Here is a 57,671-nt window from a genome sequence, read left to right on the forward strand (position 1 = left end):
CCCAAGTCGTGGCGCTGCGTGTTGCTGCGCACTCCAAAAATGGCTTGGTCTCCGTGCCCGGAGGCTAGCACCCCCTCGTGCCCCTGATAAACCCGACCGGCCTCACCCGGTCGGGGGTTTTCATGTTCTGGAGGGCCCATGGAAAAGACTCCCGCTCCCACGGTGCGTGCAAGCGCGCAGGCTGCCCGTTGAAGGGCCGCTCCGGACGTGGCGCGGAACGTCACTAGGTCGGACCGCGACCGTACTGGTCTCGTCTCTGCCGGCACCTGGCGGACTTCGAGACGCGAGCCAAGACGTCGGACCCGTTGAGGGCAACTGAGGCAGCCGACGTGAGGTGCGAGGTCGGTGACTTCCTCAATGGCCGGTGATGTTGATGTGATCGGCCAGGTCGGCGTCAAGGTCCTCCCGGTTGTCACCACGTTTAACGGCAGGCCCAGGTAGCGGCCGTCAATGCCGCAGATCAGGCAGGCGCCGCAGCCAGCTGTGTCATGGCGGCCTGGGTCGCGGACCCTCTGGGGTCCAGTCTCACGCCCCCTCGGTATTGCACTGGGCGACCATTGGGGACCACCATCAGTGCTTCTCGATGGTCAACGCGCCCAGAGAACGGCGCCGTAGTCCGGTGAGCAGATCGATGGCGCGTGTTCGCCCGCACGATCAAGCCCCGGCTCGTAGCTGCGTTCAGGTTTCTGCCGGAGCGGGACCTCCCCGGAGCGGGTTCCCCCGAGCGGCCTCACCGGTGCCACACCTCACCGGAGCCACACCTCACCGGTGCCGGACCTCACCGGTGCCGGACCTCACCGGTGCCGGATCTCACCGGTGCCGGGCCTCGCCCCCAGCGGCCTCACCGGTGCCGGACCTTCCCCCGAGCGGCCTCACCGGTGCCGGATCTCACCGGAGCCGGACCTTCCCCCGAGCGGCCTCACCGGTGCCACACCTCACCCGTGCCACGCCTCACCGGAGCCACCTCACCGGAAGCCGGCCCTCCCGCGGAACCCCCGTCAGTTCCCCACGCCGAGGCTGGACATGAGCGCCGGCGGGTAGCGGTCGCCGCGGGCCGCGCCCGGCGGGACCGCCTTCTCGATCGCGGCGAGGTCGTCCGCGGTGAGGTCCACCTCCGTCGCGGGCAGCGCCTCCGCCAGCCGTTCGCGGGTGCGGGCGCCGACCAGCGGCACGATGTCCCCGCCCTGGGCGGCTACCCAGGCGATGGCCAGCTGAGCGACGGTGCACCCCTTCGCCTCGGCGACCCGGCGCAGCGCCTCCACGAGGGCGAGGTTGTGTTCGACGTTCTCCCGGGAGAACCGGGGGGTGTGGCCGCGGCTGTCGCCGGGGTCGGCCTCGTGCCCGGCCGTCCAGTGCCCGGAGATGAGGCCGCGGCTGAGGACGCCGTACGCGGTCAGCCCGATGCCCAGCTCCCGCAGCGTGGGCAGGACGTCCGCCTCCACCGCGCGGGAGATCAGCGAGTACTCGATCTGGAGGTCGGCGATCGGGTGCACGGCGTGCGCCCGGCGGATCGTCGCCGCGTCGACCTCCGAGAGCCCGACGTGCCGTACGTACCCGGCGTCGATCATCTCCTTGATCGCGCCCACCGTCTCCTCGATCGGTACGGCCGGGTCCAGCCGGGCGGGGCGGTAGATGTCGATGTGGTCGGTGCCCAGCCGGGTCAGCGAGTAGGCCAGGAAGTTCTTCACCGCCTCGGGGCGGCCGTCGGCCCCGCCGAACCCGGGGCCCGGCGCTCGCAGCATGCCGAATTTCACGCTCAGCAGGTAATCGTCCCGGTCCCGGCCGCGCAGCGCCTCGGCGAGCAGCAGCTCGTTGTGGCCCATGGCGTAGAAGTCGCCGGTGTCGATCAGCGTGACGCCGGCCTCCAGCGCGGCGTGCACGGTGGCGATACTCTCCGCGCGGTCGGCCGTGCCGTAAACGCCCGACATACCCATCGCCCCCAGGCCGAGGGCGGAAACGGCCGGGCCGGTGCTTCCCAGGGTTCGCGTCTGCATCGTGCTCTCCTTCGTCGTCGTTCCACCACCCACCCTGCGCCCGCGCGGCACCGGATGGCAGCGGAGCGTTCGTCCTGGGAGAGCCGGTCCCTGGCTGGGCCCGCCGGCAAGGCGTACGCCTCCCGCGCGGCCCGCCAACGCCCGTACCACCCGTGAACGCCCGCGCGGGCGCGTGGTCCGTGTCGAGCGACGCCCCCGCGCCGCCGGGCCCGGCTGATGCCCGGGGCGGGCAGGCGCTCCGCCGCCCAGGACGTCAGCCCCGGCCCCGGGACCGTCAGCGGCTCCCGGGCCGATCGGCCGATCCCGGGACCGTCAGCCCGATGATCCGGACGAAACGTCCCAGCCAGTCCCCTCCGCGTCCCGGCGAGCGCCGCCCCCGGGCTGCACGCGCCGGCCGAGACCGCCGGCGGGCCGGTGGCGGCGGGTGGCGGTGCGGGTGTCGGGGTAGAGGGCGAAGACCTGGTCCAGGCCCACGATGCCGAGGATTCTGCGGGTGTTGGCCGGGACCGCGGCCAGGGCGATGTCGGCGCCCGCCTCGGCGGCGAGGTTGCGGGCGGCCACCAGGGTGTTGATGCCGCTGGAGTCGCAGAACCGCATCCGGGCCAGGTCCACGACCAGCAGTTGCCCGTCGGCCATGGGGAGGGTCTCGACGGTGCGGCGCAGGTCGGGGGCGGTTTTGTGGTCGAGGTCGCCGGTGATCGCCAGGACCGGGCCGGTCGCGGCGTCCCGCGTGGTGATCGTCAGCGGGTTCATGCCGGACCGCCGCCCGCGGGGGCGAGCGCGGGCGCGCCGAGGGCCAGGAGCGCGGTGTCGTCGTCGAGGCCGTCGCCGAAGCTGTCGAGCAGCGCGGTCAGGGCGGTGACGAGCGCCTGGGGGCCGGTGGCGGAGGGCTGGGCGGTGGCGAAGGCGCGCAGGGCGTCGTCGCCGTACAGCTCGCGCCGCGGGCCGATCCGGGCCTCGGTCAGGCCGTCGGTGTAGAGCAGCAGGGTGTCGCCGGGGACCAGCATGGTGGACGCCGGGGTGAACTTCGCCCGGGGCATGATGCCGATGAGCATCCCGCCGGGGGTGGGCAGGTACTCGGCGCCGCCGTCGGCCCGCCGCACCAGCGCCAGCGGGTGGCCGCCGGAGGCCAGGTCCACGGCGAAGCCGTCGTCCCGCCGTTCCAGGGTGCCGTAGATGGCGGTGCAGTAGCGGGTGTCGCCGCTGCTGTAGCGCTGGCTCAGCACGGTGTTCAGCGTGGTCAGGACCTCGACGGGGTCGGGGTTGTGCAGGGCGGCGGCGCGCAGCGTGTAGCGGGTCAGCGAGGTGACGGCCGCCGCCTGCGGGCCCTTGCCGCACACGTCGCCGAGGAAGAAACCCCAGCGCGCGTCGTCCAGCGGGAACAGGTCGTAGAAGTCGCCGCCCAGCAGGTCGGGGGAGGCGGTGTGGTAGTGGGAGGCGGTCTCCAGACCGGGGATGACCGGCAGCGCGGTGGGCAGCAGGCTCTGCTGGAGGACGGCCAGCGCCTCCTGGAGACGCTCGCGGTCGGCCTCGGCCTGCCGGCGCGCCTGCTCGGCCGCCTGCCGGCCGCGCAGCAGCTCCGTCTCGTACGCGCGGCGGTCGCTCGCGTCGAAGACGGTGGTGCGCACCAGCAGCGGCTCGCCGTCCGCGCTCGTCTTCACCTTCGACGTCACCAGGACCGGCAGCCGTGCGCCTTCGGCGGCCCGCAGTTCCATGGCGATGCCGTTGACGTGGCCTTTCATCTGGAGCAGCGGGGCGTAGTGCGTCTCGTGGTAGAGCTTGCTGCCCATGGTGAGCAGGTCGGTGAACCGCATCCGGCCCACCACCCGCCGGCGGGACAGGCCCAGCCAGTCCAGCAGGGTGGTGTTGATCTTCGCGATGGTGCCGTCCATCAACGTCGACAGGTAACCGCACGGCGCCTGCTCGTACAGCTCCTCGGCGCTGTCCTCCAGCAGGGCGGTGAAGGCCGCGTCGGTGGTGTCCACGTCCTGCTCCTCGTCCGGGTCGGGCAGGGCGCCGGTGCGGCACATCACCGGCTCCCTCCGAGGAAGGCGGTGATCGCCTGCGCGGTGGCCTCGGGGGCGCTCAGCTGGGGGCAGTGCCCGGTCGCGTTCAGCGTCACCAGGCGGCTGCCGGGGATCGCGGCGTGGACGTAGGCGCCGACCTCGCGGGGCGCTATCACGTCGTGCGCGCACTCCAGGACCAGGGTCGGCACCGTCACCGTCCGCAGATCCGCGCGGCTGTCGGTCAGGAAGGTCGTACTGGCGAAGACCCGGGCCTTGTCGGGGTCGGCCGCGCAGAACGACGCGGTCAGCTCGGCGCCGAGTTCCGGCCGGTCGGGGTTGCCCATGATCACCGGGGCCATCGCCGCCGACCAACCCAGATAGTTCGAGTCCAGCGACTCCAGCAGCTCGTTGATGTCCTCGGCGCTGAACCCGCCGCGGTAGCCGTCCTCGTCGATGTACCGGGGCGAGGGGGCGACCATGACCAGGCGGGAGAACCGCTCCGGCTCCTTCGCCGCCGCCAGGACGCCCACCATCGCGCTCACCGAGTGCCCGACGAACGCCACGTCCCGCAGGTCCAGTTCCTGGCAGACGTCCAGCACGTCCTGGGCGTAGCCGGCCAGCGAGGAGTACCGCTGCTCACTCCACGCCGAGGAGTCCGAACGTCCCGATCCCACGTAGTCGAACAGCACGACGCGGTACTCCTCGGCCAGCGCCGGGACCACCATCCGCCACATGTTCTGGTCGCAACCGAACCCGTGCGCCAGCAGCACCACCGGCCCGTCCGCCCGACCGGTCACGGTGACGTTGTTCCTGTGGCGAATATCCATACCAGTCAATCTCCCACTACCCCGGAAGCCGCGATGGCCCGGATGGTGCGGCCCCTACCCCGGATCTCGCTGAACAGGCATCGTGCTGGACATGTGTATGGGGCGGCCGGTGGGGGCGGCCGGTGGGCCGGTCCACGGATCGGTCGGCGGGGCGGCCTGCGGGGGCTGGACGGCGGGTGGAGTCGGGGGCGTTGAAAAGGGGGGAAGCCGGGGCCGTCGGAGGCGGGGCGGTGGGAACGCGCCACGGCGGGCGGTCCGGCGAGCCCCCAACGGTGGCGATCGTCAACGGTGGCGATCGTCAACGGTGGCGCCTCCCAACGGTGGCGATCCCTCCGCAGCGGCGATTCAACGGTGGCGATGCAACGACGGCGAGCGCGCGTCATCCACTCGATGACGTAAGTGTTTGTCATCGGATGGATGACATGATAGAAATGAGGGCAGCAGAACCGCAGCGGCAGTGGCAGGTACTGCCCGATCCCCTGGAGGTGTTTCGTGATGTTGATGCGTACTGACCCCTTCCGTGAGTTCGACCGGCTCGCCCAGCAGCTGCTGGGGAACGCCGGCACCTGGTCCAAGCCGTCGACGATGCCGATGGACGCCTACCGCGAGGGCGAGGAGTACGTCATCGCCTTCGACCTGCCCGGCGTGAGCGCCGAGGCGATCGACATCGACGTCCAGCGCAACATGCTCACCGTCAAGGCCGAACGACGCCCCGCCGCCAAGGCCGACGACGCGCAGATCGAGCTGTCGGAACGCCCGCTGGGCGTCTTCTCCCGCCAGCTCGTGCTCGCCGACACCCTCGACACCGAGCACATCAGCGCCGACTACGACGCCGGCGTGCTGACGGTGCGCATCCCCGTCACCGAACGCGCCAAGCCCCGCCGGATCGCCGTCGGCGGCACGTCGGCCCACCAGATCACCGGCTGATCCGCACCCGGCCCCCCGGACACCGGAGGGCGGGCGCGCAGACCCCCGCGCCCCCGCCCTCCGGCCAACGGCCGCCCGAGCCGCCGACCACGACCCCGCACACGACCGCGCCGGTCCGCCACCGCGCCCGTCCCGTCCCCGCCCGGCCGCCGTCGCCGGGCAGTCGTCGCCGTACCCGGCGGCCCACGTCCCGTGATCCGTAAGGCAGATGACACCCGGTTCACGCGGGAGTCGGCACCGTTTCCCGGCCGGGCGTCCCCCGGCCTGTTCCTCCGCATACGAAAGGCGAGTGCGTCACCGATGTCCCTCCACACCATCCGCAGCGCACCGGGTATGGCGTACGGGCAGTTGCTCGAACGAGTGCGGTACGACGGTGCGTACCCCACCCGTGAACGGGCCGAGCGGGCCGTCCGCGACGTACTGGGCGCCCTCGGCCGCCAGTTGACCGGCGAGGAGCGCGCCGCGCTCGCGGCCCGCCTCCCCGCGGAGGCGGCCTTCGCCCTCAACGCCCAGGCCTCGGACACGGCCCCGGCCGCCGAGGCGCTCACCGGCTGGGGGTTCGTCAAGGAACTCGCCGCCCGCACCGGCGGCACCCCCGCGACGACCCGGTGGGACACCGGCGCGGTCCTGTCCACCGTCGCCCACCTCGCCGGCGAGGACTTCGTCGCCCGCGTCATCGCACGACTGCCCCCGGGCTACGCCCTGCTGTTCGGCCGCATCGAACTCAGCCGCGCCGAGGCCGCCTGACCCGGCGTGACGTGGAGGCGTTCGCGGCGCGTCCCGTACGCCGGTGCGGATGAGGAACGAGTGGCGTCGATCGTGGTGGCCGGGAGAGGGATGAGAATTCTCCGCATGTATGCGTGACGTAAGGGCAGAAGCGTGTCAGGAGGTTGATGACAATGGGTGCTCTTCTTTTGGTTCTTCTGCTGGCACTGATCCTCGGCGGCGTGGGATTCGCCGTGCATATCCTGTGGTGGATCGCACTGATCGTTCTGGTCGTGTGGCTGCTCGGATTCGTCTTCCGCAGCGCCGGATCGGGCGGTTCGCGGGGCCGCTGGTATCGATGGTGAACGGTTGGGCGCAAGCGCTCGATCGCACCTGATCGCGCAGAGAAGTGCGCGTAGACATGGGGGTCGCACCGGATTCGGTGCGACCCCCAGTCATGTTCCGGAGGCGCTGGCTCGTTACGGATTTCGAATGTCGCCGCGCAGCCGTTGCAAGGCTGAGGGACGGAACCGCGGTCCTGCTCGCGATGGGGCGGGATCGGTGATCACCGCAGGTCACCGGGTACCTGCGAACGCGGTGGAATCGGGCAGCCGGTGAATCCCGGTGATCAGGGAAACGAACCCGGTATCGACCGCCGGAGCGGGCAACGGGTCGGGCGGTTCCGCCTCCGGGGTCCGGCGGTAAAGCTCAAGGCTGAACTCCGCCGTGTGTAGCCGTACGTACCGGCCGTGCCACCTCCGGGTGAGCGGCCAATGCTTCCGGACCGGCCCGGAGTTCCTCATCGTGAACGGTCCCCGAACCCCGGCGAAGCACGGCTCCGGCCTTGCGGTACAGCACACGTTCGTCCACCACGCCGGGGCCGCCGGGTTCCGCGATGGCGCGACGGGAATCCGGGGGCGGGCGGTGCGGTAAACCGTTCTGCTGATCGCTCGGAGTCGGATCGTGTTCGTTTCGGGCCCGGTTGATGCATCGTGAAGCTGTCGATCAACCGTTTCGTCTGGCACGGATTGCGCCCGGTGCCGTTGTCTCCGTCTCCGTCTCTGTTCTTCGCCGGCGCCGAGTGTTCGACCTTCGCTGAGCCGGACCGGACCGAGCCGGACCGAGCCAAGCCGAGCCGGACCGAGCCAAGCCGAGCCGGACCGACCCAAGTCAGGCCGGACCCCCGCCTCGCCCTGAGGGTGCCCCGCCCCCGACCGTGCCCCCGCCTCGCCCTCGACCCCGCCCCCGATCGCACCCCTCGCCCCCGCCCGCAAGTGGCGACCCCGACCTTGACTTTGCCCTGCAAAGCGTCCTAGCTTTGCGATACAAAGTTGCCCCGGGAGGCGCGAGATGAACAAGACGCACGACACCGACAAGAGTCCGGCCGGCGACGAGGACGGCGAACTGGATCCGCGGGACGCGGCACGGATCATCGAGCAGACCGAGATCCAGGCCAGGCGCCAGTTCGAGACCTCGTCGCCGCTGGCGGCGCTCCTGGGGGCGGGGGTCTTCCTGTTCGGTTACGGCGCGGTCTGGTTCTCCATGCGCGACCAGCGCGTGTACGCCGGGCCGGCCGGCTGGTCCCTCGCGCTGCTGTACGGCCTGATCGCCGTGTCGGCAATCGTCGGAAGCCGGGTCTCCCGGCGCGCGACCACCGGTGTCAGCGGGCGGGCCCGCCGGCAGATGCAAGCCCAGTCCGCCGCTGTGATGGTCGCCGGCATGGGCGCCTGGGTGGTCGAGGGGGCCCTGCGGCACCTCGGCGTGAGCTTCAGGATCGTCTACGGGATATTCGGGCCGACGGTGCCCCTGATCGCCCTGGCCGCGGCCGCGGGCGGGTACGCGGCGGCGCGCGAGAAGTGGCCGGAGCTCGGCCTCACGATGGCCATCATCGCCGTCGCCGCCGGGAGCACGTACTTCGGGCCGAACGGAGCGTGGGGCCTGACCGGCGTGGGGTGTTGCGTGGCCCTCATGACGTACGCCGCCGTCCTGACGGTCCGGCTGCGCCGCCCCTCCCCGGTCCAGCCGTGACCGCCGACGCCCTCGACCCGCTGATCCACGCGCCGGCGAGGCTGCGCATCATGGTGACGCTGGCCGCGCTCAACGACGGCGACACGCTGTCCTTCACCCGCCTGAAGGACATGCTCGACCTGACCCCCGGCAACCTCATCACCCACCTGCGCAAACTAGAGGACGCGGAGTACCTCCGCACGGTGAAGACCGGCAACGGGACCGCGTCGCTCACCTCGGTGACGATGACCCGTCGCGGACGCGCGGCGCTGGAGGCGTACACGGCGGCCCTGCGTGACCTGATCGCCGGGGTGTAGAGGGGCGGCTCGTCGGTCGGCGGGGTGCGGTGTGTTGGGGTGCGGTGCCGGGTCCTGCGGTGCGGTGTCTTGGGGTGCGGTGCGGTGCGGTGTCCGGCGGTGCGGTGTCTTGAGGTGCGGTGCCGAGTCCTCCGGTGCGGTGTCTTGGGGGCCGGGTCCTCCGGTACCGGGTCCGCTCCGGTGTTTTGTCCGCCGGTCGGACGGCGTGTCCTGTTCGTCGGCGAACGGTGGGCCCCCGGCCGGGGGCGTGGAAAATACTCGGTCGGGGTGGCCGGATCTCATCCATACGTGGCGGATGCCGTGCCACTAGCATTCTGCTGCTCCTGCACGGTTCACCCCTCGCTCACCAGGGCCATGGGCGGCCTTGGTCGCGCCTATTCGGAGGTTGACATGCACGGTAAGCACCGCCGCCTGAGAACGTACGGAACGATCGCCGCCTTCGTGCTGCTGGGCGGGGCCGTCGGCCTCCCGTCGGCCGCCGCGACGGTCGATCCGGCCCCCATCGGGGCGAACCAGTTCTTCAACGGCCAGGTCAACGGCGCCTCGGCCAGCGCGGTGATCCGGGTGGTGTGCCCCGTGCCGGCGACGGTCGGTGAGACGGGCCACCCGATCGCGGGCCAGACGGTGGACGTGGTGCCCGGCGCCTCCTCGACGTCGGCCGTCGTCGGCTACACGGGTTCGGCCGGCACCCACGTCAACGTCGAATTCGGCACCGCCTCCGCGAATGCTCCCGTCACGTTGAGCAGCTACGCGGTGCAGGCCGCGATCCCGACCACCCTCAACCTGCCCTGCTCCGGCACGGGCAAGGTCGACTTCGTCCCCACCCCCACCAGCCCCACCGCGCAGACGTCGTCGGTCACCGTCACGTACGCGGACATCGCCGCCTCCTGACCCGGCCCAGCCGGCCTCGTGTCCGCCGGGTCGCGGCGGACACGAGGCCTTTCGCGCCGCGGGGTTAGGGGGTGAGGGGTGAGGGGTGACCGTGGGAAGGACGGGCGGGGTGCTGCGGCGCTGACCTGCCGAGGCGGGCACGGGTGCGGAATTCCAACCGCTCTCGTTCCAAATCTCGTAGTCGATCCGCGGACTGAAGCCGAATATTTCGCCCCGCGGGAGCCCGAGCCCGCACTTGACCTCCGCAGCGTGCTGGTGATGCACCTACAGATCGCCTCACGAGACTTCGGCCGTCCCAGCCGCGTAAAGCTCCTACGGCCACGCCATTGACGCGGTGACAGCAGGAGTGGTCGCGCCTGATGACGTTGCGTACTCGGACGGGTTCGGCTACCCGGCGCCCAGTCGCGCGCTCGGCAGCGGGCCCTTGCCTTATCTGCTTCGGGGTCAGGAGCCACGTGAGCAGGCGCATGCGAATCCGGCCGTTGGCGCTCACTTCATGGAACGGCACCCCGAACCGCTTGGTCCCGGGTGCCGTCGTCGTCACGGCATCGCTACTGATGGCGGCCCGGAAGGGTGAGGGGACCGCCGGCAGGCAGGTTGGCGGCGCCGAGGGCCTGGTCGGTGATGCACAGGTGTGTGTTGCCGTCCTGGATGCGCTTGATGAAGTCGTTCAACGCGGCCTCCCGTCCCTGGACTGTGACTCGGGTCAGGTACGCTGCCGGGCCGAGCGCGTCGAGGACCGCATCGCCGCCGATCTCTTCGGCCGTCGGCTGACTGGGCTGGGCGATCTTCTCCGGTCCGGCCTTGCGGAGCGCCGCACACAGGTTGGTGATGCCCTCGTCCGTGACGCGCAGCCGGTTCGCACCTGCCATGTCAAGTCCCCTCGGTGATCCGGATATCACTGCTGGATATTGTTGATCCGACTATCCTACGAAGGATTTTCCATTATGCAGTCGTGTGTCTGACGGGGAGTGGGGAAGTGGGGGGCAGGCCGACCGACTGGCACTGGGTGGACCGTACGAAGGACCCCACGCCGGGGGACGCGCACACGCTCACCGACTGGGAGAACTACTTCCGCAAACGGGCTGACGACGCGCAGGACGCGATGTACCGGCTGCGCGACATCCAGAACCAGTCCACGAGCCTGGACCTCGAAGGCACGTGGATCACTGCCATCTGGGGTCGGTGCGACTACCTTGCGGACCAGCTCCTGCCCGAGCAGACCTGCCATCAGAACGTCGCCGACGCGATGAAGTCCTTTCGCCACGCCCTCCCCGACATCCAGGCCGACGCCGACTACGGACTGAAAACGGCCCGCGAGGCTGCCGCCGACCACCGGGCGGCCGCAGGGGCCCTGCATGCCATCGATATGGGGAACGCGGCGGCGGATCAAGCGGCCGGCGTCTGCGTACCCGGCGACCCTGCCACGCTGCACAGGACACGCGCCGCGCAGGGGGACCTCAATGACGCCGAAGGTCGTATCCGCAAAGCCAAAGGCATTGTCAACGAAGCGGCAGCCAATTTCCACACGGCCGCCACCGCTCTGATCGCCGCGCTCAACGAATCCGTCCGGACTCTCGGGACCGGCGTCTTCGATCCCGTGCCCCCCGACCGTGACCAAACCCCGCCACCACACCCGGGCATGCTGCACCAAGCTGTCATTAACGAGCTCAACGGCCTGTACATCACCGCTTCTGTGGCCACTGGTGTCATGCGGCGCACCGATGACATCGGCGAGAACGTTGACGAGATGATGATGTTCGGTGGTCCCGAAAGCGGGGGCCCCGGGGACGAGTTCGCACTGACCGGTGACTCGATGTCGGCTTCCCTCGCCGACTCGTATGCCTTCGGCGACGACCCCTTCTCGGGGTACGGCACGAACTCGCCGTCCAAGCCGCTGGACGACCCGTGGCTGATGAGCAAGACGTGGCAGGCTCGCGCCGATATCAAGGGGCCGGCGCGGGGCAAGGTTTTGAAGCAACCCAACGCACGCCACACGATCCTTGGGTCGAAGGGGGGAGAGGTCAAGGGGGAGAACACCATTATTCCGCCGGATCGATACGATGATGTGGATCAAGACATCAAAGCCATTGCTGATGGAGAGGCGGCGTTCGACAATAGAACTGGTTTGTATGAATTTCATGGCAGAACGTACAATGTAAAACCGAGTGGCACTGTCTTCCCGGTTTCAGGGCCTGGACTTGTCGAGATGGACAACAACGACTACTTTGCCTTGCATATGCTGGCGAAATGCGATGGCAATGTGGAGAAGTTTGATCAGCAGGTTCAGTACAACCCGCGATTGCGAAACAATCCGGCCAGTGTGGCGAAAGCAACCGCTCTCTATGACACATATTATGAACCCGGAGGGGTGCCGCGATGAGCTACGACGTCCTGGTCACCGGACACCACGTGCCGGAACGGCTCGGCGGCTTCCTGGCGGCCTTGTTCGACGTGTCGGCGGACCGTGTCTTCGTAGGGGACATGTCCGAGGTGGACAGCTGGGACAAGGCGGCCGTGGACCGGTCGCTGGTGTCCTGTACCTACGAACCGCGATCCGCGGAACTGGCGTGGTACCTGAGTATCTACGCCGACCCGGCAGACCTTCCGCAGCAGCCGTCTCAGGCGGAGTTGTCACGACGGATGTCCGCCGAACTCGACACCGTGACACTCTTTCCCGAAGGCACCCGGACTCCCGAGGTCTTTCATTTCGTGACGAGCGGGGGAACGCAGGGTCTCGTCCGATTCGCCGAGGACGAACCGGGCATCTGTGAAGTCAGCACGCCCGTGCCGGAGTTCCCCGCGGCTGCCGTCGCGCACTTCGAGGACGAGGTCCGATACATCCCCTTTCCCAGCCCCGTCACGCTGCGGTATTTCCCGGCGGACCCCGGCGGCGGGTCGTTCGGTGACGTGCGCGACCGCCTGACGGTATGGGAGCGGCTGACGGTGCGGATGGCACGAAACTGGCCGCCCCTCGGCTGGTACGGGCCGTCGCTGTACGCCGCCGACCTTGAGTGCCGTGACGACATCACCGCCCTGCTCCCCGAACTCGCCGAGCCCGAGCGGGACAACGCCCGGACGGTCCTCGCGGTCCTCGACGACGCCTACCGCGAACTCACCGTCCAGGACGGCGGTGCGGCGCTCGTCGCCTCCGGCGTCATCGGCGCCGATCTTGTGCGGGGCATGCCCTGGTACTGGCAGCGCGGACCGCTTGTCCTCCCGTGGGATCCCGCGGAGCCCGCGCCAGCCGGGGCCTGATCACGGAGGCGGGCGCACTCCCGCAGCCCAGGCGTCCTCCCGGAGACGTTCCGCCCGCCCCCAAAAGAACTGTTTGCGCAGCTCACCCCACCCCACCCCACCCCTCAGCAACGGTACGAACGCATCAGGAGACGGGGCGTTCGGGCGGTTCCAGGCCGGTGGCGGCCAGTTCGGTGTGGATGTCGACGACGGTGCAGCGCCTGAGGCGTGCCACCGGCTGGAGGGCGAGCATCCACGGCAGGAGTTTGCGGTCGTAGGCGCAGCACCTGATGTTGCGGCGGATTCGCAATGGGGTCACCTGAGCCGAACACCGTGTTGCGGACACGCATGCGAGCAGCTGGCATGACCGAAGCCGAACTGGCGGAAGAAATGAACCGCGTCCTGCTGGCCAGGACAAGCCGCTCGGGCGACTACATCGACAGGACTATCCGGCGCTTTCTGAGCGGACAAACCCGCTGGCCGCAGAGTCGCGCGCAGTTGGCATTGACGACCATCTTCCGGTCTGCTGCCCAGGAACTGGGCTTCATCGATCCCAGGAAGCCGCGTCAAGGAGCGGGGGATCCAGTGCGGCGACGTGATTTCGCCAGCAACGCAGTCGGCCTCACGGCCGCAAGCGTGCTACCACTCGCCTCGACGTCGGCCAGTCTGATGAGATCGCGAGACCCTCCCATGGTTGTCAGACCCCAGCTTCAGACTGTAGAGATGAGTACACACGACACCGGCTTCGTCTACGTCATGAGTAACCGGGCGATGCCCGGGTTGGTGAAAGTCGGCTTTACTACACTGCTGCCTGAAGAGCGGGCGAGCCAGCTCTCCAGGCACACCGGAGTACCCGTACCGTTCGATGTCGAGTTCAGGGCACTCACGATGCGCTGGAAGGCGGTGGAGGGGCTCGTCCACCAGAAGATGGATGGGGCGAGGGTCTCGTCCCGCAGGGAGTTCTTCGCCCTGCCGGTGGACAAGGCTGTCGAAAGCGTCAGGGAGTGCGTTCTGGAGGTCAACGGGATCGACGCCTGGACGACGTCTGGCTTCGGCAGTCCCCATCCTCTCGGGGGACGTGACCGGGTCGTGCTGCCGTTGGAGGCAGGCCAGGTGTTCGTACTGCTGTCGAATCCGTCGCCGCTGAAGTCACCCCCCAGCGGCGGTTGGCAGCCACTCGACCTTTGGCAAGCACATGCAGTCGGGGACCAGCTCGAGATCTATGCGACTGCAGGGCCGGGCGAGACCGCTGGCTTCGGGGGTGGAGACGTAGGCGGCGAGGATGACCCCGTGCCGTACCTCGACCGCTCCGAGAAGGTTGCCAACGGAACGCTGAACGGCAAAGAGCAACTTGCACCCGGAGACCGGCTGCTGTGGCTGGAAGACGGCGATGACCCTGAGAAGTGCAAAAGCGTTCTGTTCGAGGCGCGGGACTACTGTCAAGTCGCGTGCCGGACGTGGAGTCCCCAGTTCACGGAGGAAGGCTTTCCGCTCATACTCAACGCCCTCGTGCGCGACCCGTCGAAAGCCATGCTCTTCGCAGCACAGGAAGCGATCACTCTGCCGATGCCGCGCAATTGGGGCCCGCGCCCGGCGCCGCGTGGGGACCAGGCCTTTCCACTACCGGGCCCTGAGCGCTGGTTGCCCCAGCTCCGACCGAAAGGCAAGCGCCCGCGTCGCAAATCGGGATCCTGACCGGTAGACCGCGGTGGTGGGATTGGGGCCTGCGTCGGCCGGTGGGGACGGCGCAGGCAGCTGGTGATGGCTCGGTCCAAGCCGTATATGAGGCGTGGGGATATCGAAAGATCGGCGACCAGCAGCCGTTTCCCGACTCGCCGGTCTTCGCCTGCATGATGCGCCCAATTTAATTCGCAGTCGTCTGGGCTATCGGAACCGCCGTGCCGCGCTACTGAACTTGATTGGGTTTTGACCGGTGCCCGCTCAGTGATCGTGCGGAAGCGCCGGGCGGGTGACCGGTACGACGGTCAGAAGTGTCTCCAGCCCCTTGAAGTCGTCGGGGTTGGTGGTGAACAGAGGGAGGGCCTCGGCGATGGCGATGGCGGCGATCATCAGGTCGGCCACGCGCCTTCGCGGTTTCCGCCCCGCGCCGATCACGGCGGCGCAGATCCGGCCGTAGATGCGTGCGGCCTCCGTATCGAAGGGGATGGGGTCGAACTCATTCTCCGCACGTTGCAGAACGTCGAGTCGGCGGGCCCGCTCCGCGTATTCGTCGTAGTCGGCCTGTTCTTCGTTCCGCCGGACCTCGTGCGGTCCGGCGGACAGCTCCGCCAAGGTGATCGCGCTGATGGCCATCTCGACCGGGAGCTCGGCCGGGTTCACCCAGCGACGAAGGATCATGATGTTGGTGTCCAGCAGACCACGCTCATGTTCAACGGGCATAGGGATCGTCCGTCTCCTGTGCCGCCGTGGCGTCCTGATCCGCCCGGAAGGCATCCAGGGAGATGCCGGGTGCGCTGCGTGACATCGCGGCGAACTCCGCCCGAGGGACGAAGCGCCTGCGGCGCTTCAGTGGGATCAACTCGCCGATGCGGTGGCCGTCCCGGGTGACGGTGAACGACTGCCCGGCCTCGACGGCATCCATGATCTCTCTCGACCTGCTGCGCAGGTCCCGCTGGGTGATCTCCGGCTGTGCTGTCATGCCACCAGGTTACCGACGTGTGCCACCTGGTGCTACGCGGAGGCACACCATCTGCCTGCGGGAGCTGTTCCCCCATGCGCTGCCGGTCGAAGAGCGTTTCGTCCCGGGAAAGGTGCTTGGTCCAAGCTTCAGGCGTCGCGCCGGTTCGGGCTGGATTGCCTGGTGAGTCGTCTGCTCATGAAGTCGATCATCGCAAGGTGGATCATGGCTTCGCAGCGGTGTGGTCGGGTCTCGTGGTCACGGGCGAGGCGGCGGTGATACCTGAACCGGCCGAAGTCCGCTCGACGACCCGGCGCCGGGGATGACGGTGAAGCGTTGTGGGCTGGTGACCCTTTCCCGGTGGGGAGTTGAGCGTTCGGCCGGGCATGGAGTCTTCGCCGCCACGGGGGGTGCCGGACGGGGTGTGGGAGCCGGTCGAGCCGCTGCTTCCGGGGCGTGAGCGGAGATTCCTGTGTCCGCGGCGCAAGCCGGTGCCTGACCGGAACGTGCTGTACGGGAACCCGTACGCGCTGCTGCACACCGGGATCCAGTGGGAATGCCTGCCGCAGGAACTGGGGTTGCCTCGTCATTGGTGAGGGCCGGGGGCCGCCGGCAGCGGATCCTTCGGCTCTGGATGAACCGGTTCTGACAGCGCGAGGCGGATCGGAGCGCCGACGGCTCAAGAGGGCTTGCGCACGCGGCGAGCGGTGCCACCTCTGCATGGCAACCACGCCCCGGCCGCCCCAAAAAGAAACGTTTCCCCCCACCCCACTCCCACCCCACCCCTCAGCACTCGATGACGTTCACCGCCAGCCCGCCCCGCGCGGTCTCCTTGTACTTGACCTTCATGTCCGCCCCGGTCTCCTTCATCGTCTTGATGACCTTGTCGAGGGAGACGTGGTGGCGGCCGTCGCCGCGCAGCGCCATCCTCGCGGCGGTCACCGCCTTCGCCGCCGCCATGCCGTTGCGCTCTATGCACGGGATCTGGACGAGGCCGCCGACCGGGTCGCAGGTCAGGCCGAGGTTGTGCTCCATGCCGATCTCCGCGGCGTTCTCCACCTGCTCGGGGGAACCGCCGAGGACCTCGGCCAGGCCGCCGGCCGCCATCGAGCAGGCGGAGCCGACCTCGCCCTGGCAGCCGACCTCCGCGCCGGAGATGGACGCGTTCTCCTTGAACAGCATGCCGATGGCGCCGGCCGCGAGCAGGAAGCGGATGACGTCCTCCTCGTCGGCGCCCGGTACGAAGTTGACGTAGTAGTGCAGGACCGCCGGGATGATGCCCGCCGCGCCGTTCGTGGGGGCCGTCACCACGCGGCCGCCGGCGGCGTTCTCCTCGTTGACCGCCATCGCGTAGAGCGTCACCCACTCCATCGCGCGGGCCGGCGCGTCGCCCTCGGCGCGCAGCTGGCGGGCGGAGGCCGCGGCGCGGCGGCGGACCTTCAGGCCGCCGGGCAGGATGCCCTCGCGGGCCATGCCGCGCGCCACGCACTCCCGCATGACCTGCCAGATCTCCAGCAGCCCGGCGCGGATCTCGGCCTCGGTGCGCCACGCCTTCTCGTTCTCCAGCATCAGCCCGGAGATGGACAGGCCGGTCTCCCGGGCGAACCGCAGCAGCTCGTCGCCGGTGCGGAACGGGTGGCGCAGCACGGTGTCGTCGAGCTTGATGCGGTCCTCGCCGATCGCCTCCTCGTCGACCACGAAGCCGCCGCCGACCGAGTAGTAGGTCCGGGTCAGCAGGTCGGCGCCGGCCGCGTCGCGGGCGGTCAGCCGCATGCCGTTGGCGTGGTACGGCAGCGAGCGGCGCCGGTGCAGCAGCAGGTCGCGGTCGGCGTCGAAGGCGATCTCGTGCACGCCCAGCAGGCTGAGCCGGCCGGTGGCGCGGATGCGGGCGGCCTCGTCGTCGGCGGTCTCCACGTCCACCGTGCGCGGGGAGTGGCCCTCCAGGCCGAGCAGGACCGCCTTGGGGGTGCCGTGACCGTGGCCGGTGGCGCCGAGCGAGCCGAACAGTTCGGCCCGGACCGCGGCCACCCGGGGCAGGACGTCCTCGTTCTTCAGCCGGTTGGCGAACATCCGCGCGGCCCGCATCGGGCCGACGGTGTGCGAACTGGACGGGCCGATGCCGACCGAGAACAGGTCGAAGACGGAGATGGCCATGGTCACAACTCCTTTGTTGTGGCTTGCCGGGCCGGCCGGGGGCGCCGTCGCCCGCGGGGTCGCGCGGCGGCCCCGGCCGGACGGGACCGGGTCTACAGACCCGGGTAGAGCGGGAACGCGGCCGCCAGGGTCTCGACCCGGGCGCGCAGCGCGGCCGCGTCGTACCCGGGCAGCAGCGCCAGGGCGATGACGTCGGCGACCTCGCGGAACTGCTCGGCGCCGAAGCCGCGGGTGGCCAGCGCCGGGGTGCCGATGCGCAGGCCGGAGGTGACCATCGGCGGGCGCGGGTCGTTCGGCACCGCGTTGCGGTTGACGGTGATGCCGATCTCGTGCAGCCGGTCCTCGGCCTGCTGCCCGTCCAGCTCGCTCTCGCGCAGGTCGACCAGGACCAGGTGCACGTCGGTGCCGCCGGACAGCACCGAGATGCCGGCCTGGCGGGCGTCGTCGGCCAGCAGGCGGTCGGCCAGCAGCCGGGCGCCTTCCAGGGTACGCACCTGCCGGTCCTTGAACTCCGGCGTGGCGGCCACCTTGAAGGCCACCGCCTTGGCCGCGATGACGTGCTCCAGCGGGCCGCCCTGCTGGCCGGGGAAGACCGCGGAGTTGATCTTCTTGGCCAGCTCGGCGGTGGACAGGATCACCCCGCCGCGCGGACCGCCGAGGGTCTTGTGCGTGGTGGTGGTCACCACGTGGGCGTGCGGCACCGGCGACGGGTGCAGTCCGGCGGCCACCAGGCCGGCGAAGTGCGCCATGTCGACCATCAGGTACGCGCCGACCTCGTCGGCCACCCGGCGGAACGCGGCGAAGTCCAGCTGCCGCGGGTACGCCGACCAACCGGCGATGATCAGCTGCGGGCGGTGCTCCTTGGCCAGCGCCTCGACCTCGGCCATGTCGACCACACCGGTGTCGTCCACGTGGTACGGGACCACGTTGTACAGCTTGCCGGAGAAGTTGATCTTCATACCGTGGGTCAGGTGGCCGCCGTGCGCGAGGCTCAGGCCCAGGATGGTGTCACCCGGCTTGAGCAGCGCGAACATCGCCGCGGCGTTGGCCTGCGCGCCGGAGTGCGGCTGCACGTTGGCCGCCTCGGCGCCGAACAGGTCCTTGACCCGTTCGATGGCGATCCGCTCGGCGACGTCCACGTGCTCGCAGCCGCCGTAGTAGCGGCGGCCCGGGTAGCCCTCGGCGTACTTGTTGGTCAGGACCGAGCCCTGCGCCTCCATGACGGCCACCGGGGCGAAGTTCTCCGAGGCGATCATCTCCAGCGTGGACTGCTGGCGGCGCAGTTCGGCGTCGACGGCCGCCGCGATGTCCGGGTCCACCTCGTGCAGCGGGCTGTTCAGCAGCGACATGCGGTTCTCCAGGTCCTGTCGGGGGTCTGCGGGCGCCGTCATTCGCCGGCGAAGGCGGTGTAGTCGTCCGCCGACAGCAGGTCGTCCGGCTCGGCGGAGACCCGCACCTTGAACAGCCAGCCCGCCTCGAACGGCGCGCTGTTGACCAGCGCCGGGTCGTCGACGACGTCCTGGTTGAAGGCGGTGACGGTGCCGGAGACCGGCGAGTACAGGTCGCTGACCGACTTGGTCGACTCCAGCTCACCGCACGACTCGCCCGCGGTGACCTCCTGGCCCTCCTCGGGGAGCTGGACGAAGACCACGTCACCGAGGGCGTGGGCGGCGTGCTCGGTGATGCCGATCGTGGCCACGCCGTCCTCGACGGCGGAGAGCCACTCGTGCTCCTTGCTGTAACGCAGCTGCGCGGGGTTGTTCATGGGAAAAGTCTCCTGGATACGGAAGCGGTACGCGAAACAGGGTGGGCGGTACGCGGACGGCACCCGGCGCGAGGGCCGGGCGGCCGGGCGCGCGCGGGGCCGGGACACCCGGGTCGTCCCGGGCGCCGCACGGGTCAGCGGGCGCGGCGGTAGAACGGCAGCGCGACGACCTCGTGGGCCTCGTGCGCCCCGCGGATGTCCACCGCGACGCCCCCGGTGCCGGGCTCGGCATGCGCGGCGTCCAGGTAGGCCATGGCCAGCGGCTTGCCCAGGGTGGGCGACGGCGCGCCGGAGGTGACCTCGCCGATCACCGTGCCGGCCGCGTCCACCACCGGGTAACCGGCCCGCGGCACCCGGCGGCCCGCGGCGACCAGGCCGACCAGGACGCGCGGCGGGTTGGCGGCCGCCTTCCGCGCGGCGGCCTCCAGCGCCGCGCGGCCGGTGAAGTCGCCCGGCTTGTCGAACTTCACCACCCGGCCGAGCCCGGCGTCGAACGGGGTCAGCGCGGTCGTCAGCTCGTGTCCGTACAGCGGCATGCCCGCCTCCAGGCGCAGCGTGTCGCGGCACGACAGCCCGCACGGCACCAGGCCGCGCTCGCGCCCGGCGTCGGTCAGCGCGGTCCACAGCGCCTCGGCGTCGGCGGGGGCGGCGAACAGCTCGAAGCCGTCCTCACCGGTGTAGCCGGTGCGCGCGATCATCGCGGGCACCCCGGCGACGGTGCCGGGCAGCCCGGCGTAGTACTTCAGGCCGTCGAGGTCGGCGTCGGTGACGGCGGCCAGGATCGCCGGGGCCTGCGGACCCTGGACCGCGATCAGCGCGTAGGCGTCCCGGTCGTCGCGGACGGTGACGTCGAAGCCCGCGGCGCGCGCGGTCAGCTCGTCCAGCACGACCTGCGCGTTGGAGGCGTTGGCGACCACCATGAACGCCTGCTCGGCGAGCCGGTAGACGATCAGGTCGTCCAGGATGCCGCCGTCCTCGCGGCAGATCATGGTGTACCGCGCCCGGCCCGGCTTGACCGCCGACAGGTGGCCGACCAGCGCGAAGTCCAGCGCCTCGGCCGCCTGCGGGCCGGTCAGGGTGATCTCGCCCATGTGCGACAGGTCGAACAGGCCGGCCGCGGTGCGCACCGCGACGTGCTCGTCGCGCTCGCTGCCGTACCGCAGCGGCATGTCCCAGCCCGCGAAGTCGGTCATGGTCGCGCCGAGCGCGCGGTGCACGGCGTCCAGCGCGGTGCGGCGGGGGGCGGTGGTCATGGGCGGGCTCCCAGTGCAGACGGTCGGAAGGCAGAGGACGACGATCCTCCCCATCTGTCATCGGAACCTGAGAGGTTCACCACGATCCCGCCGGGGGAGTGGCTTGCACCTTGGGTGGGGCAGCGCGCTGCCCGCTTTTCAGATCTGCCTAGCTCATGCGGTATCGGGGCCTGAGAGATTCAAGGGAGGACTTGCTCCTTCGGCGCCCCGGCGGGCGTGTCGCGCCACCCGGGGACTCTCCCGCACAAATTCGAACGGCCGGTATGCAATTGGCGCGGTCATCATTGCACGGGCCGGCCGTCGCGATCCAGACAGTCCGGTCACCGCGATCCGGGGCAGTAGGGTTTCGCCGGACGGTACCGGGAGGTACCGGGGAACAGCACGGCGGCAGGTGGGTGGAGATGAGTGTTCCGGCGGAGTACGAGCCAGGTGAGCACACGTTCGGGCCGTTCGAGCCCGGCGTCGGCCAGGGCTTTCCCGGGCCGGCGGACGGCATGCCGCCCGGCGCCGGTCCCGTCCCGCAGCAGGTGCCGCTGCCGGCCGTGCTGACCGGCAGCGGCTGGCCGGCCAACGAGCTGGAGGAGGTGCTGACGGCCGCCATCGGCGACCCCGGCGCCACCCCGCGCGTCATCGAGGTGCTCGCCCGCTCCACCGTGTGGGTCCCGGTGCCCGGTGGCGACGTCGACGCCGGACTGCCCGGCCTCGACCTGGACGGCCTGCCCTACGCCCCGGTCTTCAGCTCCGAGGCGCAGCTGCGGCAGGCCGCGCCCGGCCTGATGTTCGGGGTGCTGCCCGCGCTGGAGTTCGCCCGCGGCCTGCCCCCGCAGGTGGGCCTGGCCGTCAACCCCGGCGGCGCCGTCGGCATCCCGCTGCCCGCCGCCGCGGTCGAGGAACTGTGCCGGGCCGGCGCCAGCGGCGGCGCCCGGGTCCGGCTGTGGGAGCCCGAGCCCGACGAGGAGCCGGTCGACTTCCTGGCCACCGCCGCCGGCGAGTTCGCCGTCACCCCGGTCGTCCTGTCCGCCCGCCGCGCGCTGGGCTCGGTCGAGGGCGAGTCGCCCACGCTGTTCGTCGGCGTCGAGCTGGACCGCTGGCAGGAGGAGGACCGCGCCGAGGCCATGAACGCCCTCGGCCGCGCGCTGGCCGCCGCACCGCTGCCCTGGCCGGTCAACCTGCTGCTGCTCGACGTCGCGCAGGACCCGCTGGGCGACTGGATGCACGGCGCCGTCCAGCCGTTCTTCAGCCGCGACTGACCCGGCCCCGGCCGCCCCCGTGACGGAACGTGAGCGCCCGCCACCGAACGTGCCGCGAACGCCGTCCGGCGCCGTCCGGGAACCGCTCCACGTGTGCGTTTCGTCCTGGGTCGATAACGGGTCCACCACGGCGCTGTCAGTGGCCGCACTTAACCTGGTTTGATGGCGGCGGAAACGGGCCGGTCACCCGGCTGCGCGGTACGCGTCGTTGCGACCGGCGGCGGAGACGGTGGACGCGACAGACGTCCGACGGCGGAGCAGAAGGGACGGGTCCGACGGTGAACGCGGGCGTTGAGGACGCGCTGCGCCAAGTGGCGCCCGGGCGGTACGACACCTACGAGGTCCTGCTGCACGCGCTGTCCGAGGGCCAGGTGTGGATGCTGCTGTGGCACGGCCAGCCCGGCTCGCCCGACGCGCAGTACGGCAACATGGAGCTGGACGGCCTCGGCTACGCGCCGTGCGTCACCTCCACCCAGGAACTGCTGGCCAGTGGCTGGAACCGGTCGCACGAGATCGTCACCGGCCGTGACATCGCCGCCGAGCTGTACCGCGAGCGCTACGGCCTGTGGCTCAACCCGCACGCGCCCGGCGGCGGCGTCGGCGTGCCGTGGCTGGACCTGCGCCGGACGGCCACCGGCCTGGACCGGCTGCCGGCCGGTCCGCTGCACATCGGCGAACCCGACGGCGGCGCCCAGCAGTTCTACGCCCCGCTCGGCCAGTACGCGCAGAGCACCCCGGTGGTCCGCGCGCTGCGCGGCGCCTGGGTGCGCCCGGCGCTCGGCGACCCCTACCTCGCCGTCGGCCTCGACCTGTACGACAACGGCCCGCAGGCCGTCGAGGCGGTCCGGCTGATGATGCAGCAGGCGGTGGCCGGCGCGCCCGCCGGGCTGGCGGTCTCCACGGTCGCGATGGCCGACGAGTACGACCAGGTCGCCCTGTGGATGCGCCACTGCGCCCGGCCGTTCTACGACCGCGACCTGTTCGGCGCCACCCAGGCGATGCCCGCCCCGGCCACCGGCGCCTGGGGCGGGCAGCCCACCGCGTACGGCGCCCCGCCGCAGCAGGGCTGGGCGCCGCCGCGGCCGTACTGACCGGGGCGGCCCGGCCCGCGGACGGCGGGCCGGACACGTCGGCCGGCGGCGTCCCGCCCGGTGCGGCCCCGCGCCGCGTTCAGCCCTTCAGCGCGGTCTCCAGCAGGCCCAGCGGCGGGCTGCCCAGGTCGAGCATCGCGCGGTGGAAGCGGTCCAGGCAGAAGCCCGTGCCCCACGCGGTCCTGGCCCGGTCGCGCAGGCCCAGCAGCTCCAGCTTGCCCCAGGTGTAGCGCCCGTAGGTGGCGTCGAAGGTGCCGCGCCGGGCCTCCGAGACCGCGCCGGCCCGCGCCAGGAAGGCGTCCCGCTCGAACCGCGCGGTCGCCTCCGCGACGTCCATCGCCCCGGTGTGCAGCCCGATCGCGCAGGTCAGCCGGGTGCTGCGGATCAACGCCTCCAGCGCGACGCCGATCGCGTAGCGCGGGTCGCCGTCGCGGAAGCCCTCCTCCCAGAAGACCTCCTCGGCGTAGTGCGCCCAGCCCTCGCAGAACGCCAGCGAGTACAGCGTGCCGCGCACCTCGCCCGGCGCGTGCCGCAGCGAGCGGCCGTGCGCGAAGTGGCCGGGGGCGACCTCGTGCGCGGTGATGGCCGGCAGGCTGGTGCGGTTGAAGATCGACAGCCACTCCTCGCGCTCCGCCCGCGGCCACCGCGGGTCGGGCGGGGTGACGTGGTACCAGGAGGGGGAGTCCGGCTCGTGCGGCGCGGCCCACGTCATCATCGCGGTCGCCCAGCGCCGGGAGGCCGGCGCCGGGCCGACCCGCCACTCGCCGTCGACGTGCGGGGCGAGCCGGCGTTCCCGGGTGAACGCGATGACCTCCTCGGTCAGCGCCGCCGCCTCCGCGATCACCGTCTCCGCGTCCGGGTGGTCCGCCAGCAGCTCCGGGACCAGTCCGGCCACGGTCCGCGTCGGGTCCAGCGCCCGGCAGCCCTCGGTCAGCAGCTCCGTCATCCGGGCGCGTTCGCGGTCGGCGGCGTCGGCCAGCGCTGTCAGGTCGACGCTGACGCCCTCCTGCGACCCCATCAGCGCCGCCAGGCCCGCCCCGCCGAGCCGCCCGTCCGGGTCGCCGGTGCGTGCGGCACGGTCGATGTGCTCCACCAGGCGTTCGTGCGCCGCCAGCGCCTCGACGACGTGCGGTCCCTCGGCCGGGTCGACGCCGTCCGTCAGCCCCCGCACCGCGGGCAGCAGGGATGCGGCCACCGGTGCGGCCAGCCGGTCGAGCGACTCGATGGCGGCGTCCACCGCCTGCGGCCACTGCGCCAGGTGGCGTCTGCGGGCCAGCGCGCGGTCCCCGGCCGGCGCGTACTGCCGGTCGTAGCAGGCCAGATCGAGGTTGGAGATGTGCGCGTGCGGGTCGCGCCGGTGCAGTTCCAGCTCGCCGAACTGCACCCGGGCGGCGTCCTCGAAGACCGCCAGATGGGCCTCGTCGTGCGCGTCCGGCAGCGCGGGACCGTCGCGGCGGGCCCGGGCCAGCGCGGCCAGCGAGCGCCGCACGCCGTCCGGCGAGAGGTCCTGCGCCACTCCGTCGTACTCGTGCCGGCCGGCCATCTCGCGGACCGTGGAGACGTTCAGATCGCACACCGCGCGCATTCGGTTGTCCATGCCGCAGACCGTACCGAGACCGGGGCCGGTGGCCGGAAACCACTGGCTACCCGCCGGTAACATTTTCGGTGTACGGTACAGCTCATGGCACGAGCGACCATCGGTGACAGCGAGTTCGACCGGGACACCGCGATCACCCCGCGACCGGGAGAGCCGGGCGTCTTCGACACCACGCTGTCCGCCGGCTGGACCATCATTCGCGCGGTCAACGGCGGTTACCTGCTGGCCGTCGCGGCCCGCGCGCTGGCCGCCACCCTCCCGCACCCCGACCCGGTCGCCGTCAGCGCGCACTACCTGACGCCCACCGAGCCCGGCCCGGCCGTGCTGCGCGCCGAACCGGTCCGCACCGGCCGCACGCTGTCCACCGGTACCGTCCGGCTGCTCCAGCCCGGCGCCGACGGCACCGAGATCGAACGCCTGCGGGTCACCGCCACCTTCGGCGACCTGGCCGCCCTGCCCGACGACGTGCGCACCACCGCCACCCCGCCGCTCCTGCCGCCCCGCGACCGGTGCCCCGGCAGCCGGGACGCCCCCGGCGTCGACCGGATCGTGCCGGGCAGCACCGAGATCCTCGACCGGCTCGACCTGCGGCTGGACCCGGCCACCGCCGGCTGGGCGCTCGGCCGGCCCGGCGGCCACGGCGAGATGCGCGGCTGGCTCGGCCTCGCCGACGGCCGCGACCCCGACCCGCTCGCGCTGCTGCTCGCCGTCGACGCCCTGCCGCCCACCGCCTTCGAGATGGGCCTGCGCGGCTGGGTGCCCACCATCGAACTCACCGTCCACGTCCGCGCCCGCCCCGCACCGGGCCCGCTGCGCGTCGCCATCACCACGCGGAACCTGGCCGGCGGCTTCCTGGAGGAGGACGCGGAGGTCTGGGACAGCGCGGACCGCCTGGTCGCCCAGTCCCGGCAACTGGCGCAGGTGCTGCTGGGGTGAGCGCGGGGGCGTCGCCGGGGTGAGCGCGGGGGCGTTGTCGGGGTGAGGGCGCTGCGACGTGAGCGCCGGGAGGCTTGGCACGGGGATACGGGCAGGCGGTGAGGCGAGTGTCCGGCGCCGGCCCGGACGCCGGCATCACGTCGGACATCGCAACTCGGTTCCGCCCCCGGCGCCGACCGCTCCACCCCCGGCGCCGACCGCTGCCCCCCGGCGCCGGTCCCCGCCTGAGCCGCCCCCGCCCCCCGCGCAACGGTCACCGCGCCCCCGCGACGCCCACCCCGCATCCCGCGCGACCGCCACCCCGCGCCCCGCGAAACCCCCCGCGCCCCCGCGCAACACCCCCCGCGCGACCACCGCCCCCGGCCTCCGGCGCCCCCAACCGGAGGCCGCCTCCCCCCTGGCGGGTCCTGGCCGTAGAATCCAGGGATCATGGCCTACCTCGATCACGCCGCCACCACCCCGATGCTGCCGGAGGCGGTTCGGGCGATGACCGCGCAGTTGACCGCCACCGGCAACGCCTCGTCGCTGCACGCCGCGGGGCGCCGGGCCCGCCGGGCGGTGGAGGAGTCCCGGGAGGCGCTGGCCGCCGCGCTGGGAGCACGGCCCAGCGAGGTGGTCTTCACCGCCGGCGGCACCGAGGCGGACAACCTCGGCGTCAAGGGCCTGTACTGGGCCCGCCGGGCCGCCGACCCGGCCCGGGTGCGGGTGCTGGCCAACCCGGTCGAGCACCACGCCGTGCTCGACGCCGTCCACTGGCTCGGCGACCACGAGGGCGCCCGGGTGGAGTGGCTGCCGGTCGACGCGGTCGGCCGGGTCCACCCCGAGGCGTTGCGCGAGGCGATCGCGCGCGACCCCGACGACGTCGCGCTGGTCACCGTCATGTGGGCCAACAACGAGGTCGGCACGGTCAACCCGATCCCTCAACTCGCCGAAGTCGCCCACGAGTTCGGCGTTCCGCTGCACACCGACGCGGTCCAGGCGTTCGGCCAGCTCCGGCTGGACTTCGCCGCCAGCGGCGCGGACGCGCTCACCGTCAGCGGCCACAAGGTCGGCGGCCCGTACGCCACCGGCGCGCTGCTGCTGCGCCGCGAGTGGACCCCGGTGCCGGTGCTGCACGGCGGCGGGCAGGAGCGTGACGTGCGGTCCGGGACGCTCGACGTGCCGGGGATCGTCGGCTTCGCCACCGCCGGCGTGCTCGCCGAGGAACGCCGCCCGGACTTCGCCCGGGTGACCGGCGCGCTGCGCGACGCGTTGGTGGCCGCGGTCCGCGAGGCGGTGCCGGACGCCGTCCTCAACGGCGACCCGGACCCGGCGGGCCGGCTGCCGGCCAACGCCCACTTCTCCTTCCCCGGCTGCGAGGGCGACTCGTTGCTGCTGCTGCTCGACGCGCGCGGCATCGAGTGCTCCACCGGCTCGGCCTGCACCGCCGGCATCGCCCAGCCCAGCCACGTGCTGCTGGCGATGGGCGCCGACCCGGCCCGCGCCCGCGGCACGCTGCGCTTCAGCCTCGGGCACACCTCCACCGGCGCCGAGGTCGCCGAGCTGGCCGGGGCCATCGGCCCGGTGGTCGAACGCGCCCGCGGCGCCGGACTGGTCTGACCCGGCCGCCGGCCGGACCCCCGGGTCCGGCGGGCACCGGGGTACGCGGGAGCGCGGCACCGGCCGGGGCACGTACCCTGGAGGCGCTATGACGTATCCCGGTGCTCCCACAGGTCCCCGTGACGGCTCCCGGCTGCGGGTGCTCGCCGCCATGTCCGGCGGGGTCGACTCCGCCGTCGCCGCCGCCCGCGCCGCCGAGGCCGGCCACGACGTCACCGGCGTCCACCTCGCGCTGTCCGCCAACCCGCAGTCGTTCCGCACCGGAGCGCGCGGGTGCTGCACGCTGGAGGACTCCCGCGACGCGCGCCGGGCCGCCGACGTCATCGGCATCCCGTTCTACGTCTGGGACCTGGCCGAACGCTTCCGTGAGGACGTCGTCGAGGACTTCGTCGCCGAGTACGCGGCCGGCCGCACCCCCAACCCGTGCCTGCGCTGCAACGAGAAGATCAAGTTCTCGGCGCTGCTGGACAAGGCGCTGGCCCTCGGCTTCGACGCGGTCTGCACCGGCCACTACGCCACCGTCGTGGTGCGCGACGACGGCTCCCGCGAACTGCACCGCGCCGACGACGCCGCCAAGGACCAGTCCTACGTCCTCGGCGTGCTGGACGAACGGCAGCTGGCGCACGCGATGTTCCCGCTGGGCGACACCCTCACCACCAAGGACGAGATCCGCGCCGAGGCCGAACGCCGGGACCTGGCCGTCGCCCGCAAGCCCGACAGCCACGACATCTGCTTCATCGCCGACGGCGACACCCAGGGCTTCCTGGCCCGGCGGCTCGGTACCGCCGAGGGCGACATCGTCGACGAGGACGGCAACCGGCTCGGCGGCCACGACGGCGCCTACGGCTTCACCATCGGCCAGCGCAAGGGCATGCGCATCGGCACCCCGGCCGCCGACGGCAGGCCGCGCTACGTCCTGGACATCTCGCCGGTGACCAACACCGTCACCGTCGGCCCCGCCGAGGCGCTCGACGTCACCGCGCTCACCGCGATCCGCCCCCGCTGGTGCGGCACCCCGCCGACCGCCGCCGGCCGCTACACCGCCCAGCTGCGCGCGCACGGCGAGGACGTCCCGGTCACCGCCGAGCCCACCCCCGACGGCCTGCACGTCACCTTCGACGCCCCGGTCCGCGGCATCGCCCCCGGCCAGGCGGTCGTCCTCTACGACGGCACCCGCGTCGTCGGCTCCGCCACCATCGCCACCACCCGGCGCCGTACCCCGGCGGGCACGGTCTGACGGTCCGCCGTACGAGGCCGTACGAAGCCGTAGGAGGCCGTACGACGAGGTCGGCGCCGCAGTCGTGGCGCCGGCGCGTCCGGCGTCGTGGCGACGGCCCCGCGGTCCTGGCGACGGCCAACCCGGTCGTGGTGACGGTACCCGGAGCCGGGGTGGCGGCCCACCTGGCGGAGAGCGCCGGGGCGCGGTGATGCGAGCATGACCGCATGAGCACCTATCTGATCACCGGCGCCGGATCGGGCATCGGCGCGGCCGTGGCGCGGCGGCTGAGCGAACGCGGCGACGACCTGTGGCTGCTGGCCCGCAACGCCGGCCGGGCCAAGGAGCTCGCCGCCCGCTTCCCCGGCGCCGCCACCGTGGTCGGCGACCTGGCCGAACCCGGGCGGCTGTCCTGGGCGTTCGGCCAGCAGCGGATGCCGCAGGAGCTCGACGGCCTGCTGCACTCGGCCGGCGTCGTCGACCTCGGCCAGGTCGGCGAGCTGACCCCCAAGGTCTGGCTGCGCACGCTGGCCGCCAACCTGGTCGCCCCCGCCGAGGTCACCCGGCTGCTGCTGCCGCAACTGCGCCTCGCCCAGGGCCACGTGCTGTTCGTCAACTCCGGCGCCGGGCTGGCCGCCCACGCCGAGTGGAGCGCGTACGCCGCCAGCAAGCACGGCCTGAAGGCGCTCGCCGACTCCCTGCGCGAGGAGGAGCGCGGCAACGGGGTGCGCGTCACCACCGTCCACCCGGGCCGCACCGCGACCCCCATGCAGGAGAAGGTCCACCACCAGGAGGGCAAGGAGTACGACGCCGCCCGGTGGATCGACCCGGAATCGGTGGCCACCGCCCTCCTGACCGCCCTCGACCTGCCGCGCGACGCGGAGATCTCCGACCTGACGATCCGCCCGGGCCGATGACCACACCGTCGCCGGCCGGCACTCCGCCGGCCGGCGGCACCTCTCCCGCCGGCCTGTTCCCCGCCGGCCCCGCCGACGTGCGGCGGACGCGCCGCCCCCAACCCCGCTCCCCACCACCGCCCCCAGCCCTTCTGCGCTCCTTCCCCGCCACCGTTCCCGTCCCGCTCCCGCCGCCGTTCCCGTCACCGCTCCGGCCACCCCTCCCGCCCCGACCCCGCCCCCCTGACCGGCGGCTACGCTTCCCCGGTGAGCACCGAGCGCAGCACAGTCCTGGCCCTGGCCCCCGGCACCGCCACCGGCATCGGTTCGATGCCCGGTGAGGACGCCCGGGAGGCCGCGAAGACCGTCACCGGATCGCTGGAGGGCTGGCCGTTCCTGCCCGAACTGCCCGCCCGCGGGCCCGGCGCCGACATGACCGGCCGCACCCTGGGGATGCTGGTCGAGCTGTACGCCCGCGTCGAGCCCAGCGGCTGGCGGTTCGGCGACCGCCCCGGCCGCGACACCCGCCGCTCGCACGCCTGGCTGCGTGAGGACCTCGACGCGCTGGAGGAGTTCACCCAGGACTTCCAAGGGCCGCTGAAGATCCAGGCGGTCGGCCCCTGGACGCTGGCCTCCACCGTCGAGATGCGCGGCGGGGAGGCCGCGCTGTCCGACTCCGGTGCCCGCCGCGACCTGGCCGGCTCGCTCGCCGAGGGCCTGCGCCTGCACGTCGAGGACGTCTCGCGCCGCGTCCCCGGCGCCCGCGTCGTCCTCCAGCTCGACGAACCGGGGCTGGCCGCCGTCCTGCTCGGCCGGGTGCCCTCCGCCAGCGGCTACCGCACCCACCCGGCCATCGACCGAGCCGTCGCCGAGTCCACCTTGCGCGAGCTGGTCGAGGCGGTCGGCGTCCCGGTCGTGGTGCACACCTGCGCCCCCGGCGTGCCGTTCGGCCTGCTGCGCCGCGCCGGGGCGGCCGGCATCTCGTTCGACTTCTCGCTGATCACCCAGGGTGACTGGGACGCCGTCGGCGAGGCGGTCGAGGCCGGCACGGTCCTGCTGGCCGGCGTGGTCCCCGGCACCGACACCGGCGGCGCGGCCGGTGGACCGCGAATGTCCGACCCTGCCGGTAGCGTCAACGGTGTCAGGTCGCTCTGGCGTGGTCTGGGACTCGCCCCCCAGACGCTGGGCGAGTCCGTCGTGGTCACCCCCGCGTGCGGTCTCGCCGGTGCCTCGCCGGCGTACGCCCGCGCGGCGCTCGCCCGGTGCGTCACCGCGGCCAGGACACTCGTCGACGACCCTGAGTGACCGCGGGGCCGCCGCACCCACGGCACGAGCGGCACCAGCGGACGCAGGAAAGACCCAACGGAGGGCCCAGGGGCATGGACAGCACGATTCCCGCGCAGGCACGCGAGCGGCACGCCCTGCTGGCCGAGCAGGTCGAGGAGCACCGCTTCCGCTACTACGTCAACGACCAGCCGGTCGTCAGCGACGCCGACTTCGACAGGCTCCTGCGCGAACTGGAGGCCCTCGAGGAGGAGTACCCGGCGCTGCGCACCCCGGACTCACCCACCCAGAAGGTGTCCGGCGCCTACGAGACCGAGTTCACCTCCGTCCGGCACCGCGAGCGCATGATGTCGCTCGACAACGCCTTCGACGACGAGGAGCTCGGCGCCTGGGCCGACCGGGTCGCCGCCGACCTGGACGGCCTGACGTACCACTACCTGTGCGAACTCAAGGTCGACGGCCTCGCCGTCAACCTCACCTACGAAAACGGCCGCCTCACCAGGGCCGCCACCCGCGGCGACGGCCGCACCGGCGAGGACATCACCTCCAACGTCCGCACCATCGGCGACATCCCCGACCGGCTGGCCGGCGACGACGTGCCCGCGCTGATCGAGGTGCGCGGCGAGGTCTACTTCCCGGTCGAGGAGTTCGAGGCGCTCAACGCCCGGCTGGTCGCGGCGGGCGACAAGCCGTTCGCCAACCCCCGCAACGCGGCGGCCGGTTCGCTGCGCCAGAAGGACCCCAGAGTCACCGCGACCCGCCCGCTGCACATGGTCGTGCACGGCGTCGGCGCCCGCGACGGCTTCAGCATCGACTGCCAGTCGCACGCCTACGACCTGCTGAGCGCCTGGGGACTGCCCACCTCCCCGCACATCAAGGTCGTCCAATCGGTCGCCGCCGTACGGGAGTTCATCGCGCACTACGGCGAGCACCGGCACTCCGTCGCCCACGAGATCGACGGTGTCGTGGTCAAGGTCGACGAGGTCCCCTTGCAGGGCCGGCTCGGCTCCACCTCCCGCGCGCCGCGCTGGGCCATCGCCTGGAAGTACGCACCGCAGGAGGTCAACACCAAGCTGATCGACATCAAGGTCGGCGTCGGCCGCACCGGCCGGGTCACCCCGTACGCCCAGGTCGAACCGGTCACGGTGGCCGGCTCCGAGGTGGAGTTCGCCACCCTGCACAACCAGGACGTCGTCAAGGCCAAGGGCGTGCTGATCGGCGACACCGTGGTGCTGCGCAAGGCCGGCGACGTCATCCCGGAGATCCTCGGGCCGGTCGTCGACCTGCGCGACGGCAGCGAGCGGGAGTTCGCCATGCCGGCCGCCTGCCCCGACTGCGGCACCGCCCTCCAGCCGATGAAGGAGGGCGACATCGACCTGCGCTGCCCCAACGCGCGGTACTGCCCCGCCCAGTTGCGCGAACGCGTCTTCTACCTGGCCGGCCGCCGCGGCTTCGACATCGACCACTTCGGCTACGTCGCCGCCACCGCGCTCACCCAGCCGCTGGAGCCCGCCACCCCGCCGCTGCGCGACGAGGGCGACCTGTTCGACCTCACCGTCGAGGAACTGCTGCCGATCCGCTCCCACGTCCTGGACCCCGACTCCGGCCTGCCCAAGCGGGACCCGGAGACCGGTGAGCCGAAGGTCGTCACCTTCTTCGCCAACCAGAAGGGCGAGCCGAAGAAGAACACCCTGTCGATGCTGGAGAAGATCGCCGCCGCCAGGGAACGCCCGCTGGCCAACGTCATCACCGCGCTGTCCATCCGGCACGTCGGACCGGTCGCCGCCGAGGCGCTGGCCCGCGAGTTCCGCGACCTCGACCGGATCGCCGCCGCCGAACAGGAGGAACTCGCCGCCGTCGAAGGCGTCGGGCCCACCATCGCCGCCTCCGTCAAGCAGTGGTTCGCCGAGGACTGGCACCGGCAGATCATCGAGAAGTGGCGCACGGCCGGCGTGCGGTTCACCGAGGAGGGCTCCGACACCGGCCCGCGCCCGCTGGAGGGCCTGACCGTGGTGGTGACCGGCACGCTGGAGTCGCACACCCGGGACGGCGCGAAAGAGGCGCTCGTCAGCCGGGGGGCGAAGGTCACCGGATCGGTGTCGAAGAAGACCGGCTTCGTGGTCGTCGGCGACAACCCCGGCTCGAAGTACGACAAGGCCGTGCAGCTGAAGGTGCCGATCCTGGACGAGGCCGGCTTCGCCGTCCTGCTGGAAGCCGGTGCCGACGCCGCCCGGGAACGCGCGGTCAACGCCGAGCCCGCGTGACGCCGCGCCCGTGAACTCGGCCCGGACCGCGCTCATATCAGACGACCGGTTGGTTCAGGATGCCATTCGGGCAACCCGGCAGGTTCCGTCCCCCGACGGCTGTTCGCGGCCTACTGTGGAGACGCGTTCCTGCCGGGCAACGACGTCAGCGCCGGGTGTGGCTCGCTACCCAGCGCGCGATCCGGCGGTGAGAGGGACGGCATGAAACGGACGGAACAGGCGGGAGCGGTGCCCCGCCGGCGGCGCACGGCCGTCCGGCCGCCACCGCCCACGGTGCTGCGCGGCGCCACGATCGGCGCCGCCGTGCTCACCCTCGCGGCCGGCTTCGCCCACACCGTCGCCGGACACCACGCGCTCTTCCCCGGCGGCGCGGCCGGCTGGGCGTTCGCGGTGCTCATCGGCGTCCTCGTCGGCCACCTGGTCGCCCTCGGCCAGGACCGCTGGTGGGGCGGCACCGGTTCCGGCGCCGCCCTCACCCTGGCCGTCCTGCTGCTGTACGGCTGGATGCCGTCCACCCTGGTCGGCCTGACCGTCGTCGTGCTGGTCTGCGCCGCCCGCCGGCACCGCTGGCGGCAGGCCGCCGTGCACGCCGCGGTGGACGCCCTCGGCGTCGCGGCCGCCGCCGGCACGCTGTGGCTGTGCGGCCGCCACCCCTCGCCCGCCCACCCCTGGCAACCCGCCCTGTGGGGCTGGGCGGACGTCCCGGTGCTGCTGGCGGTCTCCCTGACCTACCTCGCCGCCACCCGCGCCCTGCTGTGGTACACCGTCGCCCCGCGCCGCACCGGCGTGCCCAGCGTGGTACGCACCGCGCTGGCCCGGCAGGGCCTGGTCGGGCTGGCCACCCTCGGCATCGCCCCGCTGGTCGTGGTGGTCGCGGCCGACCGCCCGGTGCTGCTGCCGCTGTTCGCGGTGCCGCTGGTCGCCCTCGACCACTCGCTGTGGATGGCCCGGGCCCGCGCCGAGGAGCAACTGCGCGACCCGCTCACCGGCCTGCCCAACCGCCAGTGGCTGCTGGAACGCGCCTGGGCCGCCCTGGACGACGCCGAACGCGACGGACAGCGCTGCGCCCTGCTGCTGATCGACCTCGACGGCTTCCGGCACGTCAACGACACCCTCGGCCACCTGGCCGGCGACCGGCTGCTGCTCCAGATCGCCGACCGGCTGCGGCTCGCGCTGCCGCGCGGCGCCGAGGCGGCCCGGCTCGGCGGCGACGAGTTCGCCGTCCTGCTGCCCGCCTGCGACTCCGCCACCCGCGCCCAGCGCGCCGCCCGCGCCCTGGTCGCCGCCCTGCGCTCCCCGCTGGACATCGACGGCCTCACCCTGGTGCTGGAGGCCAGCGCCGGCGTCGCCGTCTACCCCGACCACGCCCGGGACGCCGAGGGCCTGCTGCGCCGCGCCGACGTCGCGATGTACGAGGCCAAGCGGGACCGCACCGGCGTCGAGGTCTACGAGGCCACCAAGGACGGCAACACCCCCGACCGCCTCGGCCTGCTCGGCGACCTGCGGCACGCCCTGGAACTGGGCGACGTCGAACTGCACTACCAGCCCAAGGTCCGCTTCGACGGCAAGGTGGCCGGCCTGGAGGCGCTGCTGCGCTGGGAGCACCCGGAACGCGGCAAGGTCAGCCCGGAGGAGTTCATCGCGATCGCCGAGACCTCCGGCCTGATGCCCGACCTGACCGACTACGTGCTGGAGACCGCCCTCGGCCAGGTCGCCCGCTGGCGCGCCATGGGCATCGAGGTCCCGGTCGCCGTCAACGTCTCGCCGCGCGACGTCCACACCCCCGGGTTCGCCGGCTCGGTCGCCGCCCGGCTGGCCCGGCACCGCGTGCCGCCCGGCTCGTTACAACTGGAGATCACCGAACACGCCATGCTGGAGGAGCCGCAGCGCGCCGCCGACACGCTGGCCGCCCTGACCGGTCACGGCGTGAAGATGTCGCTGGACGACTTCGGCACCGGCTACTCCTCCCTGGTGCACCTGCGCAAGCTGCCGGTCAGTGAACTGAAGATCGACCGCTCGTTCGTGGCCCGGCTGGTCGCCGACGCCGAGGACGCCGCGATCGTGCGCTGCACGATAGACCTCGCGCACTCCCTCGGCCTGCTGGTGGTCGCCGAGGGCGTCGAGGACGACGAGACGTGGGAACGGCTGCGCGACCTGGGGTGCGACGCCATCCAGGGGTGGCTGGTGGCCGCCGCCATGCCGGCCGAGGAGGCCACCGCCTGGCTGCGGATCCGGGCCAAGGACGGCTGGCACCGCGAGAGCGCCGACCTGCCCGCCACCGCCCCCGGCCGGTGACCGTTTAGCGGCCCGGGCACGCGGCGCCATAGGATTGGCGGCGAAACTCCCGACAACACCCCTGAGGACCGCCGCATGCCTGGCATCACGCGCGAGGAGGTCGCCCACCTCGGACGGCTGTCGCGTCTGGAGCTGAAGGACGAAGAGCTCGACCACTTCGCCGGACAGCTCGACGCAATCATCGGCGCGGTCGCCCGCGTCGCCGAGGTGGCCGGCGAGGACGTACCGCCGACCTCGCACCCGCTGCCGCTCACCAACGTCATGCGGCCGGACGTCGTCCGGCCGTCACTGACCCCGCGGCAGGCGCTGTCCGGGGCCCCGGCCCAGGAGCAGCAGCGGTTCAAGGTTCCGCAGATCCTGGGGGAGGACTGATCATGACCGACCTGACCAGGATGACCGCGGCCGAGACCGCCGCGACGATCGCCGCCGGCGAGGCGTCCGCCACCGAGGTCGCCCAGGCGCACCTCGACCGGATCGGCGCCGTCGACGAGAAGGTGCACGCGTTCCTGCACGTCGACACCGAGGGCGCGCTCCGGGCCGCCCGCGCGGTCGACGACCGGCGGGCCCGCGGTGAGGAACTCGGCCCGCTGGCCGGCGTCCCGCTGGCGCTCAAGGACATCTTCACCACCGAGGGCGTGCCGACCACCGTCGGCTCCAAGATCCTCGAAGGCTGGATCCCCAGCTACGACGCGACGCTGACCCGCCGGCTGAAGGACGCCGGGGTGGTCATCCTCGGCAAGACCAACATGGACGAGTTCGCCATGGGGTCCTCCACCGAGAACAGCGCCTACGGCCCCACCGGCAACCCCTGGGACCTCACCCGGATCCCCGGCGGCTCCGGCGGCGGCTCCTCCGCCGCGCTCGCCTCGTTCCAGGCGCCGCTGGCCATCGGCACCGACACCGGCGGCTCCATCCGCCAGCCCGCCTCCGTCACCGGCACGGTCGGCGTCAAGCCCACCTACGGCGGCGTGTCGCGGTACGGCATGGTGGCGTTCTCCTCCAGCCTCGACCAGGGCGGCCCCTGCGCCCGCACCGTGCTGGACGCCGCGCTGCTGCACGAGGCCATCGCCGGCCACGACCCGCTCGACTCCACCTCCATCGACGCCCCGGTCCCGCCGGTCGTCGAGGCGGCCCGCAACGGTGACGTGCGCGGCATGCGGATCGGCGTCGTCAAGGAGTTCGCCGGCGAGGGCTACCAGGCCGGCGTCATGACCCGGTTCAACGAGGCCGTGGAACTGCTGCGCGAGCTGGGCGCCGACGTCGTGGAGGTCTCCTGCCCGTCGTTCAGCTACGCGCTGGCCGCCTACTACCTCATCGCGCCCTCCGAGTGCTCCTCGAACCTCGCCCGGTTCGACGCCATGCGCTACGGCATGCGGGTCGGCGACGACGGCACCCACAGCGCCGAGGAGGTCACCGCGCTGACCCGCGCGGCCGGCTTCGGCGCCGAGGTCAAGCGCCGCGTCATGCTCGGCACCTACGCGCTCAGCTCCGGCTACTACGACGCGTACTACGGCAGCGCCCAGAAGGTCCGCACCCTGATCACCCGCGACTTCGAGCGGGTCTTCGGCGGCGTGGACGTCCTGGTCTCGCCGACCACCCCGACCACCGCGTTCCCCATCGGGGAGCGGGCGGACGACCCGATGGCGATGTACCTCGCCGACCTGTGCACCATCCCCACCAACCTCGCCGGCAACGCGGCCATGTCGCTGCCCTGCGGCCTGGCCCCGGAGGACGGCCTCCCGGTCGGCCTGCAGATCATCGCCCCGGCGATGGCGGACGACCGGCTCTACCGGGTGGGCGCCGCCGTCGAGGCCGCGTTCACCGCCCGCTGGGGGCACCCGATCCTGGAGGAGGCTCCGACGCTGTGAGTACTGGGAGCAACGTGAGCAAGCTGGAGAAGGCCAAGAACTTCCGCAAGTCCAAGGCCGGCACGTACCTGTCCATCGGCACCACCGTGTTCGGCACGCTCGGTGTCGTCAAGCAGTTCCGCACCGCCCGCGGCGAGGGCGACACCCTCCGGGTCGTCGACGCGGTGGTCCGCGCCGCCGTCATCGTCACCGGTGTCGCGGTCCTGCTGCGCGAACTGCGCGACCTCAGCGGCGACGACGTCCTCGCCGGCTGACGACGCGGAGATAAGGAAACACCGTGACTGTCACTGACGAGCTGGTGTCGTACGAGGACGCCCTGGCGACGTACGACCCGGTCATGGGCCTGGAGGTCCATGTCGAACTGGGCACCCGGACGAAGATGTTCTGCGGCTGCTCGACCGAGCTGGGCGCCGAGCCCAACTCGCAGACCTGCCCCACCTGCCTCGGCCTGCCCGGCTCGCTGCCGGTGGTCAACGCGGTCGGCGTGGAGTCCGCGATCAAGATCGGCCTGGCGCTCAACTGCGATATCGCGGAATGGTGCCGGTTCGCCCGGAAGAACTACTTCTACCCGGACATGCCGAAGAACTTCCAGACCTCGCAGTACGACGAGCCGATCGCCTTCAACGGCCACCTGGACGTCGCGCTGGAGGACGGCGAGATCTTCCGGGTGCAGATCGAGCGCGCCCACATGGAGGAGGACACCGGCAAGTCCACCCACGTCGGCGGTGCCACCGGCCGCATCCACGGCGCCTCGCACTCGCTGCTGGACTACAACCGGGCCGGCATCCCGCTCATCGAGATCGTCACCAAGCCGATCGAGGGCGCCGGCGCGCGGTCCCCGGAGGTCGCCAAGGCGTACGTGGCGGAGCTGCGCGAGCTGATCCGCGCCCTGGGGGTCTCCGACGCCCGCATGGAGATGGGCCAGATGCGCTGCGACGTCAACCTGTCGCTGCGCCCGCACGGCCGGGAGAAGTTCGGCACCCGCAGCGAGACCAAGAACGTCAACTCGCTGCGCAGCGTCGAGCGGGCCGCCCGGTTCGAGATCCAGCGGCACGCCGCGGTCCTCAACGGCGGCGGCACCATCGTGCAGGAGACCCGGCACTTCCACGAGGAGGACGGCTCCACCACCTCCGGGCGCATCAAGGAGGAGGCCGAGGACTACCGGTACTTCCCCGAGCCCGACCTCGTGCCGGTCGCCCCGGCCCGCGCATGGGTCGAGGAGCTGCGCGCCGGCCTGCCGGAGCTGCCGCGGGTCCGCCGCGAACGGCTGCGCACCGACTGGGGCATCTCCGACCACGAGATGCAGTCGGCGCTCAACGCGGGCGCCATCGACCTGATCGTGGCGACCATCGAGGCCGGCGCCCCCGCCGACCAGGCCCGCAAGTGGTGGATGGGCGAGCTGGCCCGCCGTTCCAACGAGGACGGCGTGGAGCTGGCCGCGCTGCCCATCACCTCCGGGCAGGTCGCCCGGGTCTGCGCGCTGGTCGCCGACGGCAAGCTCAACGACAAGCTGGCCCGCCAGGTCATCGAGGGCGTGCTGGCCGGTGAGGGCGATCCGGACGCGGTCGTCGCGGGACGCGGCCTCGCCGTGGTCTCCGACGAAGGCGCCCTGGGCACCGCCGTCGATGAGGCGATCGCCGGCAACCCCGGCATCGCCGACAAGATCCGCTCCGGCAAGGTCGCCGCGGCCGGCGCGCTGGTCGGCGCGGTCATGAAGGCCACCCGCGGCCAGGCCGACGCCGGCCGGGTGCGGGAGCTCATCCTGGAGAAGCTCGGCGCGGAAGGCTGACGCCGCCGGACTCCACACGTGAGGCGGCCCCCGGTCCCGGGGGCCGCCTCACGCGTTTTCGTGCGGTGTACGTGCGGTGGACGATCGTGCGGTGTACGTACGGATTCCGCCGTGTTCGTGCGGTGGGCGTGGGGCGTGGGCCTGGGGCTTCGGGTGCGGTGGCGTGCGGTGCGGTGAGGGGTGCGGCGGGGTGCGGTGGCGTGCGGCGCGGTGAGGGGTGCGGCGGCGTGCGTGGCGTGCGGCGCGGTGCGGGATGCGGCGGCATGCGTGGCGTGCGGCGCGGTGCGGTGAGGGGGCGGTGGCGTGCGGTGCGGTGCGATGGCCTGCGTGCGGTGCGGGAGGCCGAGGGGGCCGGGGCCGGCGGGAGGGGGACGGGGCGTGGCCGGGGCGTCCGGTTCAGTCCCACGCCCGGCGGCCGGCCGGCAGCGCGTCGAGTTCGGCGCGGTCGGCCGGGCTGAGGCGGATCGAGGCGGCGGCGGCGTTCTCCACCGCCCAGCGGGCCGACTTCGTGCCAGGCACCGGGATCACCCGCGGGCCCTGGGCCAGGGTCCAGGCCAGCGCTATCTGCGCGGCGGTCGCGTCGTGCCGTTCGGCGACCCGCCGCAGGCCGGCGACGACCGGCTGGTTGGCCGCCATCATCTCGGCCGTGAATCGCCCGTCGCGGGCCCGCAGGTCGTCCGGTTCGAAGCCCTGGCCGGGGGTGAGTTCCCCGGTCAGGTAGCCGCTCCCCAACGGCATCGCCGCCAGCATGCCTATGCCGCGCGCCGCGCACCACGGCAGCAGGTCCTCCAGCGCCTCGCGGGACCACACCGACAGTTCCGCCTGTACGCACGCCACCGGGAAGACCTGCTGCACGCAGCGCAGCTGGCGCAACGTGGTGGCGTACCGCCCGGCCGGACCGCGCCGGTCCGCGCGGGCGCCGACGGCGCTCAACCCCAGCGCGCGCACCTTTCCGGCCGCCACCAATTCCGACATCGCGCCCCAGGTCTCCTCCACCGGCACCTCCGGGTCGGCCCGGTGCAGCTGGTAGAGGTCGATCACGTCGGTCCGCAGCCGCCGCAGCGACGCGTCGCAGGCCCGCCGCACGTACGCGGGCCGGCCGCAGGCCACCATGTGCTGGTCGCCCACCCGCAGCCCGCACTTGGTGGCGATGAAGATGTCGGCCCGCCGCCGTTGCAGTATCCGGCTGAGCAGCAGTTCGTTGGTGAACGGCCCGTAGATGTCGGCGGTGTCGAGCAGCGAGACGCCCGCGTCCAGCGCCGCGTCGGCCGCGCGCAGCGACTCGGCACCGGAGCGCCGGGACGCGGAGTAGGCCCAGGTCATCGGCATGCAGCCCAGCCCCACCGCGCCGACGTCCAGCGACCCCGCGCCGATCGGCCTGCGTTCCACCTGCTCCGGTCCTCCTCGTGTCCCCCCGCTGGGACGCAACACACCGTAACCTTCCTGGGCCCTGCCCCCTGCCCGAGGTTGCCGCCCGGATCGGGCATAGCCTCCTGACATGGCCGAATCCATCCTTGACCCCGCCGCGGGACCGGCGAACGGGTCGGCGACCGTCTGGCTGCCGATCCCGCCCGCCGAGATCCCCGGCCTGCCCGAAGGCCCCGCGTACCACTTCTGGGACGGCGAGGAGGAGTTCCCCGCCGACCCGGCCGGGCTGGACTTCTACGTCACGCCGTACATGCTGCCCGCCGAGCAGGTCACGCGCCCGCTGCGCGCCGGCGCACGCCCCGCGGTGGTCCAGACGCTCAGCGCGGGCGTCGACCACCTGAGCGGCCACCTGCCCGACGGCACCGTGCTGTGCAACGCCCGCGGGGTGCACGACGCCAGCACCGCCGAACTCGCCGTCGCCCTCATGCTCGCCTCCCTGCGCGGGTTCCAGGACTTCACCCGGGGGCAGGACGCCGGCGAGTGGCGTACGGGCCGCTACCGGGCGCTGGCCGACCGCACGGTACTGATCGTCGGCCACGGCTCGGTGGGGTCCGCCATCGAGGAGCGGGTGCTGCCGTTCGAGTGCGACGTGCTGCGGGTCGCGCGCTCCGCCCGGCAGACGGCGCGCGGCGAGGTGCACGCGCTGTCCGCACTCCCCGAACTGCTCCCGCGCGCCGACGTGGTGGTGCTGGTCACCCCGCTGACCGACACCACCCGGCACCTCGCCGACGCCGGCTTCCTGGCCCGCATGAAGGACGGCGCGCTGCTGGTCAACGTGGGCCGCGGCCCGGTCGTCGACACCGGTGCCCTGCTCGCCGAGGTCACCTCGGGCCGGCTGTGCGCCGCGCTCGACGTCACCGACCCGGAACCGCTGCCCGCCGACCACCCGCTCTGGCGGGCCCCCGGCGTCCTGATCAGCCCGCACGTGGGCGGCAACACCTCCGCGTTCCTCCCGCGCGCCAAGCGCCTGCTCGTCGCCCAGCTGAACCGCTGGACGGCGGGGGAGCCCCTGGAGAACGTGATGGGCTGACCGGACGTCGAGGGGCGGTGGGCTCCACCGGGGGCCGTGGGCTCCGCCGGGGCAGGTGAGGGCTGATGGGTGCCGGTGGGCTCCGCAGGGTGCCGCGGGCTCCGGTGGGTGCTGGTGGGTGCGTGGGCTCCGCAGGGTGCCGGTGGGTGCTGCTGCTGGGTGCCGTGCGGGTGTCGTGCGGTGGCGGTTCGGGGCGTCGTGCGTGGCGCCGGCTGTCGGGCCGGGCGGCCGATTCCGTGCGGTCACCGGACGGCGGTCCCGTCCGCCGGCTCACCGCCCGCCGTCCGCCGGCTCACCGCCCGCCGTCCGCCGGCTCACCGCCCGCCGTCCGCCGGCTCACCGGCTCACCGCCCACCGACTCACCGCCCACCGACTCACCGCCCACCGACTCACCGCCCACCGACTCACCGCCCGCCGGCTCACCGCCCCCACCCGCCCAGCGAACTCCTGCCCCGCCCAGCGGGACTCTCCCCGCGCACCCCTCCGTGAGGGTCCGGCATCCGCCAACATCCGCTCGATTACGCTGAGTAGACGAACTATGTCCCTGAGTCACCACTCTGGTGTATCGTCCCGAAGGAGGGCCGGAACGCCTCGTCACCACGGGTGGGTGGGCGACGGGCGCGGAACCGGTTCCCGGCGGGCCGAGCACGGTTCGGCGAAGGACTGAGACGGGTTCGGGACGGTTCACGACGGGAGCGTTCGGGACACGAGGGGGAGGACGACGATGCGCGGTCCGACGAGAGACTTCCGGGCCCCCGGCGGCGCACGGCGCCCGGGTGGCCGGCCGGGCGACGCGCGGGCTCCCCGGGGCGCCCGCCCCCGACGGCTCAGGGCGGCGCCGTGACCACACCGCTGCCCCCGCGCCGCCCGGACCCCCGACCCCTGACCGGCCGTCCCGCGCGTACACCGGAGCCGTCCGCACCGGCCCCCCGGGCCACGTTGCCCGCGCAAGCGGTGCCGTCCCCGCAGACCGCGCCGCCCACGCCCCCGCCGCCGGCCCCGACCACGGCCCTGGCTCCGACCGCGGCCCCGGCCCCGCCGGTCCCCGCCCCGACCCCGGCCCCGGCCACGCCCCTTGCCGCGGCCCCGACCGAGCCCCTGCCGCCCGCCGTGGCCGGCGGTGCGCTCGCCTGGCCCGTCGGGCCGGCCGACGCGGCCGAGCGGCCGGCGGTGGCCCCGCGGCGGCCGCTCACCGTGCCGCAGATGATCGTCGCCCTGCTGTGCGGCGGATACGCCACCGGTGCCGCCTTCGACTGGGGCTCCTCCCGACTGGCCCAGGTCATGGGCGACTTCGGGCTCGCCGCCGCCGCGCTGGCCGCCTGCCTGTCCTGCCTGTGGTACGCCCGCACGGTCTCCGGCCGCAACCGGCCCGCCTGGGTGCTGTTCGCCCTGTCGTCGGCGATGGTCTCGGCCGGCAACGGCGTCTGGGGCTGGTACGAGGTGGTGCTGCGGCAGCCGGTGCCGCGCGCCTCGGTCGCCGACCTGTGCTTCCTGATGTTCGCCCCGCCCGCCATCATCGGCCTGCTGGTGCTCGCCAAACGGCCGGTGAACCGGACCGGCTGGGTCTGCCTCGCGCTGGACGCCTGGCTGATCGGCGGCTCGCTGCTGACCATCACCTGGAGCCTGGCGCTGTCCAGGGCCGCCGACTTCGACGGCCGCAGCACCGCGCGGATCGCCCTGGCACTGGCCTACCCGGTGCTGGACATCATGCTCATCTCGATGGTGCTGGCGCTGCACTTCCGCCGCTCGGCCGCCAACCGCTCCGCCGTCAACACCGCGATCTGCGCGCTCGGGCTGACCGTGCTGTGCGACGCGCTGTTCACCTCGCCGCTGCTGCGCGAGCACTACCACTCCGGCCAGATCCTGGACGCCGGCTGGTTCGCCGGCAGCATGCTGCTGGCCTACGCCCCCTGGGTCGGGCACCGCGAGCGGGCGCGGGCCGCCGCCGAGAACGCCACGGGCCCGCGCCCGCGGCCGCAGAGCACCACCGGCGGCTCGCTGGGCGCCCTCACGCCGTACCTCGCGGCGGCCGTGTGCACCCTCGGCATCCTGTACGACGTGCTCGGCGGCCGGCGGGTCGACCGCGTGGTGATCTTCACCGGCTGCACGGTGGCGCTGGTCCTGGTGGTCCGCCAGGGCCTCACGCTGCTCGACAACATCGCGCTGACCCAGGCCCTGGCCCACAAGGAGAACCACTTCCGCTCGCTGGTCCAAAGCTCCAGCGACGTCATCATGATCGCCGCCCCCACCGGCGTCCTGCGGTACGTCAGCCCGGCCGCCCAGGGCGTCTACGGCCGCGACCCCGACGCGATGGTCGACACCGAACTGGCCGCCCACATCCACCCCGAGGACCTGGGCCGGGTGCTGCACGAGGTGCGCCGGTTCCTCGCCGCGCCCTGCGGTGACGAACCGGCCACCCGCATCGAGTGCCGCATCCGCTCCGGCGACCGCGGCTGGCTCAACGTCGAGTCCTCCGTCACCCGTTACCAGGGCGGTCTGATCTTCAACAGCCGCGACGTCACCGAACGGGTGCGGCTACAGGCCCAGTTGCAGCACAACGCCTCGCACGACCCGCTCACCGACCTGCCCAACCGCGCCCTGTTCACCGAACGCGTCACCCGGGCGCTGAACGGCCGCCGTGCCGAGGACGGCGGGGCCGCGGTGCTCTACATCGACCTCGACGGCTTCAAGGCGGTCAACGACACCGTCGGCCACCAGGCCGGCGACGAGCTGCTGATCCAGGCCGCCCGGCGCCTGCAGGCCGGGGTCCGGGCCGGCGACACCGCCGCCCGGCTCGGCGGCGACGAGTTCGCGGCGCTGATCGTGGGCGCCCCCACCGACCGGCGGCAGCGCGAGCGGCGGATACGGGAGATCGCCGAACGCCTGCGGCTGACGCTGTCCGAGCCGTACGTCGTCACCGGGCCTACCCAGGTGCGGGTCGCCGCCAGCATCGGCGTCGCCTTCGCCGGCCCGGCCAGTACCTCCGCCGAGCTGATGCGCGAGGCGGACCTGGCGATGTACCGGGCGAAGTCCGGCGGCAAGAACCGCGTCGAGCTGTACGCGCCGCAGCTGCACGCCGACGCCGCCCGCCGCGCCGAGGTCACCACCCGGGTCCACGGAGCCCTGCGGGACGGCGAGTTCACCCTGCTCCACCAGCCGGTCGTCGACCTGCGCACCGGCGCGGTGGAGGGCGTGCACGCCAGCGCCCACTGGCGGTCGGCGCAGGGCGCGCTGTTCACGCCGGAGGAGTTCCTGCGCTTCACCGACGGCGTCGCGCCCCGATCCCCCACCCGTGCCCGCGCCCCGCACCCGGCCGCCACCGCCGCCGGGCACCCCGTCCCCGGTCACGCCTCGGCCGGCGGCCACCCCACCGCGGCCACCGCCGACCGGGCCGCCGACGGTGCCGCCGACCGGGCATCCGACCGCGCCCTGCACCACCCCGCCGCCCCGCACCCGGCACCCGGCGACACCGGCCCCCCGTACACCGCGGCGCCCGGCGTCCCCACGCCGTACCGCGGCCCCCGGGACACCGCCGGCGCGTACGCCGCCGTACCGCCCGGCACCGCCGCCCCGCACCCGGACACGTATCCGCACGGCGCCGCCCTCCCGCACGGCGCCGCCCACCCGCACGCCCTCGCGCCGCCGCACGCCTTCGCACCCCGTGACCCCGCGGGCGGGGACGGCGCGCCCGACCGGGCCGAGGTGCTGCGGTGGACGCTGGAGGAGGCCGTCGAGCAGGCGGCGCTCCGCTTCCGGCTCGGGCACCGGATCCCGGTCACCGTGCGGGTTCCGGTGCGGCGGCTGATGGACCGCGATCTGCCGCCCCGCAGCGTCGAGGCGCTGCTGGCCCGGCACGAACTGGCCCCCGGCGCTCTGGTGCTGGAGCTGACCGACCACGACCCGGGCGTGCCGCTGGACGAGCTGGAGCGGCGGCTGACGGCGCTGCGCCGGGCCGGGGCGCGGATCGCGCTGGGCGGCTTCGGCACCGGGTACGCGGCCATGGTGGCGCTGCGGCGGCTGCCGGTGGACGTGCTGGCGCTGGAGCGGGCGCTGACCGACGCCCTGCCGGAGTCCGCCCGGCTGCGCAAGATCACCGCCGGGCTGCTGCGGATCGCCCGGGACCTGGGGCTGCTGGTGGTGGCCGACGGCGTGGACCGGCCGGAGCAGGCGGCGGCGCTGCGCGAGATCGGCTGCACCCACGGGCGCGGCGCGGTGTTCGCCGGACCGCTGGAGGACGTCCGGTTGCGCGGCACCCTGGCGGTCGGCGGCTATCCGGTGGGGCCGCGGCCGTACCTCGCCACGGTCCCGGCCGGCGCCGGAGTGCTGCCGGTGCGGCAGGGCGGCGGCGCCGGTCCCGACCCGTTGACGGGTCCCCCGCCGCGTTCACATCATGAGACGCCCGTCCCACCGACTTGACAGTGGCCTTGTGCCGGAGGGAGGGTCGATGCCATGCGCACCCGAATTCTCGTACTTGGACGGCGCGTCGGCTGATCCGGGGCCCGTTCCTCCGCCCCGTTGACAGCACCGGCGCGCTTCCCCTCGCTTGCCCTTGGGCACGAGGGGTTTTTTGTTGCACTGGCACCTCCCGCCCCCGGCGACCCGAGCCGGGCGGCCTCTTTCGAGAAGAGACACGCAGATGACCGAGCAGGCCAACGGGGCCCATCCGCAGCCGAGGCCCCGCGGCGCGGCGCCGCAGCCCATCACCGAACAGGTCACGGGTGCCAAGTCCCTCATCCGTTCGCTGGAGGAGGTCGGCGCCGAGGTGGTGTTCGGCATCCCGGGCGGTGCGATCCTGCCCGCCTACGACCCGATGTTCGACTCCAAGCGGGTGCGCCACGTCCTGGTCCGCCACGAGCAGGGCGCCGGCCACGCGGCCACCGGCTACGCGCAGGCCACCGGGAAGGTGGGCGTGTGCATGGCCACCTCGGGTCCCGGTGCCACCAACCTGGTCACCCCGATCGCCGACGCCCACCTGGACTCGGTGCCCATCGTCGCCATCACCGGCCAGGTCGCCTCGAAGTCCATCGGCACCGACGCCTTCCAGGAGGCGGACATCGTCGGCATCACCATGCCGATCACCAAGCACAACTTCCTGGTCACCAACGCCGACGACATCCCGCGCACCATCGCCGAGGCCTTCCACATCGCCGCCACCGGCCGCCCGGGCCCGGTGCTGGTCGACATCGCCAAGGACGCGTTGCAGGCCCAGACCACGTTCAGCTGGCCGCAGCAGACCGACCTGCCCGGCTACCGTCCGGTCACCAAGCCGCACGCCAAGCAGATCCGCGAGGCCGCCCGGCTCATCGTCCAGTCGCGCCGCCCGGTGCTGTACGTCGGCGGCGGGGTGCTGAAGGCGCACGCCACCGAGGAGCTGCGGATTCTGGCGGAGCTGACCGGCGCCCCGGTCGCCACCACGCTGATGGCGCTCGGCGCGTTCCCCGACACCCACCCCCAGCACGTCGGCATGCCCGGCATGCACGGCGCGGTCTCGGCGGTCACCGCGATGCAGAAGGCGGACCTGCTGGTCGCGCTCGGCGCCCGGTTCGACGACCGGGTCACCGGCCGGGTCGACACCTTCGCGCCGCACGCCAAGATCGTGCACGCCGACGTCGACCCGGCGGAGATCGGCAAGATCCGCGCCGCCGACGTGCCGATCGTCGGCGACGCCCGCGAGGTGCTGGCCGACCTGATCGTCGCCCTCCAGGCCGAGTACGAGGCCGGCCGGCGCGGCGACTACGGCGACTGGTGGACCCAGATCAACTCCTGGCGCGAGACCTACCCGCTCGGCTACGACCTGCCGCAGGACGGCAGCCTGTCGCCGCAGCAGGTCATCCAGCGCATCGGCGAACTCGCCCCGGCGGACACGATCTTCGCGGCCGGCGTCGGCCAGCACCAGATGTGGGCGTCGCAGTACATCACCTACGACAAGCCGTACACCTGGCTGAACTCCGGCGGCGCCGGGACCATGGGCTACGCGGTCCCGGCCGCGATGGGCGCCAAGGCCGGCCGGCCGGAGACCACCGTGTGGGCGGTCGACGGCGACGGCTGCTTCCAGATGACCAATCAGGAACTGGCCACCTGCGCGCTCAACGACATCCCGGTCAAGGTCGCCATCATCAACAACGGCGCGCTGGGCATGGTCCGGCAGTGGCAGACGCTGTTCTACAACGAGCGGTACTCCAACACCGTGCTGGGCAGCGGCCGCGGCACCGACGGCAAGCCGGCCAACGGCACCCGGGTGCCGGACTTCGTCAAGCTCGCCGAGGCGATGGGCTGCGTCGGCATCCGCTGCGAGGACCCGGCCGACCTCGACGCGGTCATCGAGAAGGCCAACTCCATCAACGACCGCCCGGTCGTCGTCGACTTCATCTGCCACGAGGACGCCATGGTCTGGCCGATGGTCGCCGCCGGCACCTCCAACGACGAGGTCATGGCCGCCCGCGGGGTGCGCCCGGACTTCGGCGACATGGACGACTGAGACCCGGCGGACGAAGGACGAAGAGGAACCCGAACATGTCCAAGCACACGCTGTCCGTCCTGGTGGAGAACAAGCCCGGCGTCCTCGCCCGGATCACCGCGCTGTTCTCCCGCCGCGGCTTCAACATCGACTCGCTCGCGGTCGGCACCACCGAGCACCCCGACATCTCCCGCATCACCATCGTCGTCAACGTGGTGGACGAACTTCCGCTGGAACAGGTGACCAAGCAGCTGAACAAGCTGGTCAACGTGCTGAAGATCGTCGAGCTCGAACCGGCCTCCGCCGTCCAGCGGGAACTCGTCCTGGTGAAGGTGCGCGCCGACAACGACACGCGCTCGCAGATCACCGAGATCGTCACGCTCTTCCGGGCCAAGACGGTGGACGTCTCCCCGGAGGCGGTCACGGTGGAGGCCACCGGGGGCGCGGAGAAGCTGGAGGCGCTGCTGAAGATGCTGGAGCCGTTCGGCATCAAGGAACTCGTCCAGTCCGGCACCATCGCCGTCGGACGCGGCGCCCGATCCATCACCGACCGCTCGCTGCGCGCCCTGGACCGTTCGGCCTGACGCCGCACGCCCGCCCGCATCGCGAGACCGTGAATCCACCCACCGGCCGCCCGGCGTACGGTGGCAGCACAACCCGAACCAAGGAGACAACCCCAGTGGCCGAGCTCTTCTACGACGACGACGCCGACCTGTCCATCATCCAGGGCCGCAAGGTGGCGGTCCTCGGCTACGGCAGCCAGGGCCACGCCCACGCGCTGTCGCTGCGCGACTCCGGCGTCGACGTGCGCGTCGGTCTGCCCGAGGGCTCGAAGTCGCGGGTCAAGGCCGAGGAGCAGGGCCTGCGGGTCGTCACCGCGGCCGAGGCGTCGGCCGAGGCCGACGTCATCATGATCCTGGTGCCGGACCCCATCCAGTCGAAGGTCTACGAGGAGTCCGTCAAGGACAACCTCAAGGACGGCGACGCCATCTTCTTCGGCCACGGGTTCAACATCCGCTTCGACTTCATCAAGCCGTCGGCCAACATCGACGTGTGCATGGTCGCCCCCAAGGGCCCCGGCCACCTGGTGCGCCGCCAGTACGAGGAGGGCCGCGGCGTGCCGTGCATCGTGGCCGTCGAACAGGACGCCACCGGCGGCGCGTTCGCCCTGGCCCTGTCGTACGCCAAGGGCATCGGCGGCACCCGGGCCGGCGTCATCAAGACGACGTTCACCGAGGAGACCGAGACCGACCTGTTCGGTGAGCAGGCCGTGCTGTGCGGTGGCGCCACCTCGCTGGTCAAGGCGGGTTTCGAGACCCTGGTCGAGGCCGGTTACCAGCCGGAGATCGCCTACTTCGAGTGCCTGCACGAGCTGAAGCTCATCGTCGACCTCATGTACGAGGGCGGCCTGGAGAAGATGCGCTGGTCGATCTCGGAGACCGCCGAGTGGGGCGACTACGTCTCCGGCCCGCGGGTCGTCAACGACGGCACCAAGGCCGAGATGAAGAAGATCCTCGGTGAGATCCAGGACGGCACCTTCGCCACCAACTGGATGAACGAGTACAACGCCGGCCTGCCGAAGTACAACGAGTACAAGAAGGCCGACGGCGACCACCTGCTGGAGACCACCGGCCGCAAGCTGCGCAAGCTGATGAGCTGGGTCGACGACGAGGCGTGACACACCGTCCGGTCCGCGGTCCGCGGCCGTTCCGCCCCTGTCGGGCGGCCCGGCCGCGGTCCGGACCGGGCTGCCGCGGTCCGTTCCTCCCTCGCCCGGGTGATTTTCCGGTGAGCGCCAGGACAGGCCGCGTATCGCCGATACACTGCACGCACAAGCGCGTCAGGCTCACAACGTCGTGCGTCTTCCACGCGGCATGCCATTCTGCCCTCCCTGGAACGGCCGCACGGGACCGGCCGTCCACGTAGGCAAGCGAGGATCACGTGAGCAACGCTTCTTCCCACAAACCTGTCGTCCTCATCGCGGAAGAGCTGTCGCCGGCCACTGTCGACGCGCTCGGCCCCGACTTCGAGATCCGGCACTGCAACGGGGCGGACCGGGCCGAACTGCTGTCCGCCATCGTCGACGTGGACGCCATCCTGGTCCGCAGTGCCACCAAGGTGGACGCCGAGGCCATCGCCGCCGCCCCCCGTCTGCGGGTCGTCGCCCGCGCCGGGGTCGGCCTGGACAACGTGGACGTGCCCACCGCCACCAAGGCCGGCGTCATGGTGGTCAACGCCCCCACGTCCAACATCGTGACCGCCGCCGAACTGGCCTGCGGTCTGCTGGTCTCCGTCGCCCGCAACATCCCGCAGGCCAACGCCTCGCTGAAGCAGGGCGAGTGGAAGCGGAACAAGTACACCGGCGTCGAACTGGCCGAGAAGACCCTGGGCGTCGTGGGCCTGGGCCGCATCGGCGTGCTGGTGGCGCAGCGGATGTCCGCGTTCGGCATGAAGATCGTGGCGTACGACCCCTACGTCCAGCCGGCCCGCGCCGCGCAGATGGGCGTCAAGCTGCTGACGCTGGACGAGCTGCTGGAGGTCGCCGACTTCATCACCGTCCACCTGCCCAAGACGCCCGAGACGCTCGGCCTGATCGGCGACGAGGCGCTGCACAAGGTCAAGCCGTCGGTGCGGATCGTCAACGCGGCGCGCGGTGGCATCGTGGACGAGGCGGCGCTGGCCAGCGCGCTGAAGGAGGGCCGGGTCGCGGGTGCGGGCCTGGACGTCTTCAGCTCCGAGCCGTGCACCGACTCCCCGCTGTTCGAGTTCGACTCGGTGGTGGCCACCCCGCACCTGGGCGCCTCCACCGGTGAGGCGCAGGAGAAGGCCGGCATCTCGGTGGCCCGTTCGGTGCGCCTGGCGCTGGCCGGCGAACTGGTGCCGGACGCGGTCAACGTGCAGGGCGGCGTGATCGCCGAGGACGTGCGCCCCGGTCTGCCGCTGGCGGAGAAGCTGGGCCGGATCTTCACCGCGCTGGCCGGCGAGGTCGCGGTCCGCCTCGACGTCGAGGTACGCGGCGAGATCACCCAGCACGACGTCAAGGTGCTCGAACTGTCCACCCTCAAGGGGGTGTTCGAGGACGTGGTGGCCGAGACGGTCTCCTACGTCAACGCGCCGCTGTTCGCGCAGGAGCGCGGCATCGAGGTCCGGCTCACCACCAGCTCCGAGTCGCCCGAGCACCGCAACCTGGTGACGGTCTCCGGCACGCTGGCCAGCGGTGACGAGGTGTCGGTCTCCGGCACCCTGTCCGGCCCCAAGCACATCCTGAAGATCGTCGCCGTCGGTGAGTTCGAGGTGGACCTCGTCCTCAACGACCACATGGCGTTCCTGCGGTACGGCGACCGGCCCGGCGTGGTCGGCACCCTCGGCCGGATCCTGGGCGAGGCCGGCATCAACATCGCCGGCATGCAGGTGGCGCGGACCGCCGAGGGCGGCGACGCGCTGGTGGCGCTCACCGTGGACGACTCCATCCCGGTGCCGGTGCTGGCCGAGATCGCTCAGGAGATCGGCGCCACGTCGGCCCGCGCGGTCAACCTGGTGGACTGACCCGGTACGCCGGGTGGTGCGGGGCCGGTGGCCCGCCGCGTGCGCTGCGCGGCGGGCCACCGGCCTTTTTCACGGTGACCGACGGGTGGCGGACGTCAGTTGACGAAGAGCTTGGCGCCGCCCTTGGTGGTGTCGGTCAGGGGCGCGTACTTGACGCTGAAGTACGCGTCGCTGAAGCACAGGCTGGAGCCGCTGGACTTGGTGAAGTGCTGGTTGGTGAAGGTGAGCGAGTTGTCGGTGTTGCTGGCGGCGCCGGTGATCGACGGGCTGGTGTAGACGCAGGTGGTGGTGCCCAGCAGGGTGTTGAGGACCACGGTGGTCTGGATCGAGCCGGTCGGCGGCGACACGGTGACCGGGTCGCCGGAGGTGTCGGCGACCTTGGTGTTGTAGGGCAGCGCGTTGACGGTGACGCTCTGCACGCCGGAGACGCCGACCACGTTGGAGGTGCAGCTGCTGAAGCTCTGCGCGGTCAGCGACTCGGTGGCGGAGCCGGGCGCGGTCGGATTGGTGACGACCTTGGCGCTGAACGCCGAGGCGGCGCAGGAGACACCGGTGGTGCCGGTGGCGGAGGAGTAGAAGGTCGCCTTGCTGCCGGAGGCGACCGAGCCGGCCAGCACGTCGTTGACCGCGGCGGCGGTTCCGCCGGCACTGCCGGTGGTCAGCACGGCGGAGGTGTCGGGGTGGACGGCGGCGGAGGCGGGGACGACCGCGCCGAACGCGAGGGCGGCAGCGGCGGCGGCGACGATCAGGCTGGTGCGAGTACGCATGAGTGCCTCATTCCATCGACAGGTTCAAGGGCATGGTGCGTTTCACCGTGGTGCTGACGTGCGGGCGTTGCTGACGTGCGCCGTGCGGGAGATGCGCTGTGCTGAAGGTGTGCCGTGTTGAAGGTGCGCCGTTCGGGACCTGCGCCGTGCGGCAGGCACGCCGTGCTGGAGGTGCGGCGTGCCTGCCGCGGGCGGGCCGCGGTACGGCGGCGCGGCGGACGCGTGGTGCCTGGGGCGGTCGGGCGGAACCTCGTGCGGAGGTACACAGCCGCCGCCGGCCTGACGGCTTCTCCTCCGGCGGGAGGCGGCGGCTGGACGCCCTGGGACGCCCCGGTGCCGGGGCGGGCACCGGGAGCGGGCGACGGGACCTGTAGACGCGCGTGGCACGGCCACCGTGCCGGAGCGCGGCGCCACGTGCCCGGAACGGCGGTTCGGGACAACGGCGGCTGCCACCACCGCGGTTGCGCAACAGTCCCGAAACATTGGGAAACCTGCGAGAGTTGTAAACCCCACGGGTATTCAGCGTCAAGCACGCGGGAAGAAGTCAGACATGAAGGAAACCCCTCCGCCCGGGCCCCTGTTGCTCCTTCCCGGCACGCGGCCGGGCCGTGACCCGGAACGTTCCATCCGCCGCGGACCGCGCCGCGCCTCGCCGGAGGAAGTGGCCGCCACCCAGCGGGAACGGCTGCTGGACGGCCTGGTACGCACGGTCGCGGACAAGGGGTACGCCCGGGCGCGGGTCAGCGACATCTGCGCGGCCGCCGGGGTGACCCGGCCGGTGTTCTACGAGCTGTTCGACGGCAAGGAGGACGCCTTCGTCGTGGCCCACCGGCACGGCACCGACCTGCTGCTGCGGGCCATGCGGGAGTCCTTCGCCGGCGGTCCGGACTGGCCGGCCGCGATGCGCCGCGGGCTGGCCACCATGCTGGCGATCCTGGCCTCCGCGCCGGCCTTCGCGGTCACCGCGGTGGTGGAGGCCGACGCGGTCGGCCCGGCCGGGCGGCACGAGCGGGACCGTTTACTGGCTCGATTCCACCCGTTCTTCGCCGACGCGCCGACCCGCCCGCTGCCGGTTCCGCACGACGAACTGGTGGCCTGCGCGGTGGGCGGAGCGTATACGGCCCTGCACCGGTGGGTGGACGAAGGCCGCACGCGCGAGTTGCCGGAACTGCTGCCCACCCTCACCTACTACGTGCTCGCGCCGTTCCTCGGCGTGGCCGCCGCGGCCCAGGTGGCGGCGGTCGAGACGCCGGTCGCCCACGTCGCGCTGCGCTGCGCCACGCCGGACCGTCCCGTGATCGACGCGACGTCAACACCGTTTATTCACAAGCGGGTTGACCCAGCCGCTACCCCTGGGTAACACTGCGATACGCGAACGTGACGTCCGCCACGCGCGCCGGGTCCCCTGCCAGGGACGTCGGCGCCCGGGATCCGCGTCCGCCATCGCTGTCCGCGCCAGGGCAACGCGCTGGAAGAGCTCGTTGTAGTGATCAGCCTCATCAGGGAGTCGCCATGGCACCGTCCACCCCGTCCGTTCCCGCCCGCAGAGGACGGGTCCGGTTGCGCCGGACCGCGCTGATGGGCGTGCCGGCCGCGGCGGCCGCCGCCGCGCTGGTCGTCCTGACCGCGCAGGGCGCGATAGCCGCCCAGTTCTCCATCTCGGGCATGCCGTTCACCGTCACCGCCACCCAGCTGCAGGGCACCGGGTTCGAGCAGTACGGCGGCCTGGACAACATGGCCCCCAACAGCCCGAACGCGGGCGACACCGGCGGCCAGGAACTCGTCATGGTCTCCGCGATCAAGGACGCCACCCTGGCGAACCTGTGCCAGAGCGTGGACCTGGGCGGGGTCGACCTGGTGATCCACGCCGGCGGCGGCAGCAAACTGGTCGCCGCGCACGACCTGGTCACCGACTCCTCGACGATCGCCGGCGACGCGTCGTTCAAGAACATCGAGATCGGCGGCGACGCCTCCACCTTCACCAAGGGCGACTCCAAGGGGCCGTCCGGCGTCTTCGGCCAGCAGGCCGACACCGTCACCATCAACAACCTGCGGCAGGTCAACTACGCCACCACGGCTGCCGCGTTCACGCTCCCCGGCCTCCACATGAGTTTCAACAGCAAGGGCTGCTGACCCATGGTCTCGCGCGACCCCGTTCCAGGAGACGCGCCGGAAGGGGAACCGGCCGACGGCCGGTTCCCCGCCCCGCCGGCGCCCCGGGAACCGTCCGCCCGGTGGCCGGCCGCTCCGGCGCCCGAAGCGTCCGGCGACCCGTCACGCGACGCGTTCGCCGCCCCGCCGGCCGACCCCGCGCCGCCGTCCCGGCCGGCCGGTGCCTTCAGGACGTGGCGCGGCCGGCGGCCCTTCGCCGGCGGCCTGCTCATGACACTCGGCGGCGCCGAGATCCTGGTCACCGAGAAGGCGTCCATCGGCGTCGTGGTGCACATCGGCATGCAGGGCCTGACCGGCTACCTCATCCCGGCGGTCCTGGTGGTGTGCGGCGTGCTGACGATCGTCAACCCGGCCCAGCGGATGTTCTACTCCGTCCTGGGCGTGCTGCTGGCCCTGGGCAGCTGGGTGACGTCCAACCTCGGCGGGTTCTTCGCCGGCCTGCTGCTCGGCATCCTCGGCGCCTGCCTGACCTTCGGCTGGGTGCCCGACCAGGAACCCCGCACCGGCCCGCTGCGCCGCCGCCGGGCCCGCCGCGCGGCCGCCGCGGACGCCCGCCCGTGACGCCGCCGCGGGCGGGCGGACGGGATGCCGCCGTGTACGTCACGAAGGCGTCCGTACGCCGCGTTGTCGGGCAGGTCCCGGCGGCGTACGGACGACACGCCGTGTAGATCCCGGTTCGCCACGACATGAGTACCGCCCCGCATGTATGCGACGCTGAAGGCAGAGCGGTTGCGGGAGGTGGCTGTGGTCTCCGTTCGGCTGAGCGTGCGGCATGTCACCGTCCTGCTGCTCGGATGGATCGCGCTGGCCACCTTCGTCCAGATCGACTTCGGCGAGGGTGGCCTGCTGCGGTGGTCCGGCTACTCGGTGCTGACGCCGGTGGTCGCCGGCGCGCTGCTGCCGATGCGCCAGAGCCTGCTGATCTCGGTGGTCAACCTGGTGGTGTCCGGCTGCGTCTACGGCGTCGTCATCGACCACCTCACCGACGGCGGCCGGGTGGTGGTGCTGGTCGCGGTCCTGCTGGCCTCCGTCGTCGGGGTGCTGGTGTGCCGGGTGCGGCTGGAACGCGAGGAGCGGCTGGTCCGGCTGATGGTCGCCCGCGACCGGCTGGCGCTGCTCGGCCAGGCCACCGCCGGGGTCGGCACCACCTTGGACGTGGTGCGCACCGCCCGGGAACTGGCCGACGTGGCCACCCCGCGGTTCGCCGACTTCGTCACCGTCGACCTGTTCGACTGGGTGCTGTCCGGCGACGACCCGGAACCCGGCCCCTTCGAAGGAGCGGTCCGACTGCGCCGGGTGGCGCACACCTCGGTGCTGGACAGCTCACCGGAGGCGGTGCTCGACCTCGGCGAGGCCGACGTGTACCCGCCGATCTCGGTACCCGCCCGCAGCCTCGCCGCCGGCACCCCCATCAGGGCCGGCCAGCTGCTGCGGGACGCCGAGGTGGTCGAGTGGCTGGCGCAGGACCCGCGCCGGGCCGCCAAGGTCGAGGACTTCGGCCTGCACTCCGGCATCACCATCCCGCTGCGGGCCCGCGGCGCCACGCTGGGCGTCGCGGTCTTCATCCGCCACCGCCGCCCCGAGCCGTTCGACGACGACGACCTGCTGCTCGCCGAGGAGATCACCTCCCGCGCCTCGGTGTGCCTGGACAACGCCCACCGCTACACCCGTGAACACCACCGCTCCCTGACCCTCCAGCGCAGCCTCATGCCGCGCGGCCTGCCCAGGAACGCCGCCGTGGAGGCCGCCAGCCGCTACCTGCCGGCCGGCAGCGAGGCGGGCGTGGGCGGCGACTGGTTCGACGTGATCCCGCTGTCCGGCGCCCGGGTCGCCCTGGTGGTCGGCGACGTCGTCGGGCACGGCATGCACGCCTCCGCCACCATGGGCCGGCTGCGCGCCGCGGTGCGCACGCTGGCCGACATCGACCTCCCCCCCGACGAACTGCTCACCCACCTCGACGACGTCGTCACCCGGCTCGGCACCGAGACCGATCCCGGCCAGGACGAGTGCGGCGCCCCCCTCGACCCGCTGCCGGCCGGCGAGACCGGTGCCACCTGCCTGTACGCCGTCTACGACCCGGTCTCCCGCCGCTGCACCCTGGCCCGGGCCGGCCACCCGCCGCCGGTGCTGGTCGCCCCGGACGGCACCACCGCCTTCGTCGACCTGCCCGCCGGACCGCCGCTGGGCCTGGGCAGCCTGCCGTTCGAATCCCGGGAGCTGGAACTCGCCGAGGGTTCCCTGCTGGCGCTCTACACCAACGGCCTGGTCGAGTCCCGCCGCCGGGAGATGGACGAGGGCCTCGACCGGCTGCGCCACGCGCTGTCCGGCGCCGGCCCGTCCCTGGAGGCCACCTGCGACGCGGTCCTCGCCAGCCTGCTCGACGACCAGCAGACCGACGACATCGCCCTGCTGCTGGCCCGCACCCGGGCGCTCGACGCCCAGCACGTCGCCACCTGGGACCTGGCCGCCGAGCCCGCCTCCGTCGGCCGGGCCCGCGACCTGGCCACCTCCCAGCTGGCCGCCTGGGGACTGGAGGCCATCGCGTTCACCACGGAACTCGTGGTCAGCGAGCTGGTCACCAACGCGGTCCGCTACGGCGAGGCCCCCGTCCAGCTGCGCCTGATCCGGGAGAAGACCCTCATCTGCGAGGTCTCCGACGGCAGCAGCACCGCCCCGCACCTGCGCCGCGCCCGCACCCTCGACGAGGGCGGCCGCGGGCTGTTCATCGTCGCCCAGCTCACCGACCGCTGGGGCACCCGGCACGACCCGCAGGGCAAGACCATCTGGTCCGAGCTGTCGCTGACCCCGCCGGTGTAGGGGGCGGTCGGCGCAACGGGGAGCCGGGGTCCGGGGCGGGCGTGCGGGGATGGGGCGTGCGGGGGCGCGTGCGGGGCGGACGTCCGGGGGCGCGTGCGGGGCGTGCGGGGCGGACGTCCGGTGGCGCGGTGTTTCCGGCGCGACGGCAATCCTGGTGGCGGATTCCCGGCGGGCGGCCCGCGCGGTGGCGGATCTCCCACCGGCGAGCGTATTCCGCCGGTGTTTCCGGGGCTTTTCCGCGCGTCAAGGTCACGGCGTGAGGTTCATATGACTTAGCGAAGTCTTTACCGTTTCCTTTAGCTTTCTTGGGTTCATCTGGCACCATTGACCTGGCAACGGGTCAAGAGGGCCTGTTGTCAGGTGACTTCGCGATGCCGAAAACCCAAGGGAGAGTAAATGGAATACGGACGTGCCCTGCGCGCCGACATCTCCGCCGAGCGCACCACTCCGCTCATCGGAATTTACGACATGTATTCCGCGTCCATCGCGGCGCAGCACTACGAGGGATTCTTCGTCTCCGGATTCGGCTTCGCCGCCTCGCACTACGGCCTGCCCGACATCGGCTACATCGCCTGGCCGGACATGGTCGCGTTCGTCCAGCGGCTGCGCATGGCCTTCCCCGGCCACCACCTGCTGGTCGACATCGAC

Annotated in this window: 47 protein-coding genes, 3 pseudogenes and 1 riboswitch (1 of these 51 only partly in view); of the genes and pseudogenes, 34 read left to right on the forward strand and 16 right to left on the reverse strand. The window is 72.5% G+C overall.

Annotation, left to right across the window (positions count from 1 at the left end):
- Positions 1-998: 998 nt before the first annotated feature.
- The 4 genes from POF43_RS08550 to POF43_RS08565 form a co-directional block, all read right to left on the reverse strand.
- On the reverse strand, positions 999-1,994 hold the full coding sequence (locus POF43_RS08550; protein ID WP_271323440.1) for an aldo/keto reductase: 996 nt from the start codon (positions 1,992-1,994) through the stop codon (positions 999-1,001).
- Between the two features lie 312 nt (positions 1,995-2,306).
- Entirely contained in the window at positions 2,307-2,747 is a 441-nt protein-coding gene (locus POF43_RS08555) for an STAS domain-containing protein (protein ID WP_308217730.1), read from the reverse strand.
- Positions 2,744-4,024 (reverse strand): PP2C family protein-serine/threonine phosphatase, encoded by a 1,281-nt coding sequence (locus tag POF43_RS08560; protein ID WP_271316869.1) that lies wholly within the window; start codon positions 4,022-4,024, stop codon positions 2,744-2,746. Before POF43_RS08560 ends, POF43_RS08555 begins: the two co-directional genes overlap by 4 nt.
- Positions 4,024-4,827 (reverse strand): alpha/beta fold hydrolase, encoded by an 804-nt coding sequence (locus POF43_RS08565; protein WP_271323439.1) that lies wholly within the window; start codon positions 4,825-4,827, stop codon positions 4,024-4,026. Before POF43_RS08565 ends, POF43_RS08560 begins: the two co-directional genes overlap by 1 nt.
- Before the next feature lie 495 nt (positions 4,828-5,322).
- On the opposite strand from POF43_RS08565, the gene POF43_RS08570 reads away from it, so the two are divergent.
- The 6 genes from POF43_RS08570 to POF43_RS08595 all read left to right on the forward strand — a co-directional run bounded on the left by POF43_RS08570 (position 5,323) and on the right by POF43_RS08595 (position 9,674).
- Positions 5,323-5,754: an Hsp20/alpha crystallin family protein gene (locus POF43_RS08570; protein ID WP_271325703.1), complete on the forward strand. Its 432-nt coding sequence runs from the start codon at positions 5,323-5,325 to the stop codon at positions 5,752-5,754.
- Positions 5,755-6,054: 300 nt separating this feature from the next.
- Positions 6,055-6,501, forward strand: a complete 447-nt coding sequence (locus tag POF43_RS08575; protein ID WP_271318607.1) for a DUF2267 domain-containing protein — start codon at positions 6,055-6,057, stop codon at positions 6,499-6,501.
- 152 nt (positions 6,502-6,653) lie between these two features.
- Positions 6,654-6,824 carry a DUF5670 family protein gene (locus POF43_RS08580; protein ID WP_271318606.1) on the forward strand — a complete coding sequence of 57 codons (171 nt, stop codon included), beginning with the start codon at positions 6,654-6,656 and terminating at the stop codon, positions 6,822-6,824.
- A gap of 985 nt (positions 6,825-7,809) precedes the next feature.
- Entirely contained in the window at positions 7,810-8,487 is a 678-nt protein-coding gene (locus POF43_RS08585) for a hypothetical protein (RefSeq protein ID WP_271325805.1), read from the forward strand.
- Positions 8,484-8,783 (forward strand): transcriptional regulator, encoded by a 300-nt coding sequence (locus POF43_RS08590; RefSeq protein ID WP_271314881.1) that lies wholly within the window; start codon positions 8,484-8,486, stop codon positions 8,781-8,783. The genes POF43_RS08585 and POF43_RS08590 overlap by 4 nt, the downstream gene beginning before the upstream one ends.
- A gap of 390 nt (positions 8,784-9,173) precedes the next feature.
- Positions 9,174-9,674, forward strand: a complete 501-nt coding sequence (locus POF43_RS08595; RefSeq protein ID WP_271325804.1) for a hypothetical protein — start codon at positions 9,174-9,176, stop codon at positions 9,672-9,674.
- A 551-nt stretch (positions 9,675-10,225) separates the two neighbouring features.
- On the opposite strand, the gene POF43_RS08600 is transcribed toward POF43_RS08595, so the two are convergent.
- Positions 10,226-10,546, reverse strand: a complete 321-nt coding sequence (locus tag POF43_RS08600) for a hypothetical protein (RefSeq protein ID WP_271325493.1) — start codon at positions 10,544-10,546, stop codon at positions 10,226-10,228.
- A 137-nt stretch (positions 10,547-10,683) separates the two neighbouring features.
- Between POF43_RS08600 and POF43_RS08605 the strand changes: the two genes are divergently transcribed.
- Both POF43_RS08605 and POF43_RS08610 read left to right on the forward strand, forming a co-directional pair.
- A complete protein-coding gene (locus tag POF43_RS08605; RefSeq protein ID WP_271325494.1) occupies positions 10,684-12,057 on the forward strand; it encodes a hypothetical protein in 1,374 nt (457 codons plus the stop codon).
- The gene (locus POF43_RS08610) at positions 12,054-12,932 is read left to right on the forward strand and encodes a hypothetical protein (protein ID WP_271325495.1); all 879 of its coding nucleotides are present in this window, start codon (positions 12,054-12,056) and stop codon (positions 12,930-12,932) included. Before POF43_RS08605 ends, POF43_RS08610 begins: the two co-directional genes overlap by 4 nt.
- Positions 12,933-13,056: 124 nt before the next feature.
- On the opposite strand, the gene POF43_RS08615 is transcribed toward POF43_RS08610, so the two are convergent.
- Complete coding sequence (locus POF43_RS08615; protein WP_271325498.1) at positions 13,057-13,230, reverse strand: hypothetical protein; 174 nt, start codon at positions 13,228-13,230, stop codon at positions 13,057-13,059.
- Between the two features lie 44 nt (positions 13,231-13,274).
- Between POF43_RS08615 and POF43_RS08620 the strand changes: the two genes are divergently transcribed.
- Positions 13,275-14,606 (forward strand): GIY-YIG nuclease family protein, encoded by a 1,332-nt coding sequence (locus POF43_RS08620; RefSeq protein WP_271325497.1) that lies wholly within the window; start codon positions 13,275-13,277, stop codon positions 14,604-14,606.
- Positions 14,607-14,852: 246 nt separating this feature from the next.
- Here the strand turns inward: POF43_RS08620 and POF43_RS08630 are convergent, their stop codons facing one another.
- The 3 genes and pseudogenes from POF43_RS08630 to POF43_RS34840 all read right to left on the reverse strand — a co-directional run.
- Positions 14,853-15,311: a type II toxin-antitoxin system VapC family toxin gene (locus tag POF43_RS08630; RefSeq protein WP_271325496.1), complete on the reverse strand. Its 459-nt coding sequence runs from the start codon at positions 15,309-15,311 to the stop codon at positions 14,853-14,855.
- Positions 15,301-15,570 (reverse strand): type II toxin-antitoxin system Phd/YefM family antitoxin, encoded by a 270-nt coding sequence (locus POF43_RS08635; protein WP_184935462.1) that lies wholly within the window; start codon positions 15,568-15,570, stop codon positions 15,301-15,303. The genes POF43_RS08630 and POF43_RS08635 overlap by 11 nt, the downstream gene beginning before the upstream one ends.
- Positions 15,571-15,698: 128 nt before the next feature.
- Positions 15,699-15,871: pseudogene (locus POF43_RS34840) on the reverse strand (IS5 family transposase); the annotation flags it as partial.
- A gap of 64 nt (positions 15,872-15,935) precedes the next feature.
- On the opposite strand from POF43_RS34840, the pseudogene POF43_RS08640 reads away from it, so the two are divergent.
- A pseudogene (locus POF43_RS08640) lies at positions 15,936-16,127 on the forward strand (IS5/IS1182 family transposase); the annotation flags it as partial.
- A 208-nt stretch (positions 16,128-16,335) separates the two neighbouring features.
- Here the strand turns inward: POF43_RS08640 and POF43_RS08645 are convergent.
- From POF43_RS08645 to gcvT, 4 genes are all read right to left on the reverse strand, one after another.
- Positions 16,336-17,703 carry an L-serine ammonia-lyase gene (locus tag POF43_RS08645; RefSeq protein WP_271324118.1) on the reverse strand — a complete coding sequence of 456 codons (1,368 nt, stop codon included), beginning with the start codon at positions 17,701-17,703 and terminating at the stop codon, positions 16,336-16,338.
- A gap of 92 nt (positions 17,704-17,795) precedes the next feature.
- Positions 17,796-19,052: a serine hydroxymethyltransferase gene (gene glyA, locus POF43_RS08650; protein WP_271313090.1), complete on the reverse strand. Its 1,257-nt coding sequence runs from the start codon at positions 19,050-19,052 to the stop codon at positions 17,796-17,798.
- Positions 19,053-19,090: 38 nt separating this feature from the next.
- Positions 19,091-19,468: a glycine cleavage system protein GcvH gene (gene gcvH / locus POF43_RS08655; protein ID WP_271313089.1), complete on the reverse strand. Its 378-nt coding sequence runs from the start codon at positions 19,466-19,468 to the stop codon at positions 19,091-19,093.
- Between the two features lie 134 nt (positions 19,469-19,602).
- Positions 19,603-20,721, reverse strand: coding sequence for a glycine cleavage system aminomethyltransferase GcvT (gene gcvT / locus POF43_RS08660; protein ID WP_271313088.1), 1,119 nt, complete (start codon positions 20,719-20,721; stop codon positions 19,603-19,605).
- Between the two features lie 148 nt (positions 20,722-20,869).
- Positions 20,870-20,974, reverse strand: a riboswitch (glycine riboswitch).
- A gap of 241 nt (positions 20,975-21,215) precedes the next feature.
- Between gcvT and POF43_RS08665 the strand changes: the two genes are divergently transcribed.
- Both POF43_RS08665 and POF43_RS08670 read left to right on the forward strand, forming a co-directional pair.
- Positions 21,216-21,971: an enhanced serine sensitivity protein SseB gene (locus POF43_RS08665; RefSeq protein WP_372515909.1), complete on the forward strand. Its 756-nt coding sequence runs from the start codon at positions 21,216-21,218 to the stop codon at positions 21,969-21,971.
- A gap of 278 nt (positions 21,972-22,249) precedes the next feature.
- Positions 22,250-23,062 carry an enhanced serine sensitivity protein SseB C-terminal domain-containing protein gene (locus POF43_RS08670; protein ID WP_271313086.1) on the forward strand — a complete coding sequence of 271 codons (813 nt, stop codon included), beginning with the start codon at positions 22,250-22,252 and terminating at the stop codon, positions 23,060-23,062.
- A 79-nt stretch (positions 23,063-23,141) separates the two neighbouring features.
- On the opposite strand, the gene POF43_RS08675 is transcribed toward POF43_RS08670, so the two are convergent.
- Entirely contained in the window at positions 23,142-24,659 is a 1,518-nt protein-coding gene (locus POF43_RS08675; protein ID WP_271324117.1) for a DUF885 family protein, read from the reverse strand.
- Positions 24,660-24,743: 84 nt separating this feature from the next.
- Between POF43_RS08675 and POF43_RS08680 the strand changes: the two genes are divergently transcribed.
- The 11 genes from POF43_RS08680 to gatB all read left to right on the forward strand — a co-directional run bounded on the left by POF43_RS08680 (position 24,744) and on the right by gatB (position 38,806).
- The gene (locus POF43_RS08680) at positions 24,744-25,595 is read left to right on the forward strand and encodes a thioesterase family protein (protein WP_271324116.1); all 852 of its coding nucleotides are present in this window, start codon (positions 24,744-24,746) and stop codon (positions 25,593-25,595) included.
- Positions 25,596-26,024: 429 nt separating this feature from the next.
- Entirely contained in the window at positions 26,025-27,194 is a 1,170-nt protein-coding gene (locus POF43_RS08685; protein ID WP_271325448.1) for a cysteine desulfurase family protein, read from the forward strand.
- 88 nt (positions 27,195-27,282) lie between these two features.
- Complete coding sequence (gene mnmA / locus POF43_RS08690; protein WP_271317963.1) at positions 27,283-28,431, forward strand: tRNA 2-thiouridine(34) synthase MnmA; 1,149 nt, start codon at positions 27,283-27,285, stop codon at positions 28,429-28,431.
- A 206-nt stretch (positions 28,432-28,637) separates the two neighbouring features.
- Positions 28,638-29,327, forward strand: a complete 690-nt coding sequence (locus POF43_RS08695) for an SDR family oxidoreductase (RefSeq protein ID WP_271317964.1) — start codon at positions 28,638-28,640, stop codon at positions 29,325-29,327.
- Positions 29,328-29,636: 309 nt separating this feature from the next.
- Positions 29,637-30,611, forward strand: coding sequence for a methionine synthase (locus POF43_RS08700; RefSeq protein ID WP_271325299.1), 975 nt, complete (start codon positions 29,637-29,639; stop codon positions 30,609-30,611).
- 74 nt (positions 30,612-30,685) lie between these two features.
- On the forward strand, positions 30,686-32,854 hold the full coding sequence (gene ligA, locus POF43_RS08705; protein ID WP_271325298.1) for an NAD-dependent DNA ligase LigA: 2,169 nt from the start codon (positions 30,686-30,688) through the stop codon (positions 32,852-32,854).
- A gap of 201 nt (positions 32,855-33,055) precedes the next feature.
- Positions 33,056-35,149 (forward strand): putative bifunctional diguanylate cyclase/phosphodiesterase, encoded by a 2,094-nt coding sequence (locus tag POF43_RS08710; RefSeq protein ID WP_282704490.1) that lies wholly within the window; start codon positions 33,056-33,058, stop codon positions 35,147-35,149.
- 75 nt (positions 35,150-35,224) lie between these two features.
- Positions 35,225-35,521: an Asp-tRNA(Asn)/Glu-tRNA(Gln) amidotransferase subunit GatC gene (gene gatC / locus POF43_RS08715; RefSeq protein WP_271317157.1), complete on the forward strand. Its 297-nt coding sequence runs from the start codon at positions 35,225-35,227 to the stop codon at positions 35,519-35,521.
- A gap of 2 nt (positions 35,522-35,523) precedes the next feature.
- Complete coding sequence (gene gatA, locus POF43_RS08720; RefSeq protein WP_271317156.1) at positions 35,524-37,017, forward strand: Asp-tRNA(Asn)/Glu-tRNA(Gln) amidotransferase subunit GatA; 1,494 nt, start codon at positions 35,524-35,526, stop codon at positions 37,015-37,017.
- Between the two features lie 14 nt (positions 37,018-37,031).
- Positions 37,032-37,271 carry a hypothetical protein gene (locus POF43_RS08725; protein WP_271317159.1) on the forward strand — a complete coding sequence of 80 codons (240 nt, stop codon included), beginning with the start codon at positions 37,032-37,034 and terminating at the stop codon, positions 37,269-37,271.
- 23 nt (positions 37,272-37,294) lie between these two features.
- Complete coding sequence (gene gatB / locus POF43_RS08730) at positions 37,295-38,806, forward strand: Asp-tRNA(Asn)/Glu-tRNA(Gln) amidotransferase subunit GatB (protein WP_271324953.1); 1,512 nt, start codon at positions 37,295-37,297, stop codon at positions 38,804-38,806.
- Positions 38,807-39,202: 396 nt separating this feature from the next.
- Here the strand turns inward: gatB and POF43_RS08735 are convergent, their stop codons facing one another.
- On the reverse strand, positions 39,203-40,195 hold the full coding sequence (locus tag POF43_RS08735; protein WP_271325690.1) for an aldo/keto reductase: 993 nt from the start codon (positions 40,193-40,195) through the stop codon (positions 39,203-39,205).
- A 109-nt stretch (positions 40,196-40,304) separates the two neighbouring features.
- Here POF43_RS08735 and POF43_RS08740 point away from each other — a divergent pair, with 109 nt between their 5' ends.
- From POF43_RS08740 to serA, 6 genes are all read left to right on the forward strand, one after another.
- On the forward strand, positions 40,305-41,264 hold the full coding sequence (locus tag POF43_RS08740; RefSeq protein ID WP_271325689.1) for a 2-hydroxyacid dehydrogenase: 960 nt from the start codon (positions 40,305-40,307) through the stop codon (positions 41,262-41,264).
- A 1,203-nt stretch (positions 41,265-42,467) separates the two neighbouring features.
- Complete coding sequence (locus POF43_RS08745) at positions 42,468-45,680, forward strand: putative bifunctional diguanylate cyclase/phosphodiesterase (RefSeq protein WP_282704491.1); 3,213 nt, start codon at positions 42,468-42,470, stop codon at positions 45,678-45,680.
- Between the two features lie 220 nt (positions 45,681-45,900).
- Positions 45,901-47,742, forward strand: a complete 1,842-nt coding sequence (locus POF43_RS08750; protein WP_271323592.1) for an acetolactate synthase large subunit — start codon at positions 45,901-45,903, stop codon at positions 47,740-47,742.
- Positions 47,743-47,777: 35 nt separating this feature from the next.
- Positions 47,778-48,305 (forward strand): acetolactate synthase small subunit, encoded by a 528-nt coding sequence (gene ilvN, locus POF43_RS08755; RefSeq protein WP_271314771.1) that lies wholly within the window; start codon positions 47,778-47,780, stop codon positions 48,303-48,305.
- A 95-nt stretch (positions 48,306-48,400) separates the two neighbouring features.
- Complete coding sequence (ilvC, locus tag POF43_RS08760; protein WP_271314772.1) at positions 48,401-49,399, forward strand: ketol-acid reductoisomerase; 999 nt, start codon at positions 48,401-48,403, stop codon at positions 49,397-49,399.
- A 263-nt stretch (positions 49,400-49,662) separates the two neighbouring features.
- Entirely contained in the window at positions 49,663-51,267 is a 1,605-nt protein-coding gene (serA, locus tag POF43_RS08765; RefSeq protein ID WP_271314773.1) for a phosphoglycerate dehydrogenase, read from the forward strand.
- Positions 51,268-51,362: 95 nt separating this feature from the next.
- Here serA and POF43_RS08770 read toward each other — a convergent pair whose 3' ends face one another.
- A complete protein-coding gene (locus POF43_RS08770) occupies positions 51,363-52,034 on the reverse strand; it encodes a Tat pathway signal sequence domain protein (protein WP_271314774.1) in 672 nt (223 codons plus the stop codon).
- 661 nt (positions 52,035-52,695) lie between these two features.
- Between POF43_RS08770 and POF43_RS08775 the strand changes: the two genes are divergently transcribed.
- From POF43_RS08775 to POF43_RS08795, 5 genes and pseudogenes are all read left to right on the forward strand, one after another.
- Positions 52,696-53,394 carry a TetR/AcrR family transcriptional regulator gene (locus tag POF43_RS08775; protein ID WP_271314775.1) on the forward strand — a complete coding sequence of 233 codons (699 nt, stop codon included), beginning with the start codon at positions 52,696-52,698 and terminating at the stop codon, positions 53,392-53,394.
- A 152-nt stretch (positions 53,395-53,546) separates the two neighbouring features.
- Complete coding sequence (locus POF43_RS08780; protein ID WP_271314776.1) at positions 53,547-54,167, forward strand: DUF6230 family protein; 621 nt, start codon at positions 53,547-53,549, stop codon at positions 54,165-54,167.
- A 192-nt stretch (positions 54,168-54,359) separates the two neighbouring features.
- A pseudogene (locus tag POF43_RS08785) lies at positions 54,360-54,767 on the forward strand (DUF6114 domain-containing protein); the annotation flags it as partial.
- A 141-nt stretch (positions 54,768-54,908) separates the two neighbouring features.
- A complete protein-coding gene (locus POF43_RS08790; protein WP_271314777.1) occupies positions 54,909-57,023 on the forward strand; it encodes an ATP-binding SpoIIE family protein phosphatase in 2,115 nt (704 codons plus the stop codon).
- Between the two features lie 396 nt (positions 57,024-57,419).
- A protein-coding gene (locus tag POF43_RS08795; RefSeq protein WP_271317987.1) for an isocitrate lyase/PEP mutase family protein crosses the window boundary here: on the forward strand, positions 57,420-57,671 show its 5' end (the start). It continues 633 nt past the right edge of the window; only the first 252 of its 885 coding nucleotides appear in the window; it begins with the start codon at positions 57,420-57,422; its stop codon lies beyond the right edge, outside the window.

The organism is Streptantibioticus silvisoli (genome assembly GCF_027947535.2).
Taxonomy (GTDB): domain Bacteria; phylum Actinomycetota; class Actinomycetes; order Streptomycetales; family Streptomycetaceae; genus Streptantibioticus_C; species Streptantibioticus_C silvisoli.

Bases quoted from the DNA above. Each gene is read 5' to 3' on its own strand.
- POF43_RS08550 (WP_271323440.1), bottom strand. From the start codon at position 1,994: ATGCAGACGCGAACCCTGGGAAGCACCGGCCCGGCCGTTTCCGCCCTC.
- POF43_RS08555 (WP_308217730.1), bottom strand. From the start codon at position 2,747: ATGAACCCGCTGACGATCACCACGCGGGACGCCGCGACCGGCCCGGTC.
- POF43_RS08560 (WP_271316869.1), bottom strand. From the start codon at position 4,024: ATGTGCCGCACCGGCGCCCTGCCCGACCCGGACGAGGAGCAGGACGTG.
- POF43_RS08565 (WP_271323439.1), bottom strand. From the start codon at position 4,827: ATGGATATTCGCCACAGGAACAACGTCACCGTGACCGGTCGGGCGGAC.
- POF43_RS08570 (WP_271325703.1), top strand. From the start codon at position 5,323: ATGTTGATGCGTACTGACCCCTTCCGTGAGTTCGACCGGCTCGCCCAG.
- POF43_RS08575 (WP_271318607.1), top strand. From the start codon at position 6,055: ATGTCCCTCCACACCATCCGCAGCGCACCGGGTATGGCGTACGGGCAG.
- POF43_RS08580 (WP_271318606.1), top strand. From the start codon at position 6,654: ATGGGTGCTCTTCTTTTGGTTCTTCTGCTGGCACTGATCCTCGGCGGC.
- POF43_RS08585 (WP_271325805.1), top strand. From the start codon at position 7,810: ATGAACAAGACGCACGACACCGACAAGAGTCCGGCCGGCGACGAGGAC.
- POF43_RS08595 (WP_271325804.1), top strand. From the start codon at position 9,174: ATGCACGGTAAGCACCGCCGCCTGAGAACGTACGGAACGATCGCCGCC.
- POF43_RS08600 (WP_271325493.1), bottom strand. From the start codon at position 10,546: ATGGCAGGTGCGAACCGGCTGCGCGTCACGGACGAGGGCATCACCAAC.
- POF43_RS08610 (WP_271325495.1), top strand. From the start codon at position 12,054: ATGAGCTACGACGTCCTGGTCACCGGACACCACGTGCCGGAACGGCTC.
- POF43_RS08620 (WP_271325497.1), top strand. From the start codon at position 13,275: ATGACCGAAGCCGAACTGGCGGAAGAAATGAACCGCGTCCTGCTGGCC.
- POF43_RS08630 (WP_271325496.1), bottom strand. From the start codon at position 15,311: ATGCCCGTTGAACATGAGCGTGGTCTGCTGGACACCAACATCATGATC.
- POF43_RS08635 (WP_184935462.1), bottom strand. From the start codon at position 15,570: ATGACAGCACAGCCGGAGATCACCCAGCGGGACCTGCGCAGCAGGTCG.
- POF43_RS08645 (WP_271324118.1), bottom strand. From the start codon at position 17,703: ATGGCCATCTCCGTCTTCGACCTGTTCTCGGTCGGCATCGGCCCGTCC.
- glyA (WP_271313090.1), bottom strand. From the start codon at position 19,052: ATGTCGCTGCTGAACAGCCCGCTGCACGAGGTGGACCCGGACATCGCG.
- gcvH (WP_271313089.1), bottom strand. From the start codon at position 19,468: ATGAACAACCCCGCGCAGCTGCGTTACAGCAAGGAGCACGAGTGGCTC.
- gcvT (WP_271313088.1), bottom strand. From the start codon at position 20,721: ATGACCACCGCCCCCCGCCGCACCGCGCTGGACGCCGTGCACCGCGCG.
- POF43_RS08665 (WP_372515909.1), top strand. From the start codon at position 21,216: ATGCCGCCCGGCGCCGGTCCCGTCCCGCAGCAGGTGCCGCTGCCGGCC.
- POF43_RS08675 (WP_271324117.1), bottom strand. From the start codon at position 24,659: ATGGACAACCGAATGCGCGCGGTGTGCGATCTGAACGTCTCCACGGTC.
- POF43_RS08680 (WP_271324116.1), top strand. From the start codon at position 24,744: ATGGCACGAGCGACCATCGGTGACAGCGAGTTCGACCGGGACACCGCG.
- POF43_RS08685 (WP_271325448.1), top strand. From the start codon at position 26,025: ATGGCCTACCTCGATCACGCCGCCACCACCCCGATGCTGCCGGAGGCG.
- mnmA (WP_271317963.1), top strand. From the start codon at position 27,283: ATGACGTATCCCGGTGCTCCCACAGGTCCCCGTGACGGCTCCCGGCTG.
- POF43_RS08695 (WP_271317964.1), top strand. From the start codon at position 28,638: ATGAGCACCTATCTGATCACCGGCGCCGGATCGGGCATCGGCGCGGCC.
- POF43_RS08700 (WP_271325299.1), top strand. From the start codon at position 29,637: ATGCCCGGTGAGGACGCCCGGGAGGCCGCGAAGACCGTCACCGGATCG.
- ligA (WP_271325298.1), top strand. From the start codon at position 30,686: ATGGACAGCACGATTCCCGCGCAGGCACGCGAGCGGCACGCCCTGCTG.
- POF43_RS08710 (WP_282704490.1), top strand. From the start codon at position 33,056: ATGAAACGGACGGAACAGGCGGGAGCGGTGCCCCGCCGGCGGCGCACG.
- gatC (WP_271317157.1), top strand. From the start codon at position 35,225: ATGCCTGGCATCACGCGCGAGGAGGTCGCCCACCTCGGACGGCTGTCG.
- gatA (WP_271317156.1), top strand. From the start codon at position 35,524: ATGACCGACCTGACCAGGATGACCGCGGCCGAGACCGCCGCGACGATC.
- POF43_RS08740 (WP_271325689.1), top strand. From the start codon at position 40,305: ATGGCCGAATCCATCCTTGACCCCGCCGCGGGACCGGCGAACGGGTCG.
- POF43_RS08745 (WP_282704491.1), top strand. From the start codon at position 42,468: ATGATCGTCGCCCTGCTGTGCGGCGGATACGCCACCGGTGCCGCCTTC.
- POF43_RS08750 (WP_271323592.1), top strand. From the start codon at position 45,901: ATGACCGAGCAGGCCAACGGGGCCCATCCGCAGCCGAGGCCCCGCGGC.
- ilvN (WP_271314771.1), top strand. From the start codon at position 47,778: ATGTCCAAGCACACGCTGTCCGTCCTGGTGGAGAACAAGCCCGGCGTC.
- POF43_RS08770 (WP_271314774.1), bottom strand. From the start codon at position 52,034: ATGCGTACTCGCACCAGCCTGATCGTCGCCGCCGCCGCTGCCGCCCTC.
- POF43_RS08780 (WP_271314776.1), top strand. From the start codon at position 53,547: ATGGCACCGTCCACCCCGTCCGTTCCCGCCCGCAGAGGACGGGTCCGG.
- POF43_RS08790 (WP_271314777.1), top strand. From the start codon at position 54,909: ATGTATGCGACGCTGAAGGCAGAGCGGTTGCGGGAGGTGGCTGTGGTC.